A 44,361-nucleotide genomic window follows, 5' to 3' on the forward strand; every position below is an offset into this window, starting at 1 on the left:
GGTCTTCTACAACCGCCAGCGAATCCACCAGGGGCTAGGCTATAGAACCCCTGCTCAGGTTGAGGCCGCAGTGCCTTAACCAAACTGTCCGGGAAATCCGGGTTAGTCCAGTCTGACACCTTTCATCGCACACCTTTCATCGTGTGCGGACCGCAGAGGAGCAAAGCTATCATCAGCTGTCTGGCCCGATAGCAAACGGCGATTGGTTGCAGCTGATCAAAGGTGCTCTCAGATGGATTTAATATTTCGATATTTAAATAGAGATCGCAAATGAAGTTGCTGGCCGATGGGGGTGGGTTGTGTAGGTTTCTCTGGGAATTTGCAGATCTCGATTGGAGCAGATATCAGAGCCGGGTAGTCGAAATTATTCTGAAAGGTGGGCGAGTTTATAGGCAAGATAATTCCACTCGCCCTCCGTATACCACTGTTCGATTTCGAGATCCAAATGATAAATTGATTGATGGGCTGAAAAAAGCAATTGACAGCTATCATGGTGATATCAAGTGGATTATGCTTGCTTACCAGCGAGTGAGCTTTCCTGATGTCAATTGGGTTATTAGTCCGGAGTTTGCTGTTAAAGCCGTCGAGCGTGAGCGTAAGGTTAGGGGGATAATAAATCCGCAGGAGTATATGTCGGAACGCTATCCTGATTTTGCCCCGTTGGCGTACGCAGACTTGCTGAATTTGGCCAAGCACGTGAAATTGGTTTTGGAGGGTGAGTTTGGTTAGATGTTTGGTCGGGGCCATCGCGCCCGGCCCCCTTCTTATCACTAGTATCGGCCGGCCCGGCGGCAGCGTCGTTCGCACCGTCTCCGACCCAGCTACCATTCCCACCAGCCTATGACCTGCTCCCCGTGAATGGTACGAAATCGATGTAGTGTTCGTTCGCAAATGGCGTGGCTACTATCCATGACTGTCTGTCCAAATTGCCACGCACAAAATTCTCCGCTAGCCTCGCCGGTGCACTTCCTGCGCGTCTCCGCTGCTGCAGCGATCTGAATAAGCATCTGCATATAGCCAAGCCGCGTTGTGGGTTGATGTCAGGACGTTTTCCACTATCGGTGCCGCGCTCGGTCTATGTCTGAAGTGGTTATTCCTGAAATTTGTTGTGTCGGGATTGGGGTCTATGTTGATCCGCGGCATCGTTATCTTTCCGGGGTCGCGCTGGGGGGCTGCGGATAGCGCCCGGCAGCGAGGCTGTTGATTAGGAGAGTACCCCCGCACCCGCAGACGCTACCAGCGGCGGATACCTCCAATCTGGCGAATATCTGGATGTGCGACCGGTAAAAAACATCAAGCTTCAGATTAAATTCTCCCCGCAGCTGCGTGAAAAATATAGTCTGACACCCTTCTTGGCTAGAGGAAACGATAGATGGTTTGGCCCGTTTTGCAGGTGGTTATCCCCGAAACATTGGGAACGGCTTTTGTTGTTGTGCGCGGTGCATTTGAGGAATGTGGCCTGAAGATAGAAAATCCTGATAATTCCAAGGTTTCAACATGGGGAGTTGACGGAGATCAGAAAAATGTGGCGGCCGGTGATCTTTCGTCTGAGGTTGAGGGAGGAAAGATAACTAATATTCAATTCTGGCGCACAGCTGGGGATGACGTTTTTGTTGCTTGGAAGAAAGAAGTTCGAGGTTGCGTATTTTCGATTTATCTGGATGGGGTTGATCGCAATGTCGCTACCAGAATCGTTTCCAAATTTACGGAGATTGTGCTTGTAAAGTACCGGTTGAAATTGGCGAATGGAGAAGCGTTGGCTATTGTCTTCGAGTAGGTGTTTATAATCCAGAATAAGATATCGCCTTTCCCGCAAAGAGAATTGGCTTAATCCGTTCGGTAGCGCGAGCGCGTTTTTGGTATGCCGAAGGACAGGTGAGCGAACTTTCTTACTGCAACTGCCTTGTTCTGGCAATTGCGTATCCCTTGGCTTTTTTGAAAACGGCTTCCAATGTTCGGCTGCTACGCGAGGCCAATAATTATTCAGGCTGCAGTAAATGCCAAGACCTGTTTTGAAAGACAATCCGATGGAGTAATAAAGTGTCAGCCTGCATTTCCCTGCGGCCTTGCGAAAATGTAGTCCGACACCTTTGTTTCCGGTAAGGATATGGAGGTTGTCAATGAGCGTGGGGAACGAAATAATTTTTCTTGGAAATGAATTCGACGATGAGTTAAGACGTGTCCTAGTAGCTGTGCTCGAGCGAAACGGCGCGGTTCTTGTCGACGAATTTTGGGGCGTTGGAGGTTCTCAGGAAGTTGAAAGAATGCTCTTTAGAATCGGCAGCGACGTGATAACAATAGAAGCCGAAACGTATGTCGGCCTAACGATTTGTGGGCCGAAGTTGGTAGTAGCAGATATCGCGCAACAAGTTCGGGTATGGCACTAGGGTGGCAGGCAAGGGGGGCTAGATTGTCGGTATGCCCGTTTAATCTCTATCGCTTTAAATATCCACTAATAATCTGAGGTTGGCCATGGATATCGATGAGGCGCGTGCCGTTGCGGAGTTTTACATTGCGGAGAACATGCATCCTGCACTGCAGGATAGTTACATCATTGTCGATGATGGAGTGATAGTGACAAGGGTGGGATGGTATTTTCCGTATCAATCGAGGGCGTATATGGAAACGGGAAATATAGATTTTGCGCTCGTCGGTAACTGGCCAATATTTGTTGGGATAGACGGTAGCTGTTCCGGTGGGGCTATTCCTGATTTGCGTGTGAAATGAATAATTGATCGCTGTTGCGCAAAAGTTCCGTCAAAAAGCAGACATCCGCATATGTGCGCGAGATCGTCTTGTCCGAAGAAGTAAGGCGGACGTAAATGAGTTGTCAGGCTAAACCAACCCGGATTTCCCGCACAACTCCATTACCCAAACCCACACCCCCTACATTTCCCCCGTCTTCATCCGTAAACCATACATTGACGTTGTGTTCCGCGGCGCCCTGACCAGCCCGCAGTCTCGGATTAAAACGGACCCCCTCGCATGATTATCGGTATCGACCTTGGCACGACGAACAGCCTGGTTGCGGTGTGGCAGGATGGCAAATCGCGGCTTGTGCCGAATCCCTTGGGCAGCTACCTGACGCCGTCGTGCGTCAGCCTGGATGAGGACGGCAGCGTGCTGGTGGGTGAGGCGGCGCGTGAACGTCTTCAGACGCATCCCGAGCGTACGGCCGCGCTGTTCAAGCGGCACATGGGCAGCGACAAGTCGTTCACGCTGGGCGGCAAGGAGTTTCGGGCGGAAGAGCTGTCCTCCTTGGTGCTGCGCGCCCTGAAAGCGGACGCCGAGGCAATGTTGGGACATGCGGTCACCGAGGCCGTGATCAGCGTGCCGGCGTACTTTTCCGATGGTCAGCGCAAGGCGACGCGAGACGCGGGGGAACTGGCCGGCTTGAAGGTGGAGCGCCTGGTCAACGAGCCGACGGCCGCGGCCTTGGCTTATGGTCTTCATCAAAGCGAGGAAGAAACCCAGTTCCTGGTTTTCGACCTGGGCGGGGGCACCTTCGATGTGTCGGTGCTGGAACTGTTTGAAGGCGTGATGGAAGTGCGGGCCACCGCCGGCGACAATTTTCTGGGTGGGGAAGATTTCGTCACCGAGATTGTCCGGAAATTCTTCGATACCCACGCGCTGCCGGCCGCGGCGCGGGAAGATCGGCGCTTCATGCAGCAGCTATTGGCCCAGGCCGAGAGCGCCAAGCGCCAGTTGTCGGCGCAGCCGGACGCGCGCATGGCCGTGCGCTGGCAGGATGAGGAATATTCGCTGGACCTGAGCCAGGACCTGTTTGCGCAATTGAGCGCGCCGTTGCTTGCGCGCTTGCGCATGCCGGTGGAGCGTTCGCTGCGGGACGCCAATATCAAGAGTGCGGATATTGCGACGGTGGTGCTGGCAGGCGGGGCCACGCGCATGCCGCTGGTGCGTCAACTGGTTACGCGCATGTTCGGCCGCTTTCCCAATTCGGAAATGGATCCCGATCAGGTCGTGGCGGCGGGCGCCGCGGTGATGGCGGGCCTGAAGATGAAAGACCAGGCCCTTGAAGAGATCGTCATGACCGACGTGTGTCCGTACACGCTCGGGATCAGCACGGTTCGCACCGTGGGGGCCGGCCAGCATCTGCCGGGTCAGTTTTCTCCCATCATCGAGCGCAATACCATCGTGCCGGTCAGCCGGCAGGAAACCTATTTCCCGATGGAGGACGGCCAGAGCGAAGTCGAGTTGCAGATTTATCAGGGCGAGTCGCGCCTGGTGCGCGACAACATTCTGCTTGGCACCTTGCGGGTGCCGATGCCCCGCCGATCGCGCGCAGAGTCGGCGTTCGACGTGCGCTTCACCTACGATGTGAATGGTCTGCTGGAGGTCGAGGCCGTGCTGCAGCGCGGCGGGCCGGCGCAGCGAACGGTGATCCAGGGCGGCGGCGCGCAGATGAGCGACGCGGATATCCAGCGCCGCCTGGCGGAGTTGGCCGAACTGAAGATCCATCCGCGGGAACAAGCGGTTAACCGGGTGCTGCTCGCGCGGGCCGAACGTGTCTATCAAATGATGCGTGGCGGCGACCGCGAGCTGCTGGCTGGCGAAATAGCGCTGTTCGAGCGGGCATTGGCGACGCAGGAAGAAAGGACCGTCGCGCGCGGCCGGGAGCAGCTGCGGCGCGTGGTTGACATCCTGGAGCGGGCTGCCGTGTTTGCGCCGGGCTTCGAACCGGCGGACGGGGAGTAGATTCTTGCTCGCAGCCAGTTTTGCAATACTGGGCATCGGGCCCACCAACGACCAGAAGAGTATTCGCCGGGCTTATGCGGCGGCGCTCAAGCGCATAGACCAGGCCGCCGACCCGGAGGGCTTCGCCGCGTTGCGCGGTGCTTACGAGCATGCGCGTGCATGGGCGGAGCATCAGCGCGAAGGCGATGCGCAGTCCGACCATTGGCTGGCGGGCAACGAAGGGTCGGCAGCCCCGCCCGCGCAGGTCCGCCCGGACATCATCCCGCCTCCAGGGCCGGTTGCGCCGGAATCATCCTCATCCCATGCGCCTCCAGAGGAGGGGCAGGAGAAGACGCCGGCCAGCGGGCAGGCGCCGCAAGAGCGCGGTACGCAAGCCCCGGAGACCGACCGCCACGCGGAGCCGCCGCTGCGCTCACGCGAGGACCTGGACGAGGGCGTTGCCTATTGGACGCACCGTCTCATGCACACGCCTGACCCGAATCTCGCGCAGGCGCTGGCTGTTGCGCTGGCGGACGAGCGCCTGGGGCATCTGGAGGCCCGGGATGTCCTGGCCCATAGCCTGGCCCAGGCCATGCGCGAACAACCCGATGGCCGCCTTGCGCTTTTCAATACCGCCCGCCGCGCGTTCGACTGGAACGGCCTGCATGCGCCTGTGCCGAGTGATCCGGCGCTGTCCAGTTGGGTGCTCATGGTGCTGGAGCAGATCGAGCGATACAGCCACTTGCCCTTGCCGCTGCGGGTGCGCCTGGACGCCGTGGTGATGTTGGCGCGCCGGCGATCAGCGCCCAACCCGGCTCAGGCTTTCTGGCACGGACAGAGCTTTAAGCTGCTGTTGCAGCACGCGCCGGATCTGGCGGTTCTGGATTTGGGGCAGAACCGTATCCGGACGTGGCTCGAACAAGCCAGACGGTTTGCGCGCGCCTGGGACTTGCTTCGCTGGCTGTCTGTTCATTGGGCCAAGCTTGCAGTCACGGCCTTCTGCCTGGTTGGGCTGGTTTTAATGTTTCAGGACGTCCGCGACGGCACCACTTACAAGATCGAGCAGACAGGTCGAGCATCGCCTGTCGGTGGCCGGGTGACGCTGCAGGCTCAGCAGATGGTGGCCAATCCTCAGCCCTGCGCGCAGCAAGGCATGCAGGCGCCGCCGTTAGGCTGTCCCACTCTGGAGCTACGCCGCACGGCGCCGGATTTGTGGCCAACGGCTACGCCCAAGATGCCGGTCATCACGGCGCAGCCCCCTCTCCAGTATCCGCAAGACGCCAGGGTGCGGGGGATCAAAAACACGGTCTGGGTGCGAGTGATGCTGGATGCGCAGGGCAAGGTTCTGCGCAAGGCGCTCATGTTCTCGTCGGGCTACAGAGCGCTGGACCGGGCTGCCATTGACGCGGCGGACAATGTGCGCATGATGCCGGCGATGCAGGATGGCATCGCTGTTCCGGGTCAGTCGGTGCTTGTTTTCAACTACCAATTGGACGCGCGATGATGGCGGCTGGCATGCACAGCGGGGTCGGAATCCTGATCCTCTGTCTGGTAACGATGATCGTGACGTGGTTCGCGTTTGGCCAGCGCGAGCACGTCGGGTTTTGGAGCAAATTCCGCTACTGGCTGAAGTCCACCTTGGTGACCGCGTCGGCGCTCGTCGTGTGGCTGTGCTGGCGGGAACCAGGCGTGCCTGTTCTATTCAACGCACTATTCTCGATTGCTTTCGGCGGATTGATGAATTTATGTCGATCACAGGCGGGTTTGATGTTCTGAAGTTCGGGGTGCCGGAAAACGGGCACGCATGCCCATGACGCCGGCGCCGCACGTCCGGACGATTCAGGGATGAGGCTTATGACTGTGATGAATGCATCGAGAGGCTGCTGATCGTGAGTGCGTACTCTGTCCGTGCGCGATGACGGTATGCAGCGCGGGATGGATTGCATCTTCGGAAGTTCTTTCCAGGCTGACGCTGTACACACACGGATTGGCGTGGTGCTGGCTGGCGGTTCCGTCAGGTAAGCGTTAGTCCAATTCCAGCATCCAACCCGGCCCGCCGCTCTTCCAGATCAATTCATGCGTGGGTCCGATCCCCTCCAGGAACCGCGCATCGTGCGACACCACCACCATCGCACCCGGATACCCCGCCAGCGCCTCCTCCAGCGCCTGGGCCGATGCAATATCCAGGTGGTTCGTCGGCTCATCCAGCAACAGCAACTGCGCCGGCTCCTTGCGCCACAGCGCGCAAGCCAAAGCCGCCTTGATGCGCTCCCCGCCGCTCAATGTCGCGGCGGGTGCGCTGACCAATGCAGGGCCCAGTCCCAGCAGCGCCAATCGGCTGCGTAGTTCGCCGTCGGGCAATGCGGCGCCCAGCGCGTGCAGCGTGTCCAGCAGGGACTTGTCGTCCGGGATGCTGGACGCCCGCTGGTCCAGCATGGCTGTCGGCACGCGGACGTCGCAGGTGCCCGCGCTGGGTGTCAACTCTCCCGCCAGCATCGACAGCAGCGTGCTTTTGCCGCAGCCGTTCGGCCCATGGATCGCCAGCCGGAATGGGCCGGAAAGCGTCAGCGTCAGCGGGGACGCCTCCAAGGGATAGGGCGCCACCGCTTCCTCCAGGTGCAGGACGCGCCGGCCCTGCGGTACGGCGGTGTCGGGCAGCGCCAGGGCGACGGCGTTTGCAGGAAGGACCCGCGCGGCCGCTTGCTTGACGGCGTCGTCCAGCGCGGCGCTGGTCTGCTGGCGGCGCAGGTGTTCGCGGCCGGCGTGGCCTTCGGCATTGGATTTTTTCGTGCCGAGCAGGATTGCCGCCTGGTTCGTGTCACGGGCCTGGCGCGCATTGCGCGCGTTGCGTTGTTGTTGGGCATCGTGTTGCTGGCGTAGTGCGCGCAGGCCGGCGGCGCGTTCGTTGCGAGCGTGTTCCAGGGCGGCTTGCGCAGCGGCGCCTTGCAGGTCGCGCTGGGCGCGATAGGCGCTGTAGTTGCCGGGATGGCCGGTGAGCGCGCCGCGTTCCAGCTCGACGATGTGGGACATGGCGTCAAGCAAGGTCCTGTCGTGGCTGACGACGATCAGGCCGCCGCGCCAGGCGCGGATCTGTTCCATGAGCCAGGTCCGGGCACGGGCGTCCAGGTGGTTGCTGGGTTCGTCCAGCAGCAGGCCGTCGGCGTGTTGCAGCAAGGCGCCGGCGAGCGCGACGCGCGTGAGTTCGCCGCCGCTGGCGCCGGCGGCGGGGAGATCGGGCGACCACGCGGGCAGGGCCGCGTCGGCAAGCAGGCGAGCCCAGTCGTCGCGGATGCGCCAGTGGCCGTCCGCCAGGTCGAAGTCGGCCTGGGCGGTGCTGCCGGCTTCGATGCGGGATAACGCCTGCAGGACGGGCGCGATGCCGGCGACGTGGGCCAAGGTGATGCCTGGCGTTCGGGGCAAGGTCTGCGCAACATAGGCGATGCGGCCGCGGCGTTGGATGCGGCCGGATTGCGTGGCCACTTCGCCATGCGCCAGGCGCAGCAACAGGGACTTGCCCGCACCGTTGCGGCCGATCAGGCCGTGGCGGGCGGTGATGAAGTCGTGGCTGACGTCGTCCAGCAAGAGGCGGCCGTCGGGCAACGCGTGGCTGACGTGGCGCAGGCTGAGGAAAACAGCCGTGTCCTGGGGATGAGGGTGCGTGTGCGCCGCTGCGGGCGCGCGGGAAGACTGGGCCATATGAAGCTCTCCGGGGGCGAGAAGACGCGTTGCGCGTGGCGCAAGCGCTGATCAAGGGGGGAGGGCTTAGAGAATCATGGCCGGGCGGGTCTCCGCGTTGAAGATGAATGAGGGATTCGAACGATGCGGCCCCGGGAAAGTTCCCGGCGCGTGGGCTGCAGTGTATTGCACTAGCAGGCTTGAAGCGCCTCAGTCCTCCAGCAGGCGAAGATCCGGCGGCCGGTTTTCGATGATGGCTTCCATGCTGAAGAACCCCGTCACCGTGGACAGTTCGAAATCCGTGATCAGCTTTTGATAGAAGCGGTCGTAGCCGGCCATGCCGCGGCAGACGACTTTGATCAGGTAGTCCCAGTCTCCGCCGATGCGATAGAACTCGGTGACTTCCGGCAGGCGTTCCACGTGCTGCCGAAAGCCGTCGGCCCAGGCCTTGGCGTGGTGGCTGGTGCGGATCATGACGAAGACGGTCAGGTCCAGGCCCAGGGCGACCAGGCTGACCTCGGCCCGGGTGCCGCGGATGATGCCGCAGGCGTTCAGGCGTTGCAGCCTGCGCCAGCACGCGTTCTGCGACAGGCCGACGCGATCCGCCAGCTCGCGCTGCGACAGCGCGCCGTCTTTTTGCAGGCAGGAGATTATGCTTAGATCAAGTTTGTCTATTTTTTCCATGGGATCGATCATATGACCCGTTTTCATGAATTAATAGCAAAAAAACGGTGATGTTTCATCCGGGCTTCCATCGTATGATATTTGCGAACAGTTCGGAACAGACTCCCCATGACTACGTTTACCGCCGCGGCCCCCGCCCGGGCCTCGGCCACGCCGTTGCAGCAATTTCAAGACAGCCTCCAATCCCCCGATATCGCCGCGGCGCTTGCCGAAGGGCTGATCGGCAAGGATGCTTCCATCGACGGGCCTTTTGGCTCCAAGCCGCTGGTCTACGCGGACTATGTCGCGTCCGGCAGGGCGCTGATGCAGGTGGAACGCTTCGTGCTTGAACAGGTGCTTCCGTATTACGCCAATTCGCACACCGAAGCCTCGTATTGCGGCGGCTTCATCACGCGGCTGCGCCGCGAGGCGCGCGCCGCGATTGCGCGCTGCTGCGGCGCGGGCGATGAGCATGCGGTGATTTTTTCGGGGTCGGGCGCCACGGCGGGCATCAACCGTCTGGTGCATCTGTTTGGCGTGCATGCGGCGGTTGCCGCGGGCAGGAAGGTCCGCGTCGTCATCGGTCCGTACGAGCATCACTCGAACATCCTGCCGTGGCGCGAATGCGGCGCCGACATCGTGGTGCTGGAAGAAAGCCCCGAAGGCGGCCCGGATCTGGTGCAACTGGCGCAGGCGCTGAAGGCCCCGGAAGACACGCTGGTGGTGTGCGCGCTGTCGGCGGCGTCGAACGTGACGGGCATCGTGGCGGATATCGCCGGCATTACGCGGCTGGTGAAGGCGTCCGGCGCGAAGATGCTGTGGGATTACGCGGGCGGCGCGCCGTACCTGCCTATCCGGATGTCGCCGGCTGCCGATGCGCAGATCGACGCGATCGTGTTTTCGCCGCACAAGTTCATCGGCGGACCCGGCGCGTCGGGCGTGCTGATCGTGCGCCGTGATGCCGTGCTGAACACCACGCCGACCTGGCCGGGCGGCGGCACCGTCAAGTTCGTCTCGCCGGCGGGCCACGACTACAGCGGCAGCCTGGAATCGCGCGAAGAAGCGGGCACGCCCAATGTGGTGGGAGACATCCGCGCCGCGCTGGTGGTGCTGGTGAAGGAAGCGCTGGGCGCCGGTTTCATGCAGCAGCGCCATGCGCATTTCGTGCAGCGCGCGCTGTCGGCCTGGAAGGGCGCGGAGCGCCTGGAATTGCTGGGTTCGCTCACCGCGAACCGCCTGCCGATCTTTTCCTTCCGCGTGCGCGACGGCAAGGGCGGCTTTGTGCACCAGCAACTGGTGACTCGCATGCTGAGCGACCGCTACGGCATCCAGGCCCGCGGCGGCTGCGCGTGCGCCGGGCCTTACGTGCATCGCCTGCTGGATATCGACGACGCCGCGTCGCTGCAGATGCGGCAGGCCATCCTGGACGGCCGCGAGATCGAAAAGCCCGGATTTGTCCGCTTGAACTTCAGCGCGCTGCTGTCGGACGCGAAGGCCGATTTCATCCTGGAATCGGTGCTTGCGCTGGCCCAGGACGCCACCGATTTCGAGCACCTGTACGGCTTCGATCCCAGCCGCGCCATCTTCTTCCCGCACACGGCCGACAAGAAGGCCGCCTGACGCGTCTGCGGGGCCGCGGCCGGGTGCGCTCAGCGCCCGGCCTGCCCTGAACGGCGCCGACCTGGCGCCGCCATCAATCCTTCATTTGCAGGCCGCAGGTCCGTATCCACGAGGCCTTCATGTCGGTCAGGTCGTCCGATGCGCCGGACAGGGTGCGCACGACCTGATCCGAAAAGGCTACGCCCTTGCGCCGGCAGGCTTCAAAGTCGTCGCTCAGGGCAAAGCGCGCATCCAGCAGGTCCAGCCGGCCCTGGCACAAGGCCTTGTTCAACTGCAGCTCATTGGCGGCCTCGCGCGTGCGCTGGACATCCTGCGCCTGCTTGATGCGGGCCAGCTCGGCGTCCACGCGCGCGACGCAGTCGTCGTCGGCCCGGGCCGACGCGCTGGCGCATGCGGCGATGATCAGGAGGGCGGCCAGGGGCCGGCGGTGTGTGGCTGCCATGCGGAAAACCTTGGTGGTGCGTGGGATGTGGCTTGCATCATAACTGCTGCGAAATGTCCCCCGGGCACGCGGCGGCAAGGGCGCTGCCACTGCATGGAAAACCAGTATGGCAAATCGCTTGAACGCGTCTACCATCGTTGACGGTTCAAACGTTCCGAAGATCCAACCCGCAACGGGAATTGGACGTGTATCCGGCTGAAGTTCTGTTTTATCAACTCGTCACGACGGAGATGAAAGAGAATGACCAATACGCTTATCAGTGTCGATCTGGAACAATCCCCCTACGAGAACAAGCAGATCCACAATCGCTGGCATCCGGATATTCCGATGGCCGTGTGGGTGAAGCCGGGGGACGATTTCATCCTGGAAACCTACGACTGGACCGGCGGCGCGATCAAGAACGACGACAGCGCCGATGACGTGCGCGACGTGGACCTGTCCACCGTGCATTTCCTGTCGGGCCCGGTGGGCGTGGAAGGCGCGGAGCCCGGCGACCTGCTGGTGGTCGACCTGCTGGATATCGGCGCCAAGCCCGACAGCCTGTGGGGCTTCAATGGCTTTTTCAGCCGCAACAATGGCGGCGGCTTCCTGACGGAACACTTTCCGCATGCGCAGAAATCCATCTGGGATTTTCACGGCATGTTCACGTCGTCGCGGCATATTCCGGGCGTGAATTTCGCGGGCCTGATCCATCCGGGCCTGATCGGCTGCCTGCCGGACAAGAAGTTGCTGGACACCTGGAACCGCCGCGAGCAGGCGCTGATCGACACCAATCCGAACCGCGTGCCGCCGCTGGCCAATCCGCCCGCGCCCAAGACCGCCCACATGGGCGCGCTGCAGGGCGCGGACCGCGACAAGGCGGCGGCGGAGGGCGCGCGCACCGTGCCGCCGCGCGAGCATGGCGGCAACTGCGACATCAAGGACCTGTCGCGCGGCGCACGCGTGTTCTTCCCGGTGTACGTGAAGGGCGGCGGGCTGTCGGTGGGCGACCTGCATTTCTCGCAAGGCGACGGCGAAATCACGTTCTGCGGCGCCATCGAGATGGCGGGCTGGGTGCACATGCGTGTATCGCTGATCAAGGGCGGCATGGAGAAGTACGCGATCAAGAACCCGATCTTCAAGCCCAGCCCGATCACGCCCGCCTACCAAGACTTCCTGATTTTCGAAGGCATTTCGGTGGACGAAGGCGGCAAGCAGCACTACCTGGACGTGAACGTGGCCTACCGCCAGGCCTGCCTGAACGCCATCGAGTACCTGAAGAAGTTCGGCTATTCGGGGGCGCAGGCCTATTCGCTGCTGGGCTGCGCGCCGGTGCAGGGGCACATCAGCGGGGTGGTCGATATTCCCAACTCCTGCGCGACGCTGTGGCTGCCCACCGAGATCTTCGACTTCGACATCCAGCCTTCCGCGGCCGGGCCCGTCAAGCACGTCAAGGGCGACGTGGACATGCCGCTGTCGCGCGACCTTTAAGAGGAGACGACGATGCCGATGTATGACTATGCCTGCGCGGCCTGCGGCGAATTCGCCGCGCTGCGGCCGCTGGCGCAGTGGCGCGATCCGGCGGCCTGCCCGCAGTGCGGCGCGATGTCTGGCCGCATCGTGAGCGGAGCGCCCGCGATTTCGGCGCTGTCTTCGGCCGTGAACCGGGCGCGGGCGGCCAACGAGCGCAGCGCGAACGAGCCGCGCAGTTCGCGCGCGGGGCACGGCATGAACTGCGGCTGCTGCGCGGGCGGTCGCTCGCGGGGCAAGACCCGCACGGCGGCGGATGGCGGAAAATCCTTCGCGGGCGCGCGGCCCTGGATGATCAGCCACTAAGGGGAACGCGGCGCGCCGGCAAGCCGGCCGCGCCGACGCCGGCCGCGCCGCCCTGCACGCGTCGCGGCGTTACGCCGTATCGTCCTGTCCCGCTTCCTTGTCCAGGCCCTGCATGTTGTCCAGCAGCTTCAGCAGGTAGTGCAGGGTGTGGCTCAGGTCCCCCATCGAAAAATCGGCCAGCGCGCCGTCGTAGTAGTCATGGATGCGCGGAATCGCGTCCTGCGTCCACACCTGGCGGCCGCTTTCCGTCATGGTGACCAGGCGCGAGCGCCGGTCGCGGCCGTCGGGCGCGCTGGCGATATGCCCGTCGCGCTCCATCCGGCTGATCAGGCCGGACAGGCTCTGGCGGCTGACCATCAGATAGCGAGCAAGGTCGCCCACGCTCATGCCGCCGTCGGCCTCGGGGCGCGACAGCGCGCCCAGCACCGCCCACTGCTGTGTCGTCAGGCCCAGGTGCTCGACTGCCCGGCTGCCGGTTTTATGCAGCATGTTTGCGCATTGATACAGTCTGAAGAACAACCGGTTGGCCAGCTCCATTCTGGCTATTTCGGTGTTTTTATTAGGGTTTTTCATAGGTTTGGTTCACTTGATTCAGGCTTGATCGGCCGCTGATGGGTGGCTAATATACGTCAACATGTTTACGTATATTGGCTTGGGCCTGCATTCGTTGAGCAAGGATACCAAGCCTGCAACCCGGGCAGAGGAAATCATGCAAAGACTCGCAGGCAAGACGGCTATCGTGACGGGCGGCGGCGGCGGCATCGGGGGGGCGACCTGCCGGCGCTTCGCCCAGGAAGGCGCCGCCGTGGCAATCCTGGACCTGAACGCAGATCACGCGCAACGCGTGGCGGACGACATTGCCGCCGGGGGCGGACGGGCGCTGGCCATCGGCTGCGACATCACGCAGCGGCCGCAGGTCGACGCCGCCGTCGCGCAGGCCGAGTCCGCGTTGGGGCCGGTCGACATCCTGGTCAACAACGCGGGCTGGGATGTGTTCAAGCCCTTCACCAAGACCGAGCCCGTCCAGTGGGAGCGGCTGATCGCGATCAATCTGCTGGGCGCGCTGCACCTGCACCATGCGGTGCTGCCGGGCATGGCCGCGCGCAAGGCGGGGCGCATCGTGAACATCGCCTCGGACGCGGCGCGCGTGGGATCGTCCGGCGAGGCCGTCTACGCCGCCTGCAAGGGCGGGATCGTGGCGTTTTCCAAGACCATCGCGCGCGAACATGCGCGGCATGGCATCACCGTCAACGTGGTGTGCCCCGGCCCCACGGATACGGCGCTGTTCGCCGACTACAAGGAAGGGGCGGGCAATCCCGAAAAACTGCTCGAGGCCTTCACGCGTGCGATTCCCCTGGGCCGCATCGGCCAGCCTGACGACCTGCCCGGCGCGATCCTGTTCTTTGCCAGCGACGACGCCGCCTATGTCACGGGGCAGGTGCTCAGCGTGTCCGGCGGACTGACGATGAACGGCTGACGCCGCCTGCGATTCCCTCTCTGGAGCCATGATGAACTACGAAGACATCCTCTATGACGTGCGCGACGGCGCAGCCTGGATCACGATCAACCGCCCCGAAAAAATGAACGCGTTTCGCGGCCGCACCTGCGACGAGCTGATCCACGCGATCAACCGCGCGGGCTACGCGGCGGACATCGGCGTGATCGTGCTGGCCGGCGCGGGCGAGAAGGCCTTCTGCACCGGCGGCGACCAGTCGGCGCACGCCGGCCAGTACGACGGCCGCGGCACCATCGGCCTGCCCATGGAAGAGCTGCACAACGCCATCCGCGACGTGCCCAAGCCGGTGATCGCCCGCGTGCAGGGCTACGCCATCGGCGGCGGAAACGTGCTGTGCACCATCTGCGACTTCACGATCGCGTCGGACAAGGCGGTGTTCGGGCAGGTCGGGCCGAAGGTGGGCTCGGTGGATCCGGGATACGGCACGGCGTATCTGGCGCGCGTGGTGGGCGAAAAGAAGGCGCGCGAGATCTGGTATCTGTGCCGCCGCTATCCCGCCGCCGAGGCGCTGGCCATGGGGCTGGTCAATGCCGTGGTGCCGCACGATCAGCTCGACGAAGAGGTCGGCAGATGGTGCGCCGAGATCATGGAAAAGAGCCCGACCGCGATTGCCATCGCCAAGCGCTCGTTCAACATGGACACGGCGCACCAGGCTGGCATTGCCGGCATGGGCATGTACGCCCTGAAGCTCTATTACGACACCGAGGAATCGCGCGAAGGCGTGCGCGCCTTCCAGGAAAAGCGCAAGCCCGATTTCCGCCAGTTCGCGAAGTAGGGCAGGCAAGGGACACCGCAGCAGCGCGGCGGCCGGCCATGCCGGCGGGCCGCGCCGCGCACAACAGAGAGCGCGCCGCAACGATCGGCGCGCCCGAAGGAGACCGCATGAATCCCTATATCGACGAAGACCTGTCCGCGCTGGCCGAGCACGCGGGGCGCTTTGCCGACGGGCGCATCGCGCCCGGCTTTCTGGAGCGCGACAGGACGCGCGTGCTGGACCGCGGCCTGATGCGGGAGATGGGGCGCATGGGCTTCATCGCGCCCGAGCTGCCGGAAGATTGCGGCGGGCAGGGTATGGGCTGCCTGGCCGCGGGCGTCATCCATGAACAGATTGCGCGTGCGGACCTGAGCATGTCGTACGTGAACCTGCTGGCGTCGCTGAACGGCCAGATCCTGGCGCAGCACGGCCAGCCCGGCGTCGCGCGGCCCTGGCTTGCCCGCCTGACGCAGGGCGAGGCGCTGCTGGCGATTGCGCTGACCGAACCGCGCGGCGGGTCGGACGCGGCCAATCTGCGGCTGCGCGTGGAACGCGTCGATGGACACTATGTGCTGAACGGGGAAAAGACCTCGATTTCCGCGGCGGACCAGGCCGATGCGGCGGTCGTGTTCGGCCGCAGCGGCGCGGTGGATTCGGGCGCGCGCGGCGTCACGGCCTTGCTGGTGCCGCTGGACCTGCCCGGCATTACGCGCAACCGTTTCGATTGCCACGGGCAGCGCGCCATCGGGCGCGGATCCCTGTTCTTCGAGAACGTCCGGGTGCCGGCCGACCACCGGCTGGGCGCCGAGGGCGAAGGCTTCGTCCAGGTGATGCAGGGCTTCGACTATTCGCGAGCGCTGATCGGACTGCAGGTCTTGGCGGTGGCGCGCGCGGCGCTGGACGACGCCTGGGACTACGCGGCGCAGCGCGAGGCCTTCGGCAAGCCCTTGACGGCGTTCCAGGGCGTGTCGCACCCGCTGGCGGAAGGCGAGACCCAGGTCGAGGCGGCCCGCCTGCTGTGCCTGCAGACGCTGTGGCTGAAAGACCGCGGCCTGCCGCACAGCTCTCAGGCGGCCATGTGCAAATGGTGGGCGCCCAAGCTGGCGTATGACGTGGTGCACCAGTGCCTGCTGACTTTCGGCCATGGCGGCTATGACCACGGTGTGATGGAGCAGCGGCTGCGCGACGTGCTGGGCTTCCAGATCGGGGACGGCACGGCGCAGATCATGAAGATCATCATCGCGCGCAACCGCGCGGGGCGCCGGGCCGTGCCGGCCTGAAGGCCGGGCGGGGCTGGCGGCAGGGATCAACACGACCATAACGGAGACAACGCCATGGATTTCGACGCCGTACTGATTGCGCCGCGCCGTGCAGAGAGCATTGCGCGCGGATGGTGGCCGGACCGCACGATCAACGATCTACTGGACGATTACGCGGCGTCCCGTCCGGACAAGGTTGCGCTGACCGCCGTGCAGGCGGAAACCGGCATCCAGCAGCCGTTCACCAGCCGCCAGTTGGCGCTCCTGGCCGACCGCGTGGCCGTGGGGCTGGCGCGGCTGGGTGTGGGACGGGGCGATGTGGTCGCCTGCCAGCTCCCGAATGGCTGGCAGTTCGTCGTCACGTACCTGGCCTGCTCGCGCATCGGCGCGGTCATGAATCCGCTGATGCACATCTTCCGCCAGCGCGAGCTGTCGTTCATGTTGCGTCACAGCGAAGCGCGCCTGCTCATCGTTCCCCACCGCTTTCGCGGATTTGACTATCCGTCCATGGTCGAGGGGCTGCGCGCCGACCTGCCGCAGCTCAAGCATGTGATCGTGGCGGGCGGCCCCGGGCCCGACAGCTTCGAGGCGCGGCTGAGCGATCCGGCCTGGGAACGCGAGCCCGACGCGCGCCAGATCCTGACCCGCTCCCGGCCCGGGCCGGACGACGTCACGCAGCTGATGTACACGTCCGGCACCACGGGCGAGCCCAAGGGCGTGATGCACACGGCCAATACCTGCCTGTCGAACATCGCCGCCTACGCGCAGCGCCTGCGGCTGGGGCCGGACGACGTGGTGCTGATGGGGTCGCCGATGGCGCACCAGACGGGATTCATGTACGGCCTGATGATGCCGTTCCATCTGCAGGCCAGCGCGGTGACGCTGGATATCTGGAACGCCGCGACGGCCGCCGCCCTGATGCGCGAGCACGGCGTCACCTTCAGCATGGCGTCCACGCCATTTCTCACGGACATCGCGCGCGAGGTCGCCCAGTCCGGCATGCCCGTGCCGTCGCTGCGCACCTTTCTTTGCGCGGGCGCGCCCATTCCCGGACCGCTGGTGGAACAGGCCAGCCGCACGCTCGGGGCCAAGATCATCTCGGCCTGGGGCATGACCGAGAACGGCGCCGTGACGCTGACCCTGCCGGACGATGACGACGCGCGCGCCTGCACCACCGATGGCACGCCGCTGCCGGGCGTCGAGATCAAGGTGACGGACGCGTCCGGCGCCGTGCTGCCTGCGGGCAGCGAAGGCTACCTGTGGCTGCGGTCCTGCTCCAACTTCGGCGGGTACCTCAAGCGGCCGCAGCTCAATGCGACGGACGCGCAGGGCTGGTTCGACACGGGCGACATGGCCCGTATCGACGCCACCGGCTATCTGCGCATCACCGGCCGCAGCAAGGACGTGATCATCCGCGGCGGCGAAAACATTCCGGTGGTCGAGATCGAGTCCCTGCTGTACCGCCATCCCGCCGTGGCGATGGCCGCCATCGTCGCTTATCCGGATGAACGGCTGGGCGAGCGCGCGTGTGCGGTGGTCATGCTGAAAAGCGGCCAGCAACTGGCGCTGCCCGCACTGGTGGACTTCCTGAAGGGCTTCGGCGTCGCGGTCCAGTACATCCCGGAACGGCTCGAGGTCCGCGACAGCCTGCCCACGACGCCCAGCGGCAAGGTGCAGAAATTCAGGCTGCGCCAGATGCTGGCCGAAGACCGGCCGGCGTCGGACGCCTAGTGTGCGGCGCCACGGTGTCCGTGGGACCGCAGGCTAGGGCTGCGCAGCCGCTTCCAGCGGGGCCACGGCGGCGCCCTGGATCTTGTGGCGCGCCAGCGCCTCGGCGACGAAGCCCGACTTCTTCATGGCCTCGACAAACGCGGCCAGGTAGGCGCTGGCCTTGTCGCCGCGGCTCTTGGGCACGCCCATGGCCTGGCGGATCAACATGAAGTGGCCGTCCAGCAGGCGCAGGCCGCCCAGGCGCCGGGCATCGGCCTGGAGCTGCTGCTTCACGCCCGCGGCGACCTCCAGGTTTTCCTGCAGGAAGGTGTCGACCACGGCGGGCGAGGTGGGGGCGCGGAAGATCTCGGCCTGCTTGAGTTCGCGGGTCAGGTACAGGTCGTAGGCGCTGCCTTTGCCGACCACCACGCGCAGGCCCTTGCTGTCGACCTCGTCCTTGCTCTGGATGGGCGAATCGTCGCGCACCAGATAGGCGCCTTCGATGACGACATAGGGCGCGGTGAAGGCGATCTGCTCGCCGCGCAGCGGGTCGATGGCGAAGAAGCCCACGTCGGCCTGTTCGGCCGCCACCGCGTTGACGGATTCGCCGGCGGACTTGAACACGACGAGCTCCAGCTTCACGTCCAGGCGGCGCGCAAGCTCGGTGGCCAGGTCCACCGACACGCCGCCGGGCTGGCCGGTGGCGGGGTCGGTGTTGGCAAGGATGGGGTTGCCCAGGTTGATGGAGGCGCGCAGCACGCCGGTGGGGGCGAAGGCGGAAAGCAGCTCGTGATCGGTCTTCATGGCTTCCTTGCGGGGAGGGGACGCGCCGCCGGGCGCGCTCGATGGCAAAGGATAGCCGCAAAGCAGGCGCTGGCGCGATGCCTTATTGGACGCGTCGCAGGATGTAGTGGCTGGCAAGCGGCCCGGTGGGGCGCGTGCCGTCGCGGTACAGCATCGTGATCTGGTTCTCGCCGACGAAGTAGCGCTGGCTGTCGCCCGCCGCGTCCAGCCGGATCGTGCCGCCGTCGGATTCCCAACTGAAGGTGCCGGAAACGATCTCGGGTTGGGGCTGGCGGTCCAGGTACTGGGTCAGCTTTTCGTAGCGGCCGTCTTTCATCAGCGTCAGGCGGGTGCGGATGCCCGGGCAGTCGGCGCAGGGCAGGGTGCCTTCGTAGCTGCCCGGCCAGTCCAGCGAATCGCGCGACGTGTGGTGGTCCACGGGCGTGGAGCGGGCGTCGATGGGCTTGGACGGGGCGCAGCCGGCAAGCAGCGCAAGACTCAGGGTGCAGGTCAGGGTGGTTTTCATCATGGCGAGCTCCTGTATGGCAGGCGGACAGACGCGTATCACGATACGGACAGTAACTGCCCCATGCTGAAACCGGATGTAAGACCGAAGGCCGCGGACCGGGCTATCTCGGCGGCCCTTCCGTGCGCTAAGCTCGGCACTCCTTGCGCGCCGACGCGGCATCGGGCCGCCACGCAAGGCGGGGACGATACGCATGAAAGGCGAACACCACTACACCGTGACCGTGAACTGGACCGGCAATACCGGCAGCGGCACGTCCAGCTATGCGGCCTATTCCCGCGACCACCTCATCCAGGCCACGGGCAAGCCCGACGTGCCGGGCTCATCGGACCCCGCCTTCCGGGGCGATCCGGCGCGCTGGAATCCCGAGGACATGCTGGTGGCCTCGCTGTCCGCCTGCCACAAGCTCTGGTACCTGCACTTCTGCGCCGTCGAAGGCGTGACCGTCGAGGCCTACCGGGACGAGGCGCAGGGCGTCATGGTCGAAGACCGCGAGCGCGGCGGAGCGTTTTCGCAGGTCACGCTGCGCCCGCAGGTCACCATCCGGGCTGGCGACGACGCGGCGCTGGCTGAAGAACTGCATGAACGCGCGCACCATTTCTGCTTCATCGCCAATTCGGTGAATTTCCCGGTGCGCTGCGAGCCGCGCATCGTGACCGCGGCATGAGCCGCGCAGTCTTTCCGCGCAACCATCCCCATGACGACGATGTTTCCTGACTGGTCCCAGGCGCTTCCGGACCTTGGCGTGCCCGGCATGCGCCTGCGCGCCCTGCGCGAAGACGACGCGGCGGCATGGCATGGCTATCTGAGCCAGGAAGCCGTCACCCGGCATACAAGCTGGCGCCTGGATGGTCCCGGCGACCTGGCCGAGCTCATACGCGGCTATGCCCAGCCCGAGCGCTCGCTCAGCACGCGATGGGCGATCATCGGTCCGGACGGGCAGCTTGCGGGCACGATCGGGCTGAACGAGATCGCGCCGGCTCACCGCCGAGCGGAAATCGCCTACGACATTTCGCCGGCTTTCTGGCGGCAGCGGCTGGCCACCAGGGCCTGCACCGCCGTCAGCGACTGGGCGTTGATGGTGCTGGGATTTGCCCGCGTCCAGGCCACGGTGCTGGACTCCAACGCGGCGTCGGTGGGCGTGCTGGAGCGCTGCCGCTTCCGGCGCGAAGGCCTGCTGCACGCTTATCGGGTGGTGCGCGGCGAGCCTCGCCACTTCTGGATGTATGCGCGCATGTGGCCGCCTCCCGTCGTGGGCGCGGAGTGCGGCTGACGCCGGGCCCGGCAGGCCCGGCGGATCGCGTTTGGCGGTAGACTCGCTGCGATCCGCCCGATGGAAACCCCATGACATCCGCCCTTATCGTGATCGACGTCCAGCGCGCGCTGTTCGAAACGTCGCCGCCGCCCTTTGAGGCCGCCCAGGTCCTGGACCGCATCAATGCGCTGGCCGACCGCGCCCGCGCGGCCGGCGCGCCGGTCATCTACGTGCAGCACGAAAGTCCGGGCTCCGCGCTGGCGCATGGCGAGCCGGGATGGGCGCTGGACGCGCGGCTGACGCCGGCCGACGGCGACATCCGGATCCGCAAGACCACGCCGGACTCGTTTCTGCGCACCGGACTGGGCCAGGCGCTGGCCGACGCAGGCGTCACGCAGCTTGTCGTGTGCGGCTACGCCACCGAGTTCTGCGTGGACACCACGGTGCGGCGGGCAGCGGGGCTGGGCCTGCCGGTCACGCTGGCGGCCGACGCCCACACCACGCACGACAAGCCCCATGCGGCCGGCGCGCTCATCCGGGCGCACCACAACGCCACTTTGCCGGCCATTTCAAGCTTCGGCGTGAAGATCGCGGCCGTGCCCGCCGCCGATCTCTTTCCGGGCGAAACGCCGCGCTAGGTGTTGCGATGGATCCCGAACTGCTTTCCCTGCTGGTGACGCGCGAGATGCCCTTTGGCAAGTACAAGGGGCGGCTGATCGCCGACCTGCCCGGGCCCTATCTGGCGTGGTTCGCGCGCAAGGGTTTTCCGCCCGGCGAACTGGGCCGCCTGCTCGCCCTGATGCTCGAACTGGATCACAACGGCCTGTCATCCCTGCTGGATCCCCTGCGCAAGACGCCGCGCCGGTCTTGGTGAGCCGCTCTCAGCGCGCCTGCCTCGGCGCGCCGCGCGAAACCGCAGGAAACAACTGGCGCGGTTCGTGTAGCGTCTTGGCACGACGCCGGGCCGCGGCTGGGGCTACGATAAGGCGGCGCGCCCCGGGGCAGGCCATCGGCCCCGCTTGCGGGCGCAGGCTCATCAAACAGAGGTCCCCATGAACAAACGCCACCTTTCCGCTTTCCTGCTTGCCCTGTGCGCCGCGGGCGTTGCCCAGGCCCAGAACGCCGCACCCGCCACCCAGGAGATTCAGTTTCCGTCCCGGGATGGCAGCCTGTCGCCGCCGTCGACGCTGCGCATGACGGTCACGCCGGAAACCCCGCCGGTGGTGGTGCGCGACACGCCGGAAAGCCAGGCCGAGTTCGCCCGCTGCCGCCAGGTGTCGGACCGAGCCGCCGTGTCCAATGCGCAGATGCAGGCTGGCCTGGAGCAGTGCATGCGGCAGCTGGAGCAGCGCCGCCAGCAGCAATAGACGCGCCAGCCGCAGGGGGAATACAGGGGGCGGAGCCGAAGCGGGTACACTTGTCCGCCGTTTTGCTTCCAGCCCCTGAATTCCCATGATTTCCACCGCATGCGGCGTCGACTTCGGCACCTCCAATTCCACCGTCGGCTGGAGCCGTCCCGACCAACGCGCGCTGCTGGCGCTGGAAGACGGTAAGACCACCTTGCCGTCGGCCATCTTCTTTCATGACGAAGACGCCGAGGTCAGCTATGGCCGCGCCGCCATCTCCGATTACCTGGCCGGCTACGACGGGCGCCTGATGCGCTCCATGAAAAGCCTGCTGGGCAGCTCCCTGATCGACGGCTCGACGGAAGTGCAGGGACGGTCCATCCCCTTTCGCGTACTGCTGACGCGCTTCATCGCCGAACTCAAGGCCCGCGCCGAGACCGCGGCGGGACGCGGCTTTACGCGGGCCGTGCTGGGCCGGCCGGTGTTCTTCGTGGACGACAACCAGGCGGCCGACCAGACCGCCCAGGACACGCTGGAAGAGATCGCGCGCAGCGTCGGGTTCACGGATATCGAATTCCAGTTCGAGCCGCTGGCCGCGGCTTTCGACTACGAGTCGCAGATCAGCCGCGAAGAACTGGTGCTGGTCATCGACATCGGCGGCGGCACCTCGGACTTTTCGCTGATCCGCCTGGGGCCGGACCGCGCGGGCCGGGCCGATCGCCGGGACGACATCCTGGCCTACGGCGGCGTGCATATCGGCGGGGTGGATTTCGACAAGCAGCTGAGCCTGGCGCACGTCATGCCCCTGCTGGGCCTGGGCAGCCAGCTGCGCAGCGGCAAGGACGTGCCCTCGACCCAGTACGGCAACCTGGCCTGCTGGCACACGATCAACCAGGCCTACACGCGCAAGGCGGCCGAGCACTTCGCCTATATCCGCGCCGAGGCCGGCGACCGCGAAAAGATCGACCTGCTGCTCAACCTGGTCAAGGAACGTGCCGGCCACTGGGTGGCGGTGCAGGTCGAAGAAGCCAAGATCGCGCTGTCCGAATCGCCCGCCGCGCGCATCGACCTGTCGCGCGTCGCGGCCGGCCTGGGCGTGGACGTGACGCGTCCGTCGTTCGACGCCTGCGTGGGCCGCCTGATCGAAAGGGTGGAAGCCACCGTGGGCCAGCTGCTGCGCGACGCCGGCGTGTCGACGGCGGACGTGGACACCGTGTTCTTCACCGGCGGCTCCAGCCGCGTGCCGCGCCTGCGCGAAACCGTGTCGGCGCTGGCGCCGTCGGCGCGCAGCGTCGAAGGCGACCTCTTCGGCAGCATCGGCGCCGGCCTGGCGCTGGACGCCGCGCGCAAGTTTGGCTGAGCGGATCCCGGCGGGCCGATGGTAAGCTGCCAGGCGTGCCCGGGGCGGTCCGCCGCCCGTCCGTTTTCCCAGATCAAGACGCCCTCATGACCCGCCCAACCGATACCCATCTCGTCGAAACGCTGCTGACCAGCGAAGCGTCGTACGACGGCAGCTTCCTGAAGATCCGCCGCGACACCGTCAGCCTGCCCAACGGCAACACCGGCATCCGCGAATACGTGGTGCATCCGGGGGCGGTGGTGGTCATTCCGCTGCTGGACGACGGCCGCGTCCTGCTGGAGCGCCAGTTCCGCTATCCCATCGGGCGCGTCATGACCGAGTTTCCGGCCGGCAAGCTCGATCCGGGCGAAGACCCGCTGGTCTGCGCCAAGCGCGAACTGCTCGAGGAAACGGGCTACACGGCGGACCAGTGGGCACATGCGGGCGCCTTGCACCTGGCCATCGCCTATTCCACCGAGATCATCCACATCTACTTCGCGCGCGGCCTGCGCGCGGGGCAGCGCCAGCTCGACCAGGACGAGTTCCTGGACGTCATCAGCGCGCAGCCGGCGGACCTGATCGACGCCTGCAGCAAGGGCGAGGTCACCGATGCCAAGACGCTGACCTGCGTGCTGTGGATGCAGAACGTGCTGTCCGGCGCCTGGAAGCTCGACTGGCGGGACAACGCCTGAGCGCATCGCGCGGCGTCCCGAACCTGCATGTCCGTCCATCCCGTCCTTATCCAGCCGTCCGGCCTGCGCTTTGATGCGCCGGCGGGCACACCGCTGTTGCAGGCGGCGCAGGCGGCGGGCATCAAGCTGCCCAGCTCCTGCCGCAACGGCACCTGCCGCGCCTGCATGTGTCTCATGCTGGAAGGCTCGGTGACATACGCGATCGAATGGCCGGGCCTGTCGCGCGACGAGAAGGAAGAGGGCTGGATCCTGCCCTGCGTGGCGCTGGCCACCTGCGCGCTGGAAATCCAGGCGCCCGGCGCGGCGCCGGTCGAAGCCGCGCCGCCGCCTGTCCGCGCGCTTACCGGCGCCAGGCGCTAAGCGCGCCCACGGGCAGAAGGGCGGCGGCCATGCCGGCCGCCATGCCCAGCACCATGCCGCCGAAGGGCGCCGCGCCCAGCGATTGGGCGGTCTCGATGCCCAGGCGCGCGCCCAGCACCATGCCCACCGCCATGAGCGCCGCGCAGAGCGCGCGCGAGGCCATGGGCGTGCGCGCATTCCGCGGCCTGGGCCACGGCAGCAGCGCCGCCAGCGCCATCGCGCCGGTGCTGGCGGGCATCAGCGCCGCATGCCGCCATGCCAGCTGCGCCAGCGTGCCCGGCGCGCCGCATTCGCTGGCCAGCAGCGCCGCGGGAATGCGCCAGGTGTCCACCAGCAGGCCGGCGGCCATCGCGGCCATGCAGGCCAGCCACAGGCCCGCCATGCCGCCAGCGGACGGCAGCCGCCTAGCCTTGGCCGTGGCAGGCTTTGCGCGCGGCGTCGCCGTAGCGGTCATGGTGGCGCACCCAGTCGCCCAGGTTGAAGTGGGGGCCGTGTTCGTTGCGGCCCAGCGGAGCGAAGTCCAGATAGTTGTAGGCGCCCGCCAGGCGCTCCACGCCGCGCTCGAAGGTCGAGTAGGTGTGGAAGAGCTCGCCGTCCGGGTCGCGGAAGAAGGCGCTGGCGCCCGAGCGTTCCTCGACGTCGCCGTCGGCCTTGGGCACGGACGCGCCCAGGTCGAAATTGAAATCGCAGCCCTCGGAGGAATACCAGTCGAAATCCCAGCCCATGCGCTGCTTGAACGCGGCGAGCCTGGCGTAGGGAGCGCGCGACACGGCCACGACCGACACGTCGTGGTGGCGCAGATGCATCAGGGCGCTGTCCATGTGATCGGCCAGGAACGAGCAGCCCACGCAGCCGTCTTCCCAGTCTGGACTGAACATGAAGTGGTAGATGATGAGCTGGCTTCTGCCCTGGAAAAGGTGCTCCAGGCCATGCGCCCCGCGGGCGTCCTGGAACTGGTAGGCCTTTTCCACCTTGACCCAGGGCAGGGCCATGCGGTCGCGGGCCAGGGCGTCCTGGGCGTGGGTCAGCTCTTTTTCTCGCCGCAGCAGCGCCTCGCGCGCCAGATTCCACTGCGGACGGGATACGACGGGATGATCGGTTTGCATCGTACGGCTCCTTTGCTTGACGGGCCGGCGGGCCCGGACAGGGGCGAACGGCGGAACGTCAGGCCAGGCCCGCCAGGTGGTCCGCCAGCCGGTCCATGGCGCCCGACCAGCCATGCTCATGGCCGTCCCGGGTGGCTTGGTCGACGAACGGGGTCTGCAGGAAGGCAAGCTCGGTGCCTGTGCCCGCGGCGGTGAATTCAAGGGTGATCAGCGAGGTTTCTTCGGGCGTGTCGCGCCATGCCCAGGTGAACACCAGCCGGCGCGGGTGCTCCACCTCTTGGTAGCGGCCGCTGGCGTAGTGTTCGCGGCCGTCTTCCGTGACGAAGCCCACCTGGTAGGCGCCGCCCGCGCGCACGTCGGTTTCGGCCAGCAGCACGCGCCGCGTGCCGCCGGGGCCGAACCAGCGCATCAGCGCTTGCGGCTCCGTCCAGGCTTGCCAGACGCGTTCGACGGGGGCGTCGAAGCGCCGCTGGAGCCGGAGCTCGATGGGGGAGATTCGGGTTGCCATGGGTCGATTTCCTCTTGGTGGTAGAGATACCGCGCCAGCGAATCCAGTTGCCCGTTCCAGAATTTTTCGTAGCGGGCCAGCCAGTCGGAGGCGGCGCGCATGGGTTCGGGCGACAGCGTGCAGCTCACCACGCGCCCATCCTTGGCGCGGGCGATCAGGCCGGCGTCTTCCAGCACCCGCAGGTGCTTCATGAACGCGGGCAGGGACATCGCGTGGGGCCGGGCCAGCGCGCTGACCGATGCCGATCCCTGTTCCAGGTCCGCCAGCACCCGGCGCCGCGTGCTGTCCGCCAGCGCCGAAAAGATGCCATCCAGCATGTCGTCATTAAACTTAACCATAGGGTTAAGTTTTAGGCTGGCGGCGGCCGCGTGTCAAGTCGGATCGCTCCGGAGTTTCCCTAGGCGGGCGTGCCGCACACGGCTGCACGCCCGCTGGCGGGATCAGGCGTGCCGATGCATGGCCGACTGGTGCTTGGTGTCGCGCATCGTGGCATAGACCAGCAGGGACACGAAGATCACGCCCGCCAGGTAGTAGTAGAACCATTCCTCGTGCCCCTGCTGCTTGAAGGCCAGGGCGATGGCGGGCGCCGTGCCGCCGAAGATCGACACCGTCACCGCGTACGGCACCGCCACGCCGGTGGCGCGGATGCTGGTCGGAAACAGCTCGGCCTTCACGACGGCGTTGATCGACGTGTAGCCCGCGGTGAAGACCCATGCGCCGCAGATCAGCAGGAAGGCGATGAAGGGCGAGTGCGTGCGCGACAGCGTCATCAGGATGGGCACGGTCAGCGATGCGCCGGCCAGGCCGAAGAAAATCAGCAGGGGCTTGCGCCCGATCCTGTCGGACAGCGCGCCGTAGAGCGGCTGCAGGATCAGCGCGAAGATCAGGGATGCGGCGATGATGTAGGTGGTGACGATGTCCGAGAAGCCCGAGGTCTGCCGCACGAAGGTCTGCATGTACGTCGTGAAGGTATAGAAGGCGGCGGTGCCGCCGGCGGTCAGGCCCACCACGATGGCCACTTCGCGCGGATACTGCAGCAGGCCGCGCAGCGAGCTGGTCTTCGGCTTGTGCTGGCTGGCTTCCTTGTAGGAGTCCGTTTCGGGCATGTCGCGCCGCATCAGCGCGGTGACGATCGCCAGCATGGCGCCGATCACGAACGGGATGCGCCAGCCCCAGTCCACCAACTGCTCGTGGGTCAGGAAGACGTTCTGCAACAGCAGCAGCACCAGGATCGCGCAGAGCTGCCCGCCGATCAGGGTCACGTACTGGAAGCTGGAGTAGAAGCCGCGATGCTCGGGGTCCGCGATCTCGGTCAGGTAGGTGGCGCTGGCGCCGTATTCGCCGCCCAGGCTCAGGCCCTCGATCACGCGGGCCAGCGCCAGCAGCGCGGGCGCCGCGAAGCCGATGGTGGCGTAGGTCGGCGTGACGGCGATGATGAGCGACCCCACGCACATCATCGCCACGGACACCATCAGCGATAGCCGCCGCCCGTGGCGGTCGGCGATGTGGCCGAACAGCCAGCCGCCCAGCGGACGCACGATGAAGCCGGCCGCGAACAGCGTGGCGGCGTTCAGTTGCTGGACGACGGGATCGTGGGAAGGGAAGAAGGCGGGCGCGAAATACAAGGCGAACGCGGTATAGGCATAGAAGTCATACCATTCGACCAGGTTGCCCATGGAGCCGACGAAGATCGCCTTGATGCGGCGCTTGGCGTCGGGCATGCCGAGATATGTTTGCGTCATATCCGTCCTTTGGGTGGACTTGTCGGGAGCCGCCGGACACGCGGCCCGCGGACGGGCCCATGGCCCTTGGGTAGCGTCGGGCCGGCCGCGGAACAGGAACACGCATCCCGCTATGTTGCGCCTGCGCGCACGGAAATGCACGCGATGGGATCGCGCGTTTGTTCAGCTGAAAGTCAGGGTTGGGCGGCCCGCGACAGCCGGCAAGCCATGCAAGGCGCGGCCGGGGCGCGCCTACTTGCCGCGCGGCTTGATGATGTCGCAGGCGGCGGCGCCGGCGCCCGCTTGCACGTCTTCGCCCAGCAGCGCGCGCACGCCGCAGATCGATCCGAACATGCGCTTGCTGTCGTGGCCCACGCCGCCCACTTCGAAGCTGGCATGGCGCAGCGCGACGGGCTTGGCGCCGCGCGCGGCCAGGACGTGCTCGTACTGCACGTAGCCCGTGCCGCGCGCCAGGCGCGTGGCGCCCTGGGCTTCGGCGCCGCAGGCCTTGTCCAGCAGGCGATGCTCGGGATTGTTGTCGGCCCCGCCCAGCAGGTAGATCACGTCGCGCGCCGCATAGCGCACGAAGAGCCGGGAATCGTCGGTTTCGCGGGCGTATGCGGGCAGCTTGTCGGTGCCGTATTTGTATTGGTTGTACGTGGGGCAGATGCCGCGCTCGTAGGGCGCATAGCCCTTGCCGTCGGCGCGGGGGCGTTCGTTGGTCAGGTACAGGTAGGACGAGGGGTTGGCGATGACGTAGCGCAGGGCCAGCCCGTCGCGGCGCAGTGCGCCGTCCGTGTTGTTCAGCACGGCGTAGCGGTGCACCAGCTGGGCGCCGGCCGAATGGCCGGCCAGCACGATGCCCGTCAGGGACGCCAGGCGCTTGCGGTCGTCCAGGCTGCGCAGCAGGTCGTCGAGCACCTGGAACGCGCTGACCGGGGCGGGGCGGCCCGCCGCCTGGACGCTGTCTTCGCCGTCTTCCCAGCTGGCCTTGCGCCATGCGGCCATGCCGCCGAATCCGGAGTCGATCGATCCGGGAAAGCGCGGCGCCAGCACCAGCGTGTCGCGCGCCCGGGCCGGGTTGCCGGCGACCAGCGCCGCGGCCGTTTCGTAGTAGTGGTCGGCGTCGCGCTTGACGCCGTGGATGACGATGAGCACCTGCTTGATGTCGCGCAGGTCGTCCTTGGCCAGGTCGCGGTTGGCGTAGACCGGCATCTTGTACCGGTGGCCCGGCCTGCCCAGTTCCACCGCCTGCCAGCGCAGCGGCGCCGCGCGCTTGGGCGCGGGCGTGGCTTCATCGTAGTCGTAGGGATCGGGCAGGGGCGTCTGGGCTCGCGCGCCCAGGGGCGCCAGCAGGGCGGCCGCGGCCAGCGACGCGGCCAGGCCGCGCGCCAGCCATGACCGGGGCGAAGAAGTTGCAGGCGCGCGGCGCATGGCGCGGCGTAGGCTCAGCAGCCTTCGTGGCCCAGCAGCTGCTTGAGTGCCGGCAGGTCCAGGATGCGGACCTCGCGCTGGTTGATCTTGATGAGGCCGTCGCGCGCAAAGCGGGAAAACAGCCGGCTGACCGTTTCCAGCGTCAGGCCCAGGTAGTTGCCGATTTCCTCGCGGCTCATGCGCAGCACGAATTCGGTGGACGAGTAGCCCAGCGAGGCATAGCGCTGCGACAGGTTCAGCAGGAAGGCCGCCAGGCGCTGTTCGGAGCGCATCGAACCCAGCGAAGCCAGCATCTGGTGCGAACGGGTGATCTCGCGGCTCATGAGGCGGCGGAACTGCTGCTGCAGCGACGGCAGGTGCGAGGCCACGCGATCGACTTCGTTCAGGCGGATGACGCAGACCTCGGAGTCTTCCAGCGCGACGGCGGCGGACACGTGCTTGCCGTCGAGCATGCCGTCCATGCCGACGATTTCGCCGGGCAGGTGAAAGCCGGTGATCTGGATCTGGCCGGTGGCGTCTTCCAGCTGCGTCTTGAGGCTGCCGAAGCGCACGCCATATACGGCGTCCAGCGGGTGGTCCAGCGAATACAGCGTCTTGCCTTTTTCAAGGCGGACACGCTCTTTCACCAGCTCGTCCAGCTTTTCGACTTCAGCGGCTGCCATGCCCACGGGAACGCAGACGTGGCCCAGCATGCACGTGGAGCAGTGGGCGGCATCAGGGGCAATGGGTACCCGTTTTTGCATACGATGACCTTTAGAGGTGCCCATTGCGCGGCGGAGGCCGGAACGGGTGTGAAGCATGAGACAGGCGTCTATTGTAGTCCGTTGTTACTACGGGTGTCTTACGGGGAGTCCGATGTTGTCCGGGAGCGCCGGTGGACGATCCAGTCGTCCCCTGCGATTTCCACCGCCGCGGCCCGCAGGGCGGGGTCTATCGGGTAGTACTGGCAGCTCACCAGCCCCCCTTGGCCAGGCCCTTCCAGCCGGGCCAGGACCGTCCGGCGTACGAAGCAGCAGGGCGTGTCCGGCTGGTATTCCTCGATTTCGTCCATCAGCGCGACCAGCGCCGGTTCCACCCGGAAAACGTCGCCCCGGACGCGCCGGCCGTCGTCCACCGGGATCAGTCCGGGCCAGTCGCCGAAATCCACCAGCATGCCCGGCACGCTGGCCGGTCCCACGTGGCTGGCCGGGGGCAGCCCGCGCGCGGCGGCCGCGCGCGACAGATCGTTGATTTCGCCGGCCCGTAGGGTTCCGTACACAAAAACGTATATGCTCATTGCTCAGTTTGCTGCTGCACGTCGAAGAAGACCATGAGGCCGGCCGGGTGTTGAAATTGTCGCATCCGGCCACATATTCAGGTTATCGAGCCAGCCGGCACGTATCGGTCAGGCTCCCCACAAGCCACTACGACCATTATGCGATTCGACAAACTCACGACCAAGTTCCAACAAGCGCTGGCCGACGCGCAAAGTCTGGCCGCCCGCAACGATCATCCCTACATCGAACCCGTGCACGTGCTGTCGGCGCTGCTGTCCGACGCCGACAGCGGCGCCGGCAGCCTGCTGGCGCGCGCCGGCGTGGCGGTCAACCGGCTCGGGCCGGCCCTGGAAAACGCCCTGAAATCCCTGCCGCAGGTGCAGGGCGAGGACAACGTCCAGGTGGGCCGCGACCTGCAGGGCGTGCTGACGCGCACCGACAAGGAAGCCGCGCGCCGCGGCGACACCTACATCGCCAGCGAACTCTTCCTGCTGGCCCTGGCCGACGACAAGGGCGAGGCCGGCCGCATCCTGCGCGATGCCGGCCTGCAGAAGAAGGCCCTGGAAGCCGCCATCGACGCCGTGCGCGGGGGCGAGAACGTCTCCGGCGCGGAAGGCGAGGCCAACCGCGAAGCCCTTTCCAAGTACACGCTGGACCTGACCGAGCGCGCCCGCCAGGGCAAGCTGGATCCGGTCATCGGCCGCGACGACGAAATCCGCCGCACCATCCAGATCCTGCAGCGCCGCACCAAGAACAACCCGGTGCTGATCGGCGAGCCCGGCGTGGGCAAGACCGCCATCGTCGAAGGCCTGGCGCAGCGCATCGTCAACGACGAAGTGCCCGAAACCCTGCGCGGCAAGCGCGTGCTGTCCCTGGACCTGGCGGCCCTGCTGGCCGGCGCCAAGTTCCGCGGTGAATTCGAAGAACGCCTGAAGGCCGTGCTCAAGGAACTGGGCCAGGACGACGGCCGCAACATCGTGTTCATCGACGAACTGCACACCATGGTGGGCGCGGGCAAGGCCGAAGGCGCGATGGACGCCGGCAACATGCTCAAGCCCGCGCTTGCGCGCGGCGAACTGCATTGCATCGGCGCCACCACGCTGGACGAATACCGCAAATACATCGAAAAGGACGCGGCGCTGGAGCGTCGCTTCCAGAAGGTGCTGGTCGACGAACCCGACGTGGAGTCCACCATCGCCATCCTGCGCGGCCTGCAGGAACGCTATGAAATCCACCACGGCGTCGAAATCACCGACCCGGCCATCGTGGCCGCGGCGGAACTCTCGCACCGCTACATCACCGACCGCTTCCTGCCCGACAAGGCGATTGACCTCATCGACGAGGCCGGCGCGCGCATCCGCATGGAAATCGACTCCAAGCCGGAAGTGATGGACAAGCTGGACCGCCGCATCATCCAGCTCAAGATCGAGCGCGAAGCCGTCAAGAAGGAAACCGACGACGCGTCCAAGCGCCGCCTGGGCGTCATTGAAGACGAACTCGAAAAGCTGCAGCGCGAATACAACGACTACGAGGAAATCTGGAAGGCCGAGAAGGCCGCGGTGCAGGGCACCCAGGCCATCAAGGAAGAGATCGACAGCGTGCGCGCCGAAATGGCGGAACTGCAGCGCAAGGGCCAGTTCGACAAGCTGGCTGAACTGCAGTACGGCAGGCTGCCGGATCTTGAGGCACGCCTGAAGGCCGCGGAAGTGGGCGCCGCCGAGGCCGCCGAAAACGCGGAAGGCGACGAGGGCCGTCCGCGCCTGCTGCGCACGCGCGTCGGCGCCGAGGAAATCGCTGAGGTCGTGTCGCGCGCCACCGGCATTCCGGTCTCCAAGATGATGCAGGGCGAACGCGAAAAGCTGCTGCACATGGAAGAATTCCTGCACCGCCGCGTGGTGGGGCAGGACGAGGCCGTGCGCCTGGTGTCCGACGCCATCCGGCGTTCCCGCGCAGGGCTGGCGGACCCGTCGCGTCCGTATGGATCGTTCCTGTTCCTGGGCCCGACCGGCGTGGGCAAGACCGAGCTGACGCGCGCCCTGGCCGAGTTCCTGTTCGATTCCGAAGATCACATGATCCGCATCGACATGAGCGAATTCATGGAGAAGCATTCGGTGGCCCGCCTGATCGGTGCACCGCCCGGATACGTGGGCTACGAAGAGGGCGGCTACCTGACCGAGGCCGTGCGGCGCAAGCCCTACAGCGTCGTGCTGCTCGACGAAGTGGAAAAGGCGCATCCCGACGTGTTCAACGTGCTGCTGCAGGTGCTGGACGATGGCCGCCTGACCGACGGCCAGGGCCGCACCGTGGACTTCCGCAACACGGTCATCGTCATGACGTCCAACCTGGGTTCGCACCATATCCAGTCGCTTGCCGGCCAGCCGTACGACGTGGTCAAGGAAGTGGTCTGGGACGAGCTCAAGCAGACGCTGCGGCCCGAATTCCTGAACCGCATCGACGAAGTGGTCGTGTTCCATGGCCTGGAGGCGCAGCACATCGAGTCCATTGCCCGCATCCAGCTTCGCCGCTTGGGCGAGCGCCTGGAAAAGCAGGAAATGCGACTGGAGATCACGGAGCCGGCGGTGGCGGAACTGGCCCGCTCCGGCTTCGATCCGGTGTTTGGTGCGCGCCCCTTGAAACGCGCGATCCAGCAGCAGATCGAAAACCCGGTGGCGCGCCTTATCCTCGAAGGCCGGTTCGGCCCGCGCGACGTGGTGCCGGTGGACTGGCAGGATGGCCAGTTCGTCTTCACCCGCACGCTGCAGTAAGCGAAAAGCAATAAGCCCGGCGCAAGCCGGGCTTTTTTTCGCCGGAAGGCGGCGCGCCGGGACCGGCGCGCTTAGCTTAGTTTCCGACCGTCACGAACACCGGGTTCGAATAGAACCACAGGTCGTTGTAGTTGCGGGCGTTGATGGCGTTAAAGCGCGCCACGTTGTCCGCCAGATCGACCTTGGCGTCGGGCAGCGGTTCGCCGGCCGCGGTTTCGCCGGCCACGTCCACGCCCAGGTTGGTGCCGCGCAGGCGCAGGTACTGGCTCTTGTCGGCGGTGATGGTGGTCTTGATGACGTTGTAGCCTTCTTCGTCCACCGTCCAGTCGGCGCTGGTGTAGCGGGCCAGCACGCGCGTCGTGGGGTTGGTGTCGGCGTCGTACGCGGCCGTGCCAGCGGTGGCGCGGGCGCCCACGTCGCCCACGATCAGGTCCACGTGGTTCACGGTGGGCTTGACGTAGGTGGGGTTGCCGCTTTCGATCGGGTACTCATAGTTGTTGCGCTCGGGGCTGCGGAAGCGGATGGTGATCTCCACCTTTTCGCCCTTGGCCGCCTTCAGCTCGCCGCCCATGTGCACCGCGCCGGCCGCGCCCTGCGCCTGGAAGTCCAGCGCGTCGATCAGGTCGCCGAACACGCCGAACACGCGCCCGCTCTTCAGGCCCGCCACCACGGCCGCCATGTCGTCGCCGTCTTTCCAGACGTGCGTCTTGGCGTATTCGCCGGGCGCGTAGCCGCTGCTGTACAGGCCGGAGGCGGTGCGGAAGTGGTAGTCCGAATCGGCCACCGTCCAGATGCGGCGTCCTTCGCCCAGCAGCGCGTCCCAGGTGCCGCCCAGATGCGCGACCAGGTAGTCGACGCCGCCATAGGTGCGGTTGGGCAGGAACGGATTGGTGTAGGCCGTGGCGTAGCCGCCGCGGTCCGGTTCCATCTGGTTGCCCACCATGCCTTCGATGGCGAAGAAGACGGACGGCGCCAGGTCGTTCATTTCGCGCAGCTGCGCGGCGGTGTACTTGGCGGCGTAGCGCGAGGGGTGGTTCAGCAGCATGTAGCTGTCGGGGTGCTTGTCGCGCAGCCATTGCAGCGCGGCCAGCGAATCGGCGTGCGTGGTGTAGGCGCGCGTCTCGCCCGACAGGCGCGACACCAGCAGCGGGTCGAACAGGTTGGGATCGCGGTTGGTGAAGAGATACTCGAACTCCGCCACGGCCTCCAGCGACTTGGCCGATTGCGGGTCGTCATAGCCGATGCCGATGTTCACGTGGTCATGCGTGGGCATGTCCCATTCGAACGACGAGAAGATGATCTTGCCGGGATAGCGGCCCGCGGCCTGCTGCTGCTTGATGAAGGGCACTTCGTACTGCGCCATGCCCTGCGAGAACGGGATGGAACCGCCCGCCAGCGTCGCGCCGGTATGGTCGCGCGCCGACAGCCGCAGGTGGTTCGAGATCGCGGCCCAGTCCAGCTTGTAGCGGTCAAACGCCTGGTCCAAAGCGCTTTCCAGGCTGACCTGGGCGTCGTCCGATTGATAGGTGTGCACGTGCAGGTCGCCCGTGGTCCACGCCCCGGTCTCGATCGGCTTGGGCTGCTCGGCCGGCGGCGTGGGGTCGGTCACGACCGGCGGCGTGGGCTGCGGGGCGGTTTCGTCATCGTCGTCGCTGCCGCCGCAGGCGCTCAGGAGGGTGACGCAAGCCAGCGACAGGGGCATGATGGCCCGCCGCAGGCGGGATACTTCGAACTGCATTGAAAAGCACTCCAACGTCATGACGGCATGCAAAACGCATTGCCGCGGAGCGCCGAACTATGCGGGCCCGGAATGACGTGGGGATGACAGCTGCGCGTCAGCCGCCGCGGGCGGCCTGCTTTTTGGCGGGCGCGGCTTCGGCAATCGCCTGCCTGATGATGGCGTTGGCGGTCCAGCGCACGACGCCGGTGATCGCGTCGAGGTCCAGCTTCCAGATGTCCTTGAGCACCAGGAAGACCTCGGTGCCGTAGACCAGCGACAGGGCCTGCGCCACGCGCTCCTGCTGGGCCGGCGTGAGGTCCGTGGCCAGCGGCGCGATGGCGCGCTTCAGGATGTCGACCCGGTGTCCGCGCACCAGCCGGGGTTCCGCGCCCGCCTTGCCGGCGCTGGCCTCGGCGTGCTGCTGCAGGGACACCTGGATGGCGGCGCGCAGCGGGGCTTCGTGGGCTTCCAGCCGGGGATAGGCAAAGCGCAGCAGCTCGTCGACGCGTTCGGCGGCGTCCGGCGTGGCGGAGTCCCAGGCCAGGATGGGGCCCAGGCTTTCGTCCACCACGGCGGCGATCAGCGCGCTCTGGCTGGGGAAGTAACGATAGGCCGTGGCGCGCGATACCTGCGCGTGTTCGGCCAGTTCGGCGACCGACGGCGTGACGCCTTGCGCCATCAGGCGCTGGGCGGCTTCCAGCAGCGTTTTGCGCATGCGCGCGCGTGGCCCGTGCGGGGGTTCTCCGCTGGCTGCCGCCTGGCGGCTGGCGGGGGCGATCAGCCGGGTTCCGGCGGCCGGAACAGCCGTCTTTTTGGCGGGGGGCGGGGTTTGACGTGAGACAGGTGTCTCAGTATGATTCTTTCGTCTCATTTCTAGATTCTACAGGCCTTTGGCCTCACATATCGAGGCGCGCACGGAGTGTAGCCGCCCGCGGAGGAGTCATGACGCATACGAAGCAGCGGGTCTTTGTCGCCGCCACCTACGACACCAAGGGCCACGAGGCCGAATACGTGGTGGACCTGCTCAAGCGCGACGGGCTGGACGTGGTGTCGGTGGACGTGTCGACCTCGGGCGCGCCCAGCGCCGCCCAGGTGCAGGCCCAGGAGATCGCCCGCAGCCACCCCGAAGGGGCCGGCGCGGTCTTCACCGGCGACCGCGGCACCGCCATCGCGGCCATGGCCCTGGCGTTTGAACGCTATGCGGCCGGCAACGGGGAAATCGGCGCGCTGCTGGGCCTGGGCGGCTCGGGCGGAACCGCCCTCATCACGCCGGCCATGCGCGCGCTGCCCATCGGCACGCCCAAGGTGATGGTGTCCACGATGGCCTCGGGCAACGTCGCCCCGTATGTGGGGCCGTCGGACATCGCCATGATGTATTCCGTGACGGACGTGGCGGGCCTGAACCGCATCTCGCGCCGCGTGCTGGCCAATGCGGCCGGGGCGATCGGCGGGGCCTTCCGCCAGGCCGCCAGCGCCGCCGCCGACGACGGCCGGCCCGCGGTGGGCATCACCATGTTCGGCGTCACCACTCCCTGCGTGCAGCAGGTCGTTCCGCTGCTGGAATCGCGCTACGACTGCCTGGTGTTCCACGCCACGGGCACGGGCGGGCAGTCCATGGAAAAGCTGCTGGACAGCCGCCTGCTGGCGGGCGTGCTGGACCTGACCACCACTGAAGTCTGCGACCTGCTCTTCGGCGGCGTGCTGGCCTGCACCGAAGACCGCTTCGGCGCCGTGGCGCGCAGCGGCGCGCCCTACGTCGGTTCGTGCGGCGCGCTGGACATGGTGAATTTCGGCGGGATGGATACCGTTCCCGAACGCTACCGCGGCCGCAAGTTCTATCCGCACAATCCGCAGGTGACGCTGATGCGCACTACCGTTCAAGAGAACACCCGGCAGGGCGAATGGATCGCCAGCCGCCTGAACCTGTGCAACGGCCCCGTGCGCTTCCTGATCCCCGAAGGCGGCGTGTCGGCGCTGGACGCGCCGGGCCAGTCGTTCTGGGATCCCGAGGCCGACGCCGCGCTGTTCGCCGCGCTGGAAGCCACTCTGCAGCAGACCGCTGACCGCCGGCTGGTGCGCGTTCCCTGCCACATCAACGATCCGCTGTTCGCAAAGACGGCGGTGGAACACTTTCTTGAAATTGCCGCACACTGAGGATTGCCGCCATGCCGCGTTTTGACCGTAACGAACTGCTGGACAAGTTTCGCGCCATGGTGCGCGCCCGCACGCCCATCGTGGGCGGCGGCGCGGGCACCGGGCTGTCCGCCAAGTGCGAGGAAGCGGGCGGCATCGACCTCATCGTGATCTACAACTCGGGCCGTTACCGCATGGCCGGCCGCGGATCGCTCGCGGGCCTGCTGGCGTACGGCAACGCGAATGAGATCGTCGTGGACATGGGCCGCGAAGTCCTGCCGGTGGTCAAGAAGACGCCGGTGCTGGCCGGCGTGAACGGCACCGACCCGTTCTGCGACTTCGACGTGTTCCTGGACGACCTCAAGCGCCAGGGCTTTGCCGGCGTGCAGAACTTCCCCACGGTGGGGCTCATCGACGGCAACTTTCGCGCCAACCTGGAAGAAACCGGCATGGGCTATGCGCTGGAAGTGGACATGATCCGCCTGGCGCACAAGAAGGGCATGCTGACCACGCCCTATGTCTTCAACGAGGACGATGCCGTGGCCATGACCCGCGCGGGCGCGGACATCATCGTCGCGCACATGGGGCTGACCACGGGCGGGGCCATCGGCGCCGAGACCGCGCTGACCCTGGACGATTGCGTTGCCGCAATCGATCGCATCGCCGAAGCCGCGCTGGCGGTGCGTCCGGATATCATCGTGCTGTGCCACGGCGGGCCGATCGCCACGCCGCAGGACGCGGCCCATGTGCTGCGCGCGTGCAAGCATTGCCATGGCTTTTACGGCGCCAGCTCGATGGAGCGCCTGCCCACCGAACAGGCGCTCACGGCCGCCACGCGCGAGTTCAAGAACCTGACTTTCTGACCTGCCTTTGCCGCCCGCCGTTTCCCTCGACCCGACGCGTCCGCGTCCCCGGAGCCCGTATGCCGCACACCGTACATATCACCGCCATCGTCCACGCGCCGCTGGACAAGGTCTGGCCCATGTTCCGCGATTTCAACGGTCTGGGGGCCTGGCATCCGGGCATCGCGCAGAGCAGGCTGGAAGAGGGCGGGCGCCATGACGCCGTGGGCACCGTGCGGCACCTGACGCTCAAGCCGTCGGGCTTCGTGCGCGAGCAGCTGCTGATGCTGGACGATCCCAATACGGCGCTGCGCTATTCCATCATCGACACGGACCTGCCCATGCGCGACTACGTCGCCGGCGTGTCGCTGCATCCCGTCACGGAAGGCGGCGGAACGCTGGTGCAGTGGTGGGCCGATTTTCGCGTCGAAGGCGCGGAACTGACCGACGTGGCCGGGGCGGTCGGACAGGGCGTGTTCGCAGCCGGGCTGGCTGCGTTGGACGCCAAGCTGCGTGGGGGCTGAGGGCGCGAAGCCCGTTGTCCCGGCGCTTCAGCTCTTTTGCTTGCCGCGGGGCGACAGGCGCCGGCACCCCGCCGGCAATTGCGCCGTCCGCAGGTACGCGTGGATGGCGCCGATGAGGGCCAGCGCCGCGGGGCTCAAGGGGTATTCCTTGTGGCGGATGATGCACACCGTGCGCACCACCGTGGGCCGCGCCAGCAGGGCAAAGGCCAGGCCGGGTTCCAGCACCCGCTGCGCGGCCAGCGCCGGCAGCAGCGCCACGCCCATGCCGGCCTTGACCAGCGCCGCCTGCGACGTGGTGCTGGACGCTTCATAGAAGGGCGCGGCGGCCTCGATCGGCAGGTCGGCGCGGGCGCGCAGCAGCGCCATGATGCCGGTCTCGTCCACCACCCCCACCAGCTTGCGCCCGGCCAGCTCCGTCCAGCGCAAGGTGCCGTCCTGCCCCGGGCGCAGGCCGGCGTCGTCCTGGCGGTACAGCACGCCGAACCGGTCTTCCAGCAGGGCGTCGAACTGCAGGCTGGGGGCGTCGGCCCAGCGGCTGGTCAGGCCGAAATCCACCTCGCGCGCGGCCACCTTGCGCTGGATGCGCCCGGAATTGTCGTCGCTGAGATACAGGCGCACCGCCGGGTACTGCGCCGAGAACGCGGCTGCGGCGGGCGCGATGATCTGCGTGATGGCCGACGGCGCCGCGGCCACGCCCACGCGCCCGCGCTCCAGCGCGCCAAAGCGCACCACGTCCTCGATCACGCCGTCGAAATCCGCCAGCAGCCGCATGACCCGGGGCAGGAACTCCTCGCCGGCGGGTGTCAGCAGCACGCGCCGGCTGGTGCGCGCAAAGAGCTGCGTGCCCAGCGCGTCTTCCAGTTGGCGCACCAGGCTGGTCACGGACGATTGCGTCTGGAACAGGCGCTTGGCCGCGTGCGTGAAGCTGGATTCCTGGGCCACGGCCACGAAGGCGGTCAGGTGTTTCAGGGTGACGTGCTTGGGCAGGCGATTCATTTCAAAATGAGATGGATGGATCAGTAAAAACAATTTTTCCAGATTGATCCGACGGACGATACTACGGCCTTCATCAAGGCGGAAGAATCATGCGGCAGGGCGATCTGGATCTCATCATCGAAGGCGGCTGGCTCATCGACGGCCTGGGCGGTCCGCGGCGGCGCGCCGACGTGGGCGTGGCGGGCGAGCGCATCGCGGCCATCGGCGACCTGACGGGCGTCCCGGCCCTGCGCCGCGTGGACGCCGCCGGCAAGATCGTGGCGCCGGGCTTCATCGACGTGCACGGCCATGACGACCTGATGTTCGTGGAAAAGCCCGACCTGGCCTGGAAGACCAGCCAGGGCATCACGTCGGTCGTGGTCGGAAACTGCGGCGTGAGCGGCGCGCCCGCGCCGCAGGCGGGCAATACGGCGGCGGCGCTGGCCCTGCTGGGCGAGACGCCGCTGTTCGCCAGCATGGGCGATTACTTCGACGAGCTGCGCGTGCGCCAGCCCGTCATCAACGTGGCGGCCCTGGTGGGCCACGCCAACCTGCGCCTGGCCGCCATGCGCGATCCCAAGGCCCAGCCGACCGAGCAGGAACAGGACCTGATGCAGCGCATGCTGGCCGAGGCCCTGGCGTCCGGCGCGGTGGGCTTCAGCACCGGCCTGGCCTACCAGCCGGGCGGTGTGGCGCAGCAGGCCGAACTGGAAGGCCTGGCGCGTGTCGCGGCGGCGCACGGCGCGATGCACACCAGCCATATCCGCAATGAGGGCGACGAAGTCGAGGCCGCGGTGGACGAGGTGCTGGCCATCGGCCGCAGCACCGGCTGCGCGACCGTGCTGTCGCACCACAAGTGCATGATGCCCCGCAATTGGGGCAAGAGCCGCGCCACGCTGGCCAACATCGACCGCGCGCGCGCCGAAGGCGTGGACGTCGCGCTGGACATCTATCCCTATCCGGGCAGCTCCACCATCCTGATTCCCGAGCGCGCCGAGATCATCGACGACATCCGCATCACGTGGTCGACGCCGCACCCCGAGTGCAGCGGCGAATACCTCAGCGACATCGCGGCGCGCTGGGGCTGCGACAAGACCACGGCGGCGGAGCGCCTGTGCCCCGCCGGCGCGATCTACTTCGCGATGGACGAGAACGAGGTGCGCCGCATCTTCCAGCACGACTGCTGCATGGTCGGCTCGGACGGGCTGCCGAACGACGCGCACCCGCACCCCCGGCTGTGGGGCAGCTTCACGCGGGTGCTGGGCCGCTACGTGCGCGAGGCCCGGCTTGTGACGCTGGAGGCGGCGGTGGCCAAGATGACCTCCTTGCCCGCCCGCGTCTTCGGCCTGGCGGGTCGGGGAGAACTCAGCGTGGGCGCCTGGGCGGACATCGTGGTGTTCGATGCCGACACCGTCGTGGACCGCGCCACCTGGGAAGAACCCACCCTGGCGTCCATCGGCGTGGAGCACGTGCTGGTCAATGGCCAACAGGTGTTTCCGGCCGCCGCCGGCATGCCGCGTCCCGGAAAGATCCTTCGCCGCGTCCAGGACGCCGCAAAATCCCTTCGATAACAACATCAGCTTCCCCACAGGAGACAAACCATCATGTTCCGCAAGACTTGCGCCGCCCTGGCGCTGGCCGCCGCGCTGCCCGCGGCCCACGCCGCCTTTCCCGATCGCCCCATCACCCTGATCGTGCCGTTCCCGGCGGGCGGCCCCACGGATATCGTGGGCCGCGTGGCCGCGGCCAAGGCAGGCGAGATCCTCGGCCAGCAGATCGTGGTGGAAAACCGCACGGGCGCGTCCGGCACGATCGGCATGACGGCCACGGCGCGCGCCAAGCCGGACGGCTACACCGTCGGCCTGGCCACCGTCAGCACGCACGGCACGGCGCCGCACCTGTTCCCCAACCTGGCCTACGACCCGGTCAAGGACTTCACGCCGATCAGCAATCTGGTGACCAGCCCCAACATCCTCAGCGTGAATCCGAAGTTTCCGGCCAAGACCCTGGCCGAGTTCGTCACCCACGTGCGCGCCAATCCCGGCAAGGACGGCTATGCCAACGCGGGCGCGGGCGGCGTGAATGACCTGGGCATGATCTGGTTCCTGCAGATCATCGGCGGCAAGATGAACAGCATCTCGTACCGCGGCTCCGCACCGGCGTTGACTGACACGGTGGGGGGCGTGGTGCCCGTGATCTTCGACAACTTCCCGTCGTCGCTGCCCTACGTGAAGAGCAATCACCTGCAGGCGCTGGCGATCACCGGCACGGCGCGCAATCCGCGCCTGCCGGACGTGCCGACGTTCGCGGAGCAGGGCTACAAGGACTACGACGTAACCGCATGGTATGGCGTGGTGGGCCCGGCCGGCATGCCGGCCGACGTGCGCGACAAGCTGGCCGACGCCTTTGCCCGCGCGGTCCGCGATCCGGCCACGGCGGCCAAGATGGAAGAGACCGGGGCGTTCCCTCTGGGCAACACGCCCGCGCAGTTCGGCGAGCAGATCCGCACCGAGCGCGACCGCTGGAAGACGGTGATCGAGCGCGCGCAGATCAAGCTGCAGTAGTGCGCATGCCGCGGTCCCGGGACCGCGCCGGAGCCCGGTCCTTGCGGGCCGGGCTTTGCTTTTTTCAGTACACGTCGCGCCGGTAACGGCCGGCGTGCTGCAGGGATTGCAGGCGCTCCGCGCCCAGGATGTCCTGCAGGGCGGCGTCAACGCCGCCGGCCATGCCTTGCAGGCTGCCGCACACGTAGATAGCGGCGCCGGCGTCGGCCCAGGCGCGCACGTCGTCCGCCTGTTCGCGCAGGCGGTGCTGCACGTAGCGGCGCTCGGCCTGGTCGCGGGAAAACACGGCGTCCACGCGTTCCAGCGTGCCGTCTTCCCGCCACTGCGCGATTTCTTCCCGGCAGAACCAGTCGGCGGCGGCATTGCGCTCGCCGAAGACCAGCCAGTTGCGGCGATGGCCGGCGGCGCGGCGCGCCTTGATCAGGGCGCGCAGCCCGGCAAGACCCGTGCCGTTGCCCACCAGGATCATCGGACGGTCGTCCGCCGGCGCATGGAAATTGCGGTTGGCGCGCACGCGCAAGGCGATTTCGTCGCCAGCCTGGGCGATGTGCGTCAGCCAGCCGCTGCCCAGCCCCAATTCGCCGTCCGCGCCGCGCATCTGGCGCACCAGCAGCTGGACCGCGCCGTCCTGCGGCAGCGACGCGATGGAGTATTCGCGGTGCGTCTGCAACGGGCCGCCGCGTTCAAGCCGGGGACCGATCTCGGCGATGTCGCCGGCCTGCCACGGCCGCGTACCTTCGGCGGGCGGGGCAAGCGTGAGCAGAAAGCAGGGCCCGCCCTGGCTGTGTGGATTGAGCAGCGTCCGATCCGCCAGGCGCCAGGATTCGTAGACGGGGGCTTCCCAGTCGGGCAGGTCGCTGCGCCCCGCCAGCAGGCCCAGGTGGTGCTGCCAATGCCGCAGGGCTGCCGCGTCGTCGTTGTCGACCTCCACCAGGTCGAACAGCGGCGCGGCGCCCTGGCCATGCAGCCAGTCGTTCAAGCGATGGCCGAAGCCGCAGAATTGCGCATAGTCGCTGTCGCCCAGCGCCAGCACGGCGTAATGCGCGCCTTGCAGCGCGGCGCTGCCCGAGGCCTGCTGCATCTGTCCGGCAAAAGCCGCCGCCGCGTCAGGCGGATCGCCCTCACCGTAGGTGCTGACGACGAACAGCATGCGGCGATACGCGGCCAGGCGCGCCGCGTCCAGCTGGTCCATCGAGGCCACGCGCACGTTCAGCCCGCCCGCGCGCAGGGAATCCGCGGTCTGCGCGGCCAGCGATTCGGCATAGCCGGTCTGGCTGGCGTAGGCGACCAGCAGGGTGTCTTCCGGGGCGGGGGCGTTCAGGGCCTGCAGCGCCAGCGCCTGCTGCGCTTCGTGGCGCCGGGCGCGGCGCCAGGCCCACAGGCACAGCAGCGCCCAAGCCAGCACCACGCACGCCGCCGCGATCAACCGGGTCTGGGTCATTGGGCGTTCAGCGCGGTTGGGCCAGGGCCTGGAACGCCGGCGTGGCGGCGACGCGCCAGGCGTCGCGCTCGCGCAGGATGAAGAGGGCCGCGAGCTCATGGCGGCGGGCATAGGCCAGCCCGTCGGCTTCGCCCAGCACCGTCAAGGCGGTGGCCAGCGCATCGGCCTGCATGCAGCCGGCGTGCACCACCGTCACCGAGGCCACGGGATTGCGCACCGGGTGGCCCGGGCGCGGGTCTATCGTGTGGGCATAGCGCGCATCGCCCGTGCCCGCATGGCGCCGGTAGTCGCCGGACGTGGCGATGCTGCAATCATTCAGGGGCAACGCCAGCGCGTGGTCGTCGCTGGCGTCCGGGACTTCGATGGCCACGCGCCAGGCGTGTCCGTCCGGACGCTTGCCGCGCGCGCGCAGTTCGCCGCCCACCTCGACCAGGTAATTCGCGACGCCCAGGGCGTCCAGCGCCTGCGCGGCGCGGTCCACGCCATAGCCCTTGGCGATGGACGACAGGTCCAGGTAGGCGCCGCCTGGCTGGTAGGCCGCCAGCCTGGCTTCATCCAGCGCCACACGCCGCCAGCCGCACCGGCTGCGCGCGGCCTCGACGGCGGCGGGCGAGGGCGGCTCGAAGGCGCGCTGGTGCGGGCCGAAGCCCCAGGCGTTCACCAGCGGTCCCACCGTGGGGTCGTACGCGCCGCCGCTGTCGTCGGCCAGCATCAGCGCATGGCGCAGCACGTGGAAGAATTCAGCGGGGATGTCCTGCCAGCCGGGGCCGGCCCGGTTGTAGCGCGTGATGTCGGAATCGGCTTCCCAGGTGCTCATCTGCGCGACCACCTGGTCCAGCGCGGCCTGGATCGCCTGGCGCGCCGAAGCGTCGGCAAGCCCGGCCGGCAGCGCCATGCGCGCGGACCATGTGGTGCCCATGGT

47 protein-coding genes are annotated in these 44,361 nt (G+C 66.7%); 28 read left to right on the forward strand and 19 right to left on the reverse strand.

The features are described from left to right. Positions 1 to 270: 270 nt before the first annotated feature. The 7 genes from ABE485_RS24340 (at position 271) to ABE485_RS24370 (ending at position 6,471) form a co-directional block, all read left to right on the forward strand. Entirely contained in the window at positions 271 to 729 is a 459-nt protein-coding gene (locus ABE485_RS24340) for a hypothetical protein (RefSeq protein ID WP_346517815.1), read from the forward strand. A gap of 643 nt (positions 730 to 1,372) precedes the next feature. Beyond that, entirely contained in the window at positions 1,373 to 1,777 is a 405-nt protein-coding gene (locus ABE485_RS24345; protein ID WP_346517816.1) for a hypothetical protein, read from the forward strand. 343 nt (positions 1,778 to 2,120) lie between these two features. Continuing rightward, complete coding sequence (locus ABE485_RS24350) at positions 2,121 to 2,387, forward strand: hypothetical protein (protein WP_346517817.1); 267 nt, start codon at positions 2,121 to 2,123, stop codon at positions 2,385 to 2,387. Positions 2,388 to 2,472: 85 nt separating this feature from the next. Continuing rightward, the gene (locus tag ABE485_RS24355) at positions 2,473 to 2,727 is read left to right on the forward strand and encodes a YrhB domain-containing protein (RefSeq protein WP_346517818.1); all 255 of its coding nucleotides are present in this window, start codon (positions 2,473 to 2,475) and stop codon (positions 2,725 to 2,727) included. A 258-nt stretch (positions 2,728 to 2,985) separates the two neighbouring features. Further along, the gene (locus ABE485_RS24360) at positions 2,986 to 4,716 is read left to right on the forward strand and encodes a molecular chaperone HscC (protein ID WP_346517819.1); all 1,731 of its coding nucleotides are present in this window, start codon (positions 2,986 to 2,988) and stop codon (positions 4,714 to 4,716) included. A 4-nt stretch (positions 4,717 to 4,720) separates the two neighbouring features. Further along, positions 4,721 to 6,199 carry an energy transducer TonB gene (locus tag ABE485_RS24365; RefSeq protein WP_346517820.1) on the forward strand — a complete coding sequence of 493 codons (1,479 nt, stop codon included), beginning with the start codon at positions 4,721 to 4,723 and terminating at the stop codon, positions 6,197 to 6,199. Then, positions 6,196 to 6,471 carry a hypothetical protein gene (locus ABE485_RS24370; RefSeq protein WP_346517821.1) on the forward strand — a complete coding sequence of 92 codons (276 nt, stop codon included), beginning with the start codon at positions 6,196 to 6,198 and terminating at the stop codon, positions 6,469 to 6,471. The genes ABE485_RS24365 and ABE485_RS24370 overlap by 4 nt, the downstream gene beginning before the upstream one ends. A 249-nt stretch (positions 6,472 to 6,720) precedes the next feature. Here the strand turns inward: ABE485_RS24370 and ABE485_RS24375 are convergent, their stop codons facing one another. After that, positions 6,721 to 8,391: an ABC-F family ATP-binding cassette domain-containing protein gene (locus ABE485_RS24375; protein ID WP_346517822.1), complete on the reverse strand. Its 1,671-nt coding sequence runs from the start codon at positions 8,389 to 8,391 to the stop codon at positions 6,721 to 6,723. 189 nt (positions 8,392 to 8,580) lie between these two features. Further along, complete coding sequence (locus tag ABE485_RS24380) at positions 8,581 to 9,054, reverse strand: Lrp/AsnC family transcriptional regulator (protein WP_202946579.1); 474 nt, start codon at positions 9,052 to 9,054, stop codon at positions 8,581 to 8,583. 108 nt (positions 9,055 to 9,162) lie between these two features. Between ABE485_RS24380 and ABE485_RS24385 the strand changes: the two genes are divergently transcribed. After that, positions 9,163 to 10,653, forward strand: coding sequence for an aminotransferase class V-fold PLP-dependent enzyme (locus ABE485_RS24385; RefSeq protein ID WP_346517823.1), 1,491 nt, complete (start codon positions 9,163 to 9,165; stop codon positions 10,651 to 10,653). Between the two features lie 73 nt (positions 10,654 to 10,726). Here ABE485_RS24385 and ABE485_RS24390 read toward each other — a convergent pair whose 3' ends face one another. Continuing rightward, positions 10,727 to 11,095: a hypothetical protein gene (locus tag ABE485_RS24390; RefSeq protein WP_346517824.1), complete on the reverse strand. Its 369-nt coding sequence runs from the start codon at positions 11,093 to 11,095 to the stop codon at positions 10,727 to 10,729. A 240-nt stretch (positions 11,096 to 11,335) separates the two neighbouring features. Between ABE485_RS24390 and fmdA the strand changes: the two genes are divergently transcribed. Both fmdA and ABE485_RS24400 read left to right on the forward strand, forming a co-directional pair. Continuing rightward, on the forward strand, positions 11,336 to 12,565 hold the full coding sequence (gene fmdA, locus ABE485_RS24395; RefSeq protein ID WP_346517825.1) for a formamidase: 1,230 nt from the start codon (positions 11,336 to 11,338) through the stop codon (positions 12,563 to 12,565). 12 nt (positions 12,566 to 12,577) lie between these two features. After that, positions 12,578 to 12,910: an FmdB family zinc ribbon protein gene (locus ABE485_RS24400; protein WP_346517826.1), complete on the forward strand. Its 333-nt coding sequence runs from the start codon at positions 12,578 to 12,580 to the stop codon at positions 12,908 to 12,910. Between the two features lie 69 nt (positions 12,911 to 12,979). Here ABE485_RS24400 and ABE485_RS24405 read toward each other — a convergent pair whose 3' ends face one another. Then, positions 12,980 to 13,447: a MarR family winged helix-turn-helix transcriptional regulator gene (locus ABE485_RS24405; RefSeq protein WP_346517827.1), complete on the reverse strand. Its 468-nt coding sequence runs from the start codon at positions 13,445 to 13,447 to the stop codon at positions 12,980 to 12,982. A gap of 172 nt (positions 13,448 to 13,619) precedes the next feature. Between ABE485_RS24405 and badH the strand changes: the two genes are divergently transcribed. The 4 genes from badH (at position 13,620) to aliA (ending at position 18,170) form a co-directional block, all read left to right on the forward strand. Next, positions 13,620 to 14,387 (forward strand): 2-hydroxycyclohexanecarboxyl-CoA dehydrogenase, encoded by a 768-nt coding sequence (gene badH / locus ABE485_RS24410; protein ID WP_346517828.1) that lies wholly within the window; start codon positions 13,620 to 13,622, stop codon positions 14,385 to 14,387. A 31-nt stretch (positions 14,388 to 14,418) separates the two neighbouring features. Continuing rightward, positions 14,419 to 15,201, forward strand: coding sequence for a 2-ketocyclohexanecarboxyl-CoA hydrolase (badI, locus tag ABE485_RS24415; protein ID WP_346517858.1), 783 nt, complete (start codon positions 14,419 to 14,421; stop codon positions 15,199 to 15,201). A gap of 107 nt (positions 15,202 to 15,308) precedes the next feature. After that, positions 15,309 to 16,460 carry a cyclohexanecarboxyl-CoA dehydrogenase gene (gene aliB, locus ABE485_RS24420; RefSeq protein WP_346517829.1) on the forward strand — a complete coding sequence of 384 codons (1,152 nt, stop codon included), beginning with the start codon at positions 15,309 to 15,311 and terminating at the stop codon, positions 16,458 to 16,460. Positions 16,461 to 16,514: 54 nt separating this feature from the next. Next, positions 16,515 to 18,170 carry a cyclohexanecarboxylate-CoA ligase gene (gene aliA, locus ABE485_RS24425; protein ID WP_346517830.1) on the forward strand — a complete coding sequence of 552 codons (1,656 nt, stop codon included), beginning with the start codon at positions 16,515 to 16,517 and terminating at the stop codon, positions 18,168 to 18,170. 33 nt (positions 18,171 to 18,203) lie between these two features. Here the strand turns inward: aliA and ABE485_RS24430 are convergent, their stop codons facing one another. Together ABE485_RS24430 and ABE485_RS24435 are read right to left on the reverse strand one after the other, a co-directional pair. After that, entirely contained in the window at positions 18,204 to 18,953 is a 750-nt protein-coding gene (locus ABE485_RS24430) for an ABC transporter substrate-binding protein (RefSeq protein WP_346517831.1), read from the reverse strand. 82 nt (positions 18,954 to 19,035) lie between these two features. Continuing rightward, complete coding sequence (locus tag ABE485_RS24435; protein ID WP_346517832.1) at positions 19,036 to 19,461, reverse strand: copper resistance protein NlpE; 426 nt, start codon at positions 19,459 to 19,461, stop codon at positions 19,036 to 19,038. 190 nt (positions 19,462 to 19,651) lie between these two features. Between ABE485_RS24435 and ABE485_RS24440 the strand changes: the two genes are divergently transcribed. The 8 genes from ABE485_RS24440 to ABE485_RS24475 all read left to right on the forward strand — a co-directional run bounded on the left by ABE485_RS24440 (position 19,652) and on the right by ABE485_RS24475 (position 24,450). Next, a complete protein-coding gene (locus tag ABE485_RS24440) occupies positions 19,652 to 20,125 on the forward strand; it encodes an OsmC family protein (protein ID WP_346517833.1) in 474 nt (157 codons plus the stop codon). 30 nt (positions 20,126 to 20,155) lie between these two features. Then, positions 20,156 to 20,731, forward strand: a complete 576-nt coding sequence (locus tag ABE485_RS24445) for a GNAT family N-acetyltransferase (protein WP_346517834.1) — start codon at positions 20,156 to 20,158, stop codon at positions 20,729 to 20,731. Positions 20,732 to 20,802: 71 nt separating this feature from the next. After that, positions 20,803 to 21,351, forward strand: coding sequence for a cysteine hydrolase family protein (locus ABE485_RS24450; protein ID WP_346517835.1), 549 nt, complete (start codon positions 20,803 to 20,805; stop codon positions 21,349 to 21,351). A gap of 8 nt (positions 21,352 to 21,359) precedes the next feature. Continuing rightward, positions 21,360 to 21,587 (forward strand): DUF3820 family protein, encoded by a 228-nt coding sequence (locus ABE485_RS24455; RefSeq protein WP_346517836.1) that lies wholly within the window; start codon positions 21,360 to 21,362, stop codon positions 21,585 to 21,587. 178 nt (positions 21,588 to 21,765) lie between these two features. Beyond that, entirely contained in the window at positions 21,766 to 22,080 is a 315-nt protein-coding gene (locus ABE485_RS24460; RefSeq protein WP_346517837.1) for a hypothetical protein, read from the forward strand. Between the two features lie 85 nt (positions 22,081 to 22,165). After that, positions 22,166 to 23,419: an Hsp70 family protein gene (locus tag ABE485_RS24465; RefSeq protein ID WP_346517838.1), complete on the forward strand. Its 1,254-nt coding sequence runs from the start codon at positions 22,166 to 22,168 to the stop codon at positions 23,417 to 23,419. Positions 23,420 to 23,505: 86 nt separating this feature from the next. Further along, a complete protein-coding gene (locus tag ABE485_RS24470; protein WP_346517839.1) occupies positions 23,506 to 24,090 on the forward strand; it encodes an NUDIX hydrolase in 585 nt (194 codons plus the stop codon). A 27-nt stretch (positions 24,091 to 24,117) separates the two neighbouring features. Continuing rightward, positions 24,118 to 24,450: a 2Fe-2S iron-sulfur cluster-binding protein gene (locus tag ABE485_RS24475; protein WP_346517840.1), complete on the forward strand. Its 333-nt coding sequence runs from the start codon at positions 24,118 to 24,120 to the stop codon at positions 24,448 to 24,450. Here ABE485_RS24475 and ABE485_RS24480 read toward each other — a convergent pair. From ABE485_RS24480 to ABE485_RS24515, 8 genes are all read right to left on the reverse strand, one after another. Continuing rightward, on the reverse strand, positions 24,431 to 24,904 hold the full coding sequence (locus ABE485_RS24480; protein ID WP_346517841.1) for a hypothetical protein: 474 nt from the start codon (positions 24,902 to 24,904) through the stop codon (positions 24,431 to 24,433). The genes ABE485_RS24475 and ABE485_RS24480 overlap by 20 nt on opposite strands. Further along, positions 24,855 to 25,556 (reverse strand): DUF899 domain-containing protein, encoded by a 702-nt coding sequence (locus ABE485_RS24485; RefSeq protein WP_346517842.1) that lies wholly within the window; start codon positions 25,554 to 25,556, stop codon positions 24,855 to 24,857. The genes ABE485_RS24480 and ABE485_RS24485 overlap by 50 nt, the downstream gene beginning before the upstream one ends. A 58-nt stretch (positions 25,557 to 25,614) precedes the next feature. Then, the gene (locus ABE485_RS24490) at positions 25,615 to 26,064 is read right to left on the reverse strand and encodes an SRPBCC family protein (protein ID WP_346517843.1); all 450 of its coding nucleotides are present in this window, start codon (positions 26,062 to 26,064) and stop codon (positions 25,615 to 25,617) included. Further along, positions 25,965 to 26,402: an ArsR/SmtB family transcription factor gene (locus tag ABE485_RS24495; RefSeq protein ID WP_346517844.1), complete on the reverse strand. Its 438-nt coding sequence runs from the start codon at positions 26,400 to 26,402 to the stop codon at positions 25,965 to 25,967. The genes ABE485_RS24490 and ABE485_RS24495 overlap by 100 nt, the downstream gene beginning before the upstream one ends. Before the next feature lie 102 nt (positions 26,403 to 26,504). Next, entirely contained in the window at positions 26,505 to 27,806 is a 1,302-nt protein-coding gene (locus ABE485_RS24500; protein ID WP_346517845.1) for an MFS transporter, read from the reverse strand. Positions 27,807 to 28,037: 231 nt separating this feature from the next. After that, positions 28,038 to 29,219, reverse strand: a complete 1,182-nt coding sequence (locus ABE485_RS24505; protein ID WP_346517846.1) for a hypothetical protein — start codon at positions 29,217 to 29,219, stop codon at positions 28,038 to 28,040. Positions 29,220 to 29,233: 14 nt separating this feature from the next. Beyond that, positions 29,234 to 29,962: a helix-turn-helix domain-containing protein gene (locus tag ABE485_RS24510; RefSeq protein ID WP_008160637.1), complete on the reverse strand. Its 729-nt coding sequence runs from the start codon at positions 29,960 to 29,962 to the stop codon at positions 29,234 to 29,236. A gap of 98 nt (positions 29,963 to 30,060) precedes the next feature. Further along, on the reverse strand, positions 30,061 to 30,495 hold the full coding sequence (locus ABE485_RS24515; protein WP_346517847.1) for a gamma-glutamylcyclotransferase family protein: 435 nt from the start codon (positions 30,493 to 30,495) through the stop codon (positions 30,061 to 30,063). 138 nt (positions 30,496 to 30,633) lie between these two features. Between ABE485_RS24515 and clpB the strand changes: the two genes are divergently transcribed. Further along, complete coding sequence (clpB, locus tag ABE485_RS24520) at positions 30,634 to 33,240, forward strand: ATP-dependent chaperone ClpB (protein ID WP_346517848.1); 2,607 nt, start codon at positions 30,634 to 30,636, stop codon at positions 33,238 to 33,240. Between the two features lie 76 nt (positions 33,241 to 33,316). Here clpB and ABE485_RS24525 read toward each other — a convergent pair whose 3' ends face one another. Together ABE485_RS24525 and ABE485_RS24530 are read right to left on the reverse strand one after the other, a co-directional pair. Beyond that, positions 33,317 to 34,978 (reverse strand): S-layer protein, encoded by a 1,662-nt coding sequence (locus ABE485_RS24525; RefSeq protein WP_346517849.1) that lies wholly within the window; start codon positions 34,976 to 34,978, stop codon positions 33,317 to 33,319. A gap of 97 nt (positions 34,979 to 35,075) precedes the next feature. Continuing rightward, positions 35,076 to 35,741, reverse strand: coding sequence for a TetR/AcrR family transcriptional regulator (locus ABE485_RS24530; RefSeq protein WP_346517859.1), 666 nt, complete (start codon positions 35,739 to 35,741; stop codon positions 35,076 to 35,078). A gap of 161 nt (positions 35,742 to 35,902) precedes the next feature. Between ABE485_RS24530 and ABE485_RS24535 the strand changes: the two genes are divergently transcribed. Genes ABE485_RS24535 through ABE485_RS24545 form a run of 3 tightly spaced genes read left to right on the forward strand, consistent with a single transcriptional unit; the run spans position 35,903 to position 38,459 of the window. Beyond that, positions 35,903 to 37,114 (forward strand): Tm-1-like ATP-binding domain-containing protein, encoded by a 1,212-nt coding sequence (locus ABE485_RS24535; protein ID WP_346517850.1) that lies wholly within the window; start codon positions 35,903 to 35,905, stop codon positions 37,112 to 37,114. An 11-nt stretch (positions 37,115 to 37,125) separates the two neighbouring features. Next, on the forward strand, positions 37,126 to 37,956 hold the full coding sequence (locus ABE485_RS24540; protein WP_346517851.1) for a phosphoenolpyruvate hydrolase family protein: 831 nt from the start codon (positions 37,126 to 37,128) through the stop codon (positions 37,954 to 37,956). Between the two features lie 59 nt (positions 37,957 to 38,015). Next, on the forward strand, positions 38,016 to 38,459 hold the full coding sequence (locus ABE485_RS24545; RefSeq protein ID WP_346517852.1) for an SRPBCC family protein: 444 nt from the start codon (positions 38,016 to 38,018) through the stop codon (positions 38,457 to 38,459). Between the two features lie 27 nt (positions 38,460 to 38,486). Here the strand turns inward: ABE485_RS24545 and ABE485_RS24550 are convergent, their stop codons facing one another. Beyond that, entirely contained in the window at positions 38,487 to 39,455 is a 969-nt protein-coding gene (locus ABE485_RS24550) for a LysR family transcriptional regulator (RefSeq protein WP_346517853.1), read from the reverse strand. 89 nt (positions 39,456 to 39,544) lie between these two features. On the opposite strand from ABE485_RS24550, the gene ABE485_RS24555 reads away from it, so the two are divergent. Both ABE485_RS24555 and ABE485_RS24560 read left to right on the forward strand, forming a co-directional pair. Then, positions 39,545 to 41,005 carry an N-acyl-D-amino-acid deacylase family protein gene (locus ABE485_RS24555; protein ID WP_346517854.1) on the forward strand — a complete coding sequence of 487 codons (1,461 nt, stop codon included), beginning with the start codon at positions 39,545 to 39,547 and terminating at the stop codon, positions 41,003 to 41,005. A gap of 33 nt (positions 41,006 to 41,038) precedes the next feature. Next, positions 41,039 to 41,998 carry a tripartite tricarboxylate transporter substrate binding protein BugE gene (locus ABE485_RS24560; protein WP_346517855.1) on the forward strand — a complete coding sequence of 320 codons (960 nt, stop codon included), beginning with the start codon at positions 41,039 to 41,041 and terminating at the stop codon, positions 41,996 to 41,998. Positions 41,999 to 42,062: 64 nt separating this feature from the next. Here the strand turns inward: ABE485_RS24560 and ABE485_RS24565 are convergent, their stop codons facing one another. Both ABE485_RS24565 and ABE485_RS24570 read right to left on the reverse strand, forming a co-directional pair. Next, positions 42,063 to 43,439, reverse strand: coding sequence for a sulfite reductase subunit alpha (locus ABE485_RS24565; protein WP_346517856.1), 1,377 nt, complete (start codon positions 43,437 to 43,439; stop codon positions 42,063 to 42,065). 7 nt (positions 43,440 to 43,446) lie between these two features. Next, on the reverse strand, positions 43,447 to 44,361 hold a 915-nt coding region (locus ABE485_RS24570; RefSeq protein WP_346517857.1), incomplete at its 5' end, for an FAD:protein FMN transferase.

Origin of the sequence: Achromobacter spanius, from assembly GCF_039673305.1 — a bacterium.
Lineage (GTDB): Bacteria > Pseudomonadota > Gammaproteobacteria > Burkholderiales > Burkholderiaceae_B > Achromobacter > Achromobacter spanius_F.

Coding starts and splice junctions, on each gene's coding strand:
- ABE485_RS24340 (WP_346517815.1), top strand. CDS start 271: ATGAAGTTGCTGGCCGATGGGGGTGGGTTGTGTAGGTTTCTCTGGGAA.
- ABE485_RS24345 (WP_346517816.1), top strand. CDS start 1,373: ATGGTTTGGCCCGTTTTGCAGGTGGTTATCCCCGAAACATTGGGAACG.
- ABE485_RS24350 (WP_346517817.1), top strand. CDS start 2,121: ATGAGCGTGGGGAACGAAATAATTTTTCTTGGAAATGAATTCGACGAT.
- ABE485_RS24355 (WP_346517818.1), top strand. CDS start 2,473: ATGGATATCGATGAGGCGCGTGCCGTTGCGGAGTTTTACATTGCGGAG.
- ABE485_RS24360 (WP_346517819.1), top strand. CDS start 2,986: ATGATTATCGGTATCGACCTTGGCACGACGAACAGCCTGGTTGCGGTG.
- ABE485_RS24370 (WP_346517821.1), top strand. CDS start 6,196: ATGATGGCGGCTGGCATGCACAGCGGGGTCGGAATCCTGATCCTCTGT.
- ABE485_RS24375 (WP_346517822.1), bottom strand. CDS start 8,391: ATGGCCCAGTCTTCCCGCGCGCCCGCAGCGGCGCACACGCACCCTCAT.
- ABE485_RS24380 (WP_202946579.1), bottom strand. CDS start 9,054: ATGGAAAAAATAGACAAACTTGATCTAAGCATAATCTCCTGCCTGCAA.
- ABE485_RS24385 (WP_346517823.1), top strand. CDS start 9,163: ATGACTACGTTTACCGCCGCGGCCCCCGCCCGGGCCTCGGCCACGCCG.
- ABE485_RS24390 (WP_346517824.1), bottom strand. CDS start 11,095: ATGGCAGCCACACACCGCCGGCCCCTGGCCGCCCTCCTGATCATCGCC.
- fmdA (WP_346517825.1), top strand. CDS start 11,336: ATGACCAATACGCTTATCAGTGTCGATCTGGAACAATCCCCCTACGAG.
- ABE485_RS24400 (WP_346517826.1), top strand. CDS start 12,578: ATGCCGATGTATGACTATGCCTGCGCGGCCTGCGGCGAATTCGCCGCG.
- ABE485_RS24405 (WP_346517827.1), bottom strand. CDS start 13,447: ATGGAGCTGGCCAACCGGTTGTTCTTCAGACTGTATCAATGCGCAAAC.
- badH (WP_346517828.1), top strand. CDS start 13,620: ATGCAAAGACTCGCAGGCAAGACGGCTATCGTGACGGGCGGCGGCGGC.
- badI (WP_346517858.1), top strand. CDS start 14,419: ATGAACTACGAAGACATCCTCTATGACGTGCGCGACGGCGCAGCCTGG.
- aliB (WP_346517829.1), top strand. CDS start 15,309: ATGAATCCCTATATCGACGAAGACCTGTCCGCGCTGGCCGAGCACGCG.
- aliA (WP_346517830.1), top strand. CDS start 16,515: ATGGATTTCGACGCCGTACTGATTGCGCCGCGCCGTGCAGAGAGCATT.
- ABE485_RS24430 (WP_346517831.1), bottom strand. CDS start 18,953: ATGAAGACCGATCACGAGCTGCTTTCCGCCTTCGCCCCCACCGGCGTG.
- ABE485_RS24435 (WP_346517832.1), bottom strand. CDS start 19,461: ATGATGAAAACCACCCTGACCTGCACCCTGAGTCTTGCGCTGCTTGCC.
- ABE485_RS24440 (WP_346517833.1), top strand. CDS start 19,652: ATGAAAGGCGAACACCACTACACCGTGACCGTGAACTGGACCGGCAAT.
- ABE485_RS24445 (WP_346517834.1), top strand. CDS start 20,156: ATGACGACGATGTTTCCTGACTGGTCCCAGGCGCTTCCGGACCTTGGC.
- ABE485_RS24450 (WP_346517835.1), top strand. CDS start 20,803: ATGACATCCGCCCTTATCGTGATCGACGTCCAGCGCGCGCTGTTCGAA.
- ABE485_RS24455 (WP_346517836.1), top strand. CDS start 21,360: ATGGATCCCGAACTGCTTTCCCTGCTGGTGACGCGCGAGATGCCCTTT.
- ABE485_RS24460 (WP_346517837.1), top strand. CDS start 21,766: ATGAACAAACGCCACCTTTCCGCTTTCCTGCTTGCCCTGTGCGCCGCG.
- ABE485_RS24465 (WP_346517838.1), top strand. CDS start 22,166: ATGATTTCCACCGCATGCGGCGTCGACTTCGGCACCTCCAATTCCACC.
- ABE485_RS24470 (WP_346517839.1), top strand. CDS start 23,506: ATGACCCGCCCAACCGATACCCATCTCGTCGAAACGCTGCTGACCAGC.
- ABE485_RS24475 (WP_346517840.1), top strand. CDS start 24,118: ATGTCCGTCCATCCCGTCCTTATCCAGCCGTCCGGCCTGCGCTTTGAT.
- ABE485_RS24480 (WP_346517841.1), bottom strand. CDS start 24,904: ATGACCGCTACGGCGACGCCGCGCGCAAAGCCTGCCACGGCCAAGGCT.
- ABE485_RS24485 (WP_346517842.1), bottom strand. CDS start 25,556: ATGCAAACCGATCATCCCGTCGTATCCCGTCCGCAGTGGAATCTGGCG.
- ABE485_RS24490 (WP_346517843.1), bottom strand. CDS start 26,064: ATGGCAACCCGAATCTCCCCCATCGAGCTCCGGCTCCAGCGGCGCTTC.
- ABE485_RS24495 (WP_346517844.1), bottom strand. CDS start 26,402: ATGGTTAAGTTTAATGACGACATGCTGGATGGCATCTTTTCGGCGCTG.
- ABE485_RS24500 (WP_346517845.1), bottom strand. CDS start 27,806: ATGACGCAAACATATCTCGGCATGCCCGACGCCAAGCGCCGCATCAAG.
- ABE485_RS24505 (WP_346517846.1), bottom strand. CDS start 29,219: ATGCGCCGCGCGCCTGCAACTTCTTCGCCCCGGTCATGGCTGGCGCGC.
- ABE485_RS24510 (WP_008160637.1), bottom strand. CDS start 29,962: ATGCAAAAACGGGTACCCATTGCCCCTGATGCCGCCCACTGCTCCACG.
- ABE485_RS24515 (WP_346517847.1), bottom strand. CDS start 30,495: ATGAGCATATACGTTTTTGTGTACGGAACCCTACGGGCCGGCGAAATC.
- clpB (WP_346517848.1), top strand. CDS start 30,634: ATGCGATTCGACAAACTCACGACCAAGTTCCAACAAGCGCTGGCCGAC.
- ABE485_RS24525 (WP_346517849.1), bottom strand. CDS start 34,978: ATGCAGTTCGAAGTATCCCGCCTGCGGCGGGCCATCATGCCCCTGTCG.
- ABE485_RS24535 (WP_346517850.1), top strand. CDS start 35,903: ATGACGCATACGAAGCAGCGGGTCTTTGTCGCCGCCACCTACGACACC.
- ABE485_RS24540 (WP_346517851.1), top strand. CDS start 37,126: ATGCCGCGTTTTGACCGTAACGAACTGCTGGACAAGTTTCGCGCCATG.
- ABE485_RS24545 (WP_346517852.1), top strand. CDS start 38,016: ATGCCGCACACCGTACATATCACCGCCATCGTCCACGCGCCGCTGGAC.
- ABE485_RS24550 (WP_346517853.1), bottom strand. CDS start 39,455: ATGAATCGCCTGCCCAAGCACGTCACCCTGAAACACCTGACCGCCTTC.
- ABE485_RS24555 (WP_346517854.1), top strand. CDS start 39,545: ATGCGGCAGGGCGATCTGGATCTCATCATCGAAGGCGGCTGGCTCATC.
- ABE485_RS24560 (WP_346517855.1), top strand. CDS start 41,039: ATGTTCCGCAAGACTTGCGCCGCCCTGGCGCTGGCCGCCGCGCTGCCC.
- ABE485_RS24565 (WP_346517856.1), bottom strand. CDS start 43,439: ATGACCCAGACCCGGTTGATCGCGGCGGCGTGCGTGGTGCTGGCTTGG.